The following is a 56,794-nucleotide window of genomic DNA, read 5'->3' as shown; positions in this document are numbered from 1 at the left end:
TGCGCGCCGCCGGCGTCAGAACAAGGCCGGGCGTCAGAACAAGGCCGGGCGTCAGAACAAGGCCGGGCGTCAGAACAAGGCCGGGCGTCAGAACAAGGTCGGGCGTCAGAACAAGGCCGGGCGTCAGAACAAGACGGTGGCGAAGCTGCCGGCCGAGACGAAGCCGCAGTTCGCATAGACCCGGCGGGCCGCGGTGTTGTAGTCGTTCACATAGAGGCTCACGGTCGGCGCCACCCGGCGCAGCGCGTCCGCCACGACGGCGGCCATCGCTCCGGTGGCCAGGCCCATTCCCCGGTAGTCCGGATGCACCCAAACGCCCTGCACCTGTGTGGTCCGCCGGGTCACGATCGCCAGCTCGGCCTTGAAGATCACCAGGTCGCCGTCGAACCGTGCGTAGGCGCGTTTCGCCTTCACCAGCTCGGCGATCCGCCGCCGGTAACCGCGCCCGCCGTCGTCCAGCAACGGCGAGACCCCGACCTCTTCGGTGTACATCGCCACGGCCGCCGGGAAGAGTTGCTCCACCTCACCGGCGCGGACCAGGCGGACCTCCGGGTCCGGCCGGGTGGCCGAGTCGCGGTCGGTCACCAGCAGCGGCTGGTGGGGTCGCACGTCACGTGCCGGCCCCCAGTTGCCGCCGAGCCGGTCCCACAGGTCCAGCACCGCCTCGGACCGGCCGATGATCGAGGAGCAGATGCGCGGCTCGGCGCCGAGCAGGTCGGCGAAGGCCGCGGTCGCCGGCGGTGTGGCGCCCACCGGCACCAGGTGTGCCCCGGACCAGATGATCGACTCGATCTGTCGGCGCGGCTCGTAGCCGTAGATCCGCCCGTCGGAACGCCACCAGTTGAGTCCGTGGGCGGCCACCCGCTCCGCGATCTGGGCGCCCGCGTAGGGATCGGCGTCGAGGATCCGCTCGACGACCGGACGCTCGGGCTCGCCGAGCTGGCGTATGGGCACCGTCAACACAGGTACCACATTGCCAGATGAGCGCCCCTCGACACCTACCGCAACCCCGCGATCCGCCAAACGCTTGTCGTCGACACGTTGCCGATATATCGTCTAACTATCGACGACAGAACGGAGAAGATCATGAGACACATGCATGGAGGGCGCGGCGGGCCCGGCTGGGGCGGCGAGTTCCGCAGGCGCGGCTTCGGGTTCCCGCCCGGATTCCCCTTCGGCGGCGGACCCGGCGGACCCGGCTTCCCGCCGCCCGACTTCGGTGGCCGGCCCGGCCCCCGGCGAGGCCGTGGTCGCGGTCAGAACGTGCGGCCCGCCATCCTGGCGCTGCTGCTCGAGCGGCCGATGCACGGCTACGAGATGATCCAGGAGATCGACTCCCGCAGCGGCGGCATCTGGCGGCCCAGTCCCGGCTCGATCTATCCGACGCTCCAGTTGCTGGAGGACGAAGGGCTCATCGAGGCGACCGCCGACGGCGGCCGCAAGAGCTACCAGCTCACCGCCGACGGGCGTCCCGAGGCCGAGGCCGCCGCGCAGAACCCGCCGTGGGCGCAGTTCGGCGCCGACGCCATGTCCCAGGTGCAGGACTTCCGCGACGCGGCGGTCGGCATCATGGGCGCGCTCAAGCAGGTCGGTTTCAACGGCACCGCCGAGCAGCGCCAGAAAGCACTGGAGGTGCTCGGCGAGACCAAGCGCAAGCTTTACGCCATCCTCGCCGAAAGTGAATGACGCCGCCCAGGGCGGGGCAAGCCCGCGGCGGCTCGTGAGAACGCACCCGGACCGATCCGGGTGCGTTCTCACGTTATCGGGCCGGAGAGTCGCGGACCGCCGCGGCGACGCCCGCCGACCGCCTCCGGGAGGCCTCGGCCGTGCCCGCCCGGCCGAGGCGGCCGAAGGTCGCGGCCGCCTCGGGGCGCGACCCGGCGGTGCTGCTCAGGCGGGGTGGTGGCCGAGCCCGGCGATCAGGTCGAGAAGGGCCGGAAGGCCACCGCGCTCAAGCTCGGGTGTGGGAGTCAGGGCCATGACCGGCACCGTGACGCCGGCGTCCGCGTAGGCCTGGACGCGGGCCCGGCACTCGGCGGGCGAGCCGTGCACGATCAGCTCGTCGACCAGCGAATCCGGGATGGCGGCCAGAGCGCCCTTGCGGTCGCCGGACTGCCAGGCCTGCCACATCGGAGCCAGCGCCTCCTCGCGGCCGAGCCAGCGGTGGAAGGCGGCGTAGGCCGGAACCGTCAGATAGGCGGTGATCATGCGGCGGCCGACGGTGCGGGCGTAACCGGCGTCCTCCGTGGGGATCACGAAGATGCGGGCGGCCACCTCGAAGCCGGGCTTCGCCTCCTTGGTCTCGGCGAGGGCGGTCGCCACGTCCGAAGCGGCCAGCCAGTTCAGGATCACGCCGTCGGCCTCGGCGGCGGCCAGGCGGAGCATGCCGGGCCGCAGCGCGGCCAGCATGATCGGCGGCGGCGTCGCCGGCGGACGCTCCAGCCGGAAACGGCGCACCGAGAACGTGTCGAAGTCACCGTCGACCAGCTCGCCGGCCAGCGCCGACCGCAGGAAGCGCAGGACGTCGCGGCTGCGGGAGAAGGGCTGGGCGAAGTCGACGGCGTTCCAGTCGCCGACGACCACCGGTGAGGACGCGCCGATGCCCAGTTGGAAGCGCCCGGGTGCGGCCTCGGCGAGGGCGGCCGCGGTCATCGCCAGCAGGCCCGGACCGCGGGTGAAGACCGGCGCGATCGCGGTGCCCAGACGCAGTCGAGGCTCCCAGGCCGCGGCCAGCGTCAGCGGAGTGAAGCCGTCGGTGCCGGCGACCTCGGCCGACCAGGCATCGGTGAAACCGGCATCGGCCAGCGCGGAGAAGACGGCGGCGTGCCCGGAGAGCGGGACGCCGCCGAACGGCACGGTCATGCCCCATCGCATCGACATGCCCTTGATCCTGCCGGGCTCGGTTACGTGATGTCCACCACCTCGGCAGGGTTGAGGGATTTCCCATGAGTATGTTTTTGGACTGACCAGTCAGTTCAAATAAGGAGCCGTCATGTCGGTGCTGACCGCGACCGGCGCCGGAGTGCGTCATCGCCGTCGCTGGCTTGTCCGCGACCTCGACCTGCGGATCGAGGCCGGCGAGACGGTCGCCGTGGTCGGCCCGCCGGGGAGTGGGCGCACCACCGCGCTGCTCGCGCTGGCGAGACGGCTGCGGCTCACCACCGGCAGGATCGACCTCAGCGGTACGGCGGCGCTCGCTCACGTGCCCGACGTCGAGGAGCCCGAACCCGTCTTCACGGTCCTGGAACACGTCCGGGAACGACTGGCGCTGCTCGGCCGTCCCCGCCGGGCGGCCGCATCGATCCCGCTGTACGGCCTCGACCCGGACCTGCGAGGGCGGGACCTCTCGCCGTACCAGCGGCATCTTCTCGGTCTGACTCTGGCGATGCTGAACGAGCCGGCGGTGATCGCGCTCGACGGCGTCGACGCCGGCCTGGATCGTGCCGAGCAGGACGCCCTCTGGACGCTGCTCGCCGAGATCACCGCCGGTGGGGTCGCGGTCCTGGTGACCGCGCGGGAGATCGACCCGGCCCGGGTGGACCGGGTGGTGTCGCTCGGCGACCCGCGATCCGGCGCCCCGGGCCGCCCCACGATCGAGGCGCCGGCCAGAGACCTCGTGCCGGCGGTAGAGCCGGCGGTAGAAGAGGTGGACCCGCCGGTCGACGACATCGTGCCGGCGGAGGAAGAGGTGGACCCGCCGGCTGGAGACCCGGTGCCGGCGGAGGAGCCGGAAAAGGAGCCGGCGGAGCCGGAGGGGGAACCGCGGGTGGGGGAAGAGGACCGGCGGCCCGGGCGTGATGCCCGGCAGGAGACCGGTGACGAGGAGGACGCGCGATGACGGACTTCCCGACGCTGTCGCTCGCCGGGATGGAGCTGCGACGCTTCCTCCGTGGCCGCCTGACGGCCGCGGCGCTGGCGGTGCTCGCGGTGGTGCCGTTGCTCTACGGAGCGCTCTACCTGTGCGCTTTCTGGGACCCTTACGCACGGCTGAACCACATCCCGGCGGCGCTGGTCGTCGAGGATCAACCGGTGCGGACGTCCGAGGGCGAGATGCTGCACGCCGGGAAGGATCTCGCCGACGAGCTGGTGGAGCGGGAGATCTTCGACTGGCGGCTGGTCAGCGCCGAGGACGCCGAGCGGGGGCTGCGGGACGGGCGGTACCACCTGAAGCTGCACATCCCCGCGGACTTCTCGGCCGATCTCAGCGCGGCGCCGGAGACGGACAGCGTGCTGCGGACCGCCGAGTTGCAAGCGGTCAGCGACGACTCCACCAACTACCTTTCCGGCGTCTTCGGCCGTACGGCTTTCGACGAGGTGCGGGCGGCCGCGTCGGCGAGCGCCTCGGCGAAGTACTTCGACCGGATGCTGATCGGCTTCACCGATCTCAAGGAGCAGACCGGCAAGGCCGCCGATGGGGCGGCGGACCTGCGTAACGGCGCGGGCAAGGCGCAGTCCGGCGCGGGCGAGCTGGCCGGCCGCCTGGACTCGGCGGACAAGGGCGCCGGGAAGCTCGCGGCCGGGCTGGGGACCGCCGGGTCCGGCGCCGACAAGCTGGCGGACGGCTTGAAACAGTTGACGGCGGGCGCCGCCCAGATCGCCTCGGGCACCGCGGAGGCGGCCGGCGCCGGGCGGAAACTGGCGAACGTGGTCGACACCGCGGCCGACCGGGCCGAGCCGGTGCTGCGGGAGAACGCGCGGGCCATCGAAGACGCGGCGAACCGGGTCGCACGCGGCGCCGACAAGCTGGCGGCGAACGTCGGCCGGATCGACGACGCCGCGGACCGGGCGGCGGCCGACGCCCGGAAATTGCGGAACTATCTGGACGGGCTGCCCGAGGACACCCCCGGCCTGGCCGGGGCGCGGGAACTGGCCGACCGGCTGGTGCGCGACGCCGAGCAGGTCCAGAGCCGGATCGACGAGGCCGACCTGGACGGTCTGCGAAGCGAGCTGCGGGAGGTGGCGAAGACCGCACGAACGGTCGCGGCGGCCGCGCCGCACCTGGCCGATGACGTCGCCGCGGCCCGCGCCAAGATCGACGGTTTCGCCGCGGGCCTGGACAAGCTGGCGACCGCCACGAAGCGGCTGAGCTCGGGCACGGCCGACGCCGCGGCGGGCGCCACCGAGCTGCGCGGCGGTATCTTCCGGCTGGCCGACGGGGCCCGGAAGCTGGACAGCGGCCTGACGAAACTGTCGAACGGCGGCCACGAGCTCGCGACCGGACTCGGTGACCTGCGCGACGGGGCGGGGCAGCTGGCCGGCGGGCTGGCCGACGGCGCCGCGGAGATCCCGGGGTACGGCGACGCCGGCCAACGTGCCGACGTGCTCGCCGACCCGGTCTCGCTGGACCGAGTGGTGCGCCACCCGGCCGCCACCTACGGCGTCGGGTTCGCCCCGTACTTCCTGGCCCTGGCCCTCTGGGTCGGCGCCATGATCAATTACATGCTGCTGCGGCCGCTGAACCGGCGGTACCTGATGTCCGGCGCCCCGCCGCTGCGGGTCGCGCTGGCCGGGTTGCTCCCGGGCGTGCTGATGGGGGCGGTCCAGGCCGGCCTGCTCTACACGGTCGTGCACCTCGTGCTCGGCCTCGACCCGGTGCACGCCGGAGCGACTCTGGGCCTGATGCTGGGCACGGCCGCCGTCTTCGCCGCGATCATGCAGCTGACCGGCGCGGCGCTGGGACCGGCTGGGCGGGTCGTCGCGCTGGCGCTGCTGATGCTGCAACTCACCTCGTCCGGAGGGACCTATCCGGTCCAGACGTCACCGGAGTTCTTCCAGGTCATCCATCCGCTGCTTCCCATGACGTACGTGGTGGAGGGGATCCGGCACGCCGTCGACGGCGGCAGGGCGGCGACCGTGACCCACGACGCGCTGGCGCTGGCCGGTTTCGGGTTCGCGGCGCTGCTGCTGACGGTGGTGCTGGCCGGCAGGAAACGGCGGATGCGCACCGCTGACCTGCACCCCGAGCTGGTCCTCTAGGGTTCTGCTCGTGGAGACCGACGGGCGAAGCCGGCGACGTGAGGACACCCGGCAGCGGTTGTTCGAGGCGGCCGTCGCGCTCATCGCCGAACAGGGATTCTCGGCGACCACGGTGGACGACATCGCGTTGCGCGCCAAGGTGGCCAAGGGAACCGTCTACTACAACTTCAAATCCAAGACGGACCTCTTCGAGGAGTTGCTCCGGCACGGGGTGGGCCTGCTCACCGAGCAGTTCCGGGCCGCGGTGGAGGGCCTGCCGCCCCGCGAGGCGCTGCGCGCGCTGATCCGGGCCCAGTTGGAGTACATCCGGCGTTACCGGGCCTTCGCCCAGTTGCTGCTCTCCGAGATGTGGCGCACCAACCGGGAGTGGCAGCAGACCCTGATCCTGCTGCGCGAGCAGGCGATCGGGGTGATCGCGGAGACCGTGCAGGCCGGGGTCGACTCCGGGGACCTCCCGGCAGAGCTGGACGTGCCGGTGGCGTCGGCGGCGCTCTTCGGGGTGGGGCTGGTGGTGTCGGTGGACTGGCTGGTGTTCCAGCCCGACCGACCCATCGAGGACGTCGAGGCGTCTCTGCTGGCGATCGTGCGCCGGGTGGCGTGACCGCGGGCGTCTCCCCGTACCAGCGCGGGGGGTGGGAAACGCGGGAAGCGGGGGGGGCCGGCGCCGCGGCGGGGCGCCCCCCCCCCGGGGGGGGGCACCCCCGGGGGGGGGGGGCCCCCGGGGGGGGGGGGGGGGGGGACCCGGGGTCCGCGCGCGCCCGGGCTGCTCGGCGGGGCCGCGCGAACCTGGGGTCAGACGACCGGGGTGGAGTTCCGCCAGGCGGTGGCGTAGGAGGTCCGGCCGTTGGTGCGCAGCAGCGAGCCCTGATAGATGCGGGCTCCGGCCAGGATGGTCGCGGCGGTGGCGGCCAGGAGCACGGCCAGCGCGAGGTAGGGCTCCCATGCGGCGGCTTCGCCGCTGAAGATGCGGACCGGCATCGCGATCGGGGCGGAGAACGGGATGTAGGACAGCACCGTCATCGCGGTCGCATTGCCCTGAAGGGAGAGGACCAGGAAGAACGGCGTCATCACCAGCATCTGGAGCGGGGCTGAGGTGCCGTTGACGTCCTCCAGGCGGGCGGCGAGCGCCCCGACGCCGGCCCACAGGGTGGCGAGCATCAGGAAGCCGATCATGAAGAACGGCAGGAACCAGCCGACCGTCGGCAGGAGCGCGTCGATCACGGGGCCGCCGACGTCCGCGACCCGCATGCCGATCAGGCCCACCACGGCGAGCAGGGCGAGTTGCCCGAAGGCGAGCAGGGTCATGGCGGCGACCTTGCCGATCAGCAGGGCCCGGACGGGGACGCTGGAGACGAGGATCTCGACGATGCGGGTCTGCTTCTCCTCGGTGACGCTCTGCGCGATCTGTACGCCGAACGTCAGTGTCGTGAAGAAGAAGAGGACCGACAGGACGAACGGCACGAGGAACCGGGCGGCCTCGTTGACGGCGTCGGGCTCGAGGAACTCGACCGGCGGCGAGGTGCTGAGCGCGGAGACCACGTCATCCGGCGCCTCCTCCAGGGCGAGCACCCGTGGCCCGTCGACCACGGCCGCTTCCACCTCCTCCTCGCGGACCAGCCGTTCGGCGGTGGCGAGGTCGGGAACGGTCTGGACCTCCAGGCCGGCCTGTTCGAGGGCGGCCACGTGCGTGGCGCCGGTCACGGCGACCTTGGTGGGCCCGCCCTCCAGCAGCATCGGCAGGACGATGCCGAGCGCGGTGAAGAAGAGCAGCAGCACGGTGCTGAACAGGAACGCCTTGTCGCGCAGCTTGACCCGGACCTCCCGGCCCGCGACCAGTTTCGCGGCCTGCAACGTGGTCATCGGATCACCTCTCGGAAGATCTCGGCGAGGGAGGGCCGGATCGGGGCGAAGGTACGGACCGGGCCGCGGTCCAGGGCGGCTCGCAGGATCGGCTGTTCGTCGGCCTCGGCGGCCAGGTCGAAGACGGCGCGGTGGCCGTCCAGCTCGATCAGGGTGACCCCGGGCTGGTCGCGCAGCCAGCCGGCGTCGGTGTCGACCTCGATCTCGAACCGGGGGAGGGTGTACTGCTCCCGGAGCCAGGTGCGGGAGCCGGCGGCGCGGATCGTCCCGTCGGCGATGATCACCAGGTCGTCGCAGAGGCGTTCGACGAGTTCCAGCTGGTGGCTGGAGAAGAGCACGGCGGTGCCGGTACGGGCCCGTTCGCGGAGCACCGCGAGCACGGTCTCGACGGCGATCGGGTCGAGGCCGGAGAACGGCTCGTCGAGGACCAGCAGCTGCGGATCGTGCACCAGGGCGGCCGCGATCTGTGCCCGCTGCTGGTTGCCGAGGGACAGCTTCTCCACCGGATCGTTGGCGCGCTCGGTGAGTTCCAGGCGTTCCAGCAGGGTGGCGGTGCGGCGCTTGGCGTCGGCGGTGCCGAGTCCGTGCAACCGTCCGAGGTAGACGATCTGCTCGGTCACGGTCATCTTCGGGTAGAGCCCGCGCTCTTCCGGCATGTAGCCGAAGCCCTGCCGGTCCTCCCGGGTCACCGGGTTCCCGCACCAGGTCACCGTGCCGGTGTCGGCGGCGAGCACGCCCAGGATGATCCGCATGGTGGTGGTCTTGCCGGCGCCGTTCGCGCCGACGAAGCCGGTCAGCCGGCCGGACTCCACCGTGAACGACACGTCCTTGAGGACCTGGCGCTCACCGAAGGACCGGTTCACGGCCTCCACGTTCAGGACGGTTGTCATGTCACTAACGCTAGAGATCCGTCGATGCTCCGTCGTCCGGCGCGGGGATGTCCTCCGCAAGGATGACCTCAGCCTCCGGGACGGACCACTCCGAGCTCGTACGCCAGCACGACGGCCTGCGTCCGGTCACGGGCGCCGAGCTTCATCAGCACCCGGCTGACGTGCGTCTTCACCGTCGTCTCACCGAGGTGCAGGGCGACCGCGATCTCGGCGTTGGTGGCGCCGCCCGCGAGGAGGACGAGCACCTCGTGCTCGCGTGGGGTGAGCTGGTCGAGCCGGACGCCGGGGGTCACCGGGGTGGTGAAGGTGGAGATGACCCGCCGGGTGACGGCCGGGGCGAGCAGAGCCTCTCCGGAGGCGATCACGCGGATCGCCTCGGTCAGCGCTTCCGGGGTGCCGTTCTTCAGCAGGAAACCGCTGGCCCCGGCGCGGAGCGCGGCGAACAGGTAGTCGTCGCGGTCGAATGTGGTCAGGATGAGCACTGACGGCCCGCCTTCGGCGGCGATCCGCCGGGTTGCCTCCAGGCCGTCCATGCCGGGCATCTCGACGTCCATCAGCACCACGTCGGGCCGCAGGCGCAGGGCCATCTCGACGGCCTGGCCGCCGTCGGAGGCCTCGCCGGCCACCGTGATGTCGTCCTCCATCTCGAGGATGACCCGGAAGCCGGTGCGGACCAGTTGGTGGTCGTCGGCGAGCAGCACGCTGACGCTCATGAGGCGACACTCGCCTGGTACGGGAACCTCGCGCGAACCCGGTATCCGCCGTCGGGGTGCGGCCCGTGTTCGAGGGCCCCGTCGTGGACCGCCACCCGTTCCCGCATGCCGACCAGCCCCATGCCGCCGCTCGCCGCGGATCCGCCCCGCCCGTCGTCGGTTACGTCGAGTTCGAGCTCCCCGCTGAGGTAACGGACCCGGATGTCGAGGACCTGGGCGTGGGCGTGTTTGAGGGTGTTGGTCACGGCTTCCTGAACGATCCGGTAGGCGGCCAGGGACAGCGATTCGGGCAGTGGCACCGGATCACCGTAGACGGCGTACCGGACGGTCAGTCCGGCGTCCCTGGCCCGGTCGGTGATCTCCGGCAGCCGGTCGATGCCGGCCGGCGATTCCTTCTCGATGAGGCTGGAGGTGCGCAGCGCGCCGAGCATCCGTCGCAGTTCGTCGACCGCGTTCCGGGCGCCGTCCTCGATCGCGGCGAGCGCTGTGCGGGCCCGGGCCGGGTCCTTGTCGAGCGCCCGGCGGCAGGCGGACGCCTGGATGCCCATCACCGACACATGGTGGGCCACGACGTCGTGCAACTCACGGGCGATCCGGACCCGTTCGCCGAGGACGGCGCGCTCGGCGGCCAGAGCCTGTGCGGCGCGCAGCTCAGCGGCCTGCTCCTCCAACTCGTGGCTGCGCCGGACGCTCTGCCGGACCGCGTCGCCCATCAGGTAGCAGAAGGCGAAGAAGGCCGCGTTCACCACGAACGAGTTGAACGCCAGGGACGCCCGGACGGCGGGGTCGTCGTCCAGCCTGTGCCCGAAGATCACGAAGACCGCCGCGAGCCAGGCGAACATGGCGCCGATGATGGCCAGCCGCAGCGCACGGGACCGGACCGGATTCGGGCCCCACGCGCCAAGCGTGTAGATCGCCGCGAACAGGGCCCCGGTGGTGACCTGCTGTTCCTGTGAACCGCGGAACTGGCCGCCGATGAAGGCCAGCGCGATCACCACGGCGACCATGTCGGGGTGCCGGCGGCGCAGAACCAGGGGGAGTGTCGTGGCGACCACCCAGCAGATCTGCTCAGGGAGCGCCGCCGCGTGTTCGGACTCCAGGATCTCCGCCCGGCGAGCCAGGAAGAGGTTGAGAATGCCGACGACGGCGACGGCCAGACCCGTCCACCGGTCGGTGCGGCGCTGGCCGGCTGTCGGGCCGGGGCGCTGCCAGGCGTCGAGGGTCACCGATGACATGGCCTGACCCTCCCACGTCACCGCGGTCGTCAGTCGCGCCGGGTCTGTGTCGGGATGGTGGCGTCCTGGTCGGCGGTGACTTCGCCACCGAGTTCGCGGATGTGCCGGTGGGCGGCTTCGAGCCGGTCTTCGAGGGTGACGATCCGGCAGGCGGCGGCGAGCAGGAAACCCTCGTCGAGCAGCGTCCGCACGCGGACGGCCAGGTCGAGCTGGTGGCGGGAGTAGCGCCGGTGCCCGCCGGCCGACCGTTCCGGCTCGATCAGCCCGGCCTCGTCGAGGCTTCGCAGGAAGGCGGGAGTCACACCGATCGTCTCGGTGGCGCGTCCCATGCTGAACACCGGACTGTCTCGGTCCATGCGGTCTTTCTACACAGGGCTGGCGAACACAGGGCCGGCAGACATGGTCCAGGACCCCGGCGGGTAACCGGGGCCCTGGATTTTCAATTCTTGTGCCGGACCTTGCCGGCGCATGTGGTCGACCGGCTGCGTGCCGCTAGCGGTCGACCGGAGTGATGTGCATCGGCTGCGATCACCTCTCGTCGGGCCGGGGACGTCGTGATTACGCGTTGCTGCGGTATCTCGTCCTCCTTCTCCAACTCAGCGACAGTGCCAGTTGCGTGTCGGCCGTGACCGACAAATCAAACGTAGACCGATCCGAGCGAAATTTCTAGAGTCGCCGCTGTAGATTTTTTAGCCTAAAGGTCTGACTAGCTGCGGAAATGCTGTCGTGGGGAGGCGGCGGCACGGGGCGGGCGCTAACCGAAGAGAGAGGTGACCGCGCCCCGTGCCGCCGCCTGTGGGAGGGGTGTCCACACGCGATCCGGCCGAGGGATCGCTTGCGTCAAGGCTCGCATCGGGCCCCTGCCGCGGCAACGCAATTAACCCTGCGCATTGACGCCCGTAACACGGCGGAGCGATCATGACCGCATCAGTGGCTCAGGTCACAGACTTCGGGCAGGGGGCATCTCAGATGAGCACCGACGAAGAACGACTCGCCCAACTCGGATACAAACAGGAGCTTCACCGCCGGCTCTCCGGCTTCTCCAACTTCGCCGTCTCGTTCTCGATCATCTCGATCCTGGCCGGCGCGATCACCTCGTACGGCATCGCGATGAAGGCCGGCGGCCCGATGGCGATCACCCTGGGCTGGCTCTTCGTCGGCATCATGGTGACGTTCGTGGCGTTGGCCATGGCCGAGGTCTGTTCGGCCTATCCGACCGCCGGCGCCCTCTACTGGTGGGCCGCGGCGCTGGCCAAACGCAACAAGTCCGCCTGGGCCTGGTTCATCGGCTGGTTCAACTTCCTCGGCGAGGTCGCCGTCACCGCGGCCATCGACTTCGGCGCCGCGATCACCACGTCGGCGTTCCTCAGCCTCACCTTCGACATGGAGGTGACCGCGGTCCGGACGTTCCTGATCTTCCTGGTCATCATCGTCGTGCACGGGTTGCTGAACACCTTCGGCGTCAACCTGGTCCGGGTCCTGTCCGACGTGAGCGCCTGGTGGCACCTGGTCGGCGTGGCCGTGATCGTGGGAGTGCTGGCGGTCGTGCCGGACCAGCACAAGCCGGTCTCCGAGGTGTTCTTCGAGGTGCAGAACGCCACCGGCTTCACCTTCGCCGGGGCGGGCGTCTACGCCGTCCTGATCGGACTGCTGATGGCGCAGTACACCTACACCGGCTACGACGCCTCGGCGCACGTGGCGGAGGAGACCCACGACGCGGCCCGGGCCGCCCCGCGCGGCATCGTGATGTCGGTGGTGGTCTCGGTGCTCGCCGGCTTCGTCCTGCTCTTCGCGATCACCTGGTCCATCCAGGACTGGGACGCCGCCCGCGACACCCCGCTCGGCCTGCCGCCGGCGCAGATCTTCATCGACGCGGCCGGACACGACCTCGGCGTCTTCCTGCTCTTCATCTGCATGGTCGCCCAGTGGTTCTGCGGCATGGCCTCGGTCACCGCGAACTCGCGGATGTCCTACGCCTTCGCCCGCGACGACGCACTGCCCGGATCGCGGATCTGGAAGAAGGTCAACGTCCGCACCGGTACGCCCACCAACTCCATCTGGCTGTGCGTCACCCTCTCCACGCTCCTGGTGCTGCCCTCGCTCTGGAACACGGCCGCCTACGCCGCTGCCACGTCGATCGCGGTGATCGGCCTCTACATCGCCTACGTCGGCCCGGTCCTGCTGCGCCGGCTCAACCCGGACTTCCAGCCCGGCCCGTGGAACCTGGGCAGGTGGAGCGCCCCGGTCGGTTGGATCGCGATCGTCTGGGTAGCGGTCATCTGCGTCCTCTTCGTGCTACCGCCGTCGAGTCCGATCACCGCGGCGACCTTCAACTACACGATCGTCGCCGTGGCGGTGGTGGTCGGCGCGGCCGCGATCTGGTGGTTCGCGAGCGCCCGCCGATGGTTCACCGGGCCGAAGCAGAACCTCCTGGAGAAGGCCGCCCACGGCGAGCCCACCGACTGATAGGACTGATCCCATGGATCTCGAGGAACTCGACGTCTCCGTCAACAACGGCAGCATCGACACCGTCCTGCTGGCCCTGACCGACATGCAGGGCCGGCTGCAGGGCAAGCGGCTGCACGGGCGCTACTTCCTGGACGAGGTGGTGTCCGGCGGAAGTGAGGGGTGCAATTACCTGCTGGCCGTCGATGTCGACATGAACACCGTCGACGGGTACGAGATGTCCTCCTGGTCCACCGGCTACGGCGACTTCGTGATGAAGCCCGACTTCAGCACGATGCGCCGCGTCCCCTGGCAGCCCGGCACCGCGATCGTCCTCGCCGACCTGCTCGACACGGCGGGCCGGCCGGTGCCGGCCTCGCCACGGCAGATCCTGCGCCGCCAGCTCGACCGGCTGGCGGCGCACGGCCTGACCGCCTTCGCCGGCACCGAGCTGGAGTTCGTCCTCTACCGGGACACCTACGAGCAGGCGTTCAGCAAGAACTACCGCGACCTGGTCCCGGCAAACCAGTACAACGTGGACTACTCGCTGCTCGGCACCGCGCGGGTGGAGCCGCTGCTGCGCCGGATCCGCAACGACATGTACGGCGCCGGCCTCGTCCCGGAAAGCGCCAAGGGCGAGTGCAATCTCGGCCAGCACGAGATCGCCTTCCGCTACGCCGACGCCCTGACCAGCGCCGACAATCACGTGATCTACAAGAACGGGGCCAAGGAGATCGCCGCGCAGGAGGGCATGGCGCTCACCTTCATGGCCAAGCCCAACGAGCGCGAGGGCAACTCCTGCCACATCCACTTCTCGCTGCGCGACGAGAACGGCCGGTCGGCGATGCTCGGTGACGGGCCGGCCCACCTCAGTGAGACGGGACAGCGGGTGCTGGCCGGGCTGCTCGCCACGATGCGTGAGTTCAGCCTGCTCTTCGCGCCGAACATCAACTCGTACAAGCGCTACCAGCCGGGGTCGTTCGCGCCGACCGCGTTGCGCTGGGGTGTCGACAACCGGACCTGCTCGCTGCGGATCGCCGGGCACGGGCAGGGGATGCGGGTGGAGAACCGGGTGCCGGGCGGGGACGTCAACCCGTACCTCGCGATCGCCGCCCTGATCGCCGGCGCGCTGCACGGCATCGAGAACGAGCTGCCGCTGGAGGACGAGTTCGCCGGCAACGCCTATCAGGACGAGACCGCCGAGCGGGTGCCGGGGACGCTGCGGGACGCGGCTGACCTGTGGTCCGCCAGCGGCGTCGCGGAGGCGGCGTTCGGGGCCGGCGTGGTGGCGCACTACGCCAACATGGCGCGGGTCGAACTGGCCGCCTACGACGCCGCGGTGACCGACTGGGAACTGCGTCGCGGCTTCGAGCGCCTCTGAGTGTGTGAGGATCTTGGCGTGGGGACGACTGACGTGATCAACCCGGCGACGGGGGCGGTCATCACGACCGTACCGTCGCTGGGTTTGGAAGAGACCGACGCGGCGATCGAGCGTGCGCGGACGGCCTTCGACCAGTGGCGCCGGGTGGCGCCCGGAGACCGGGCGCGGCTGCTGCGCCGCTTCGCGGCGGTGGTCGAGGAGAACATCGAGGAGCTCGCACGCCTCGAGGTACGCAACGCGGGTCACACCATCGGCAACGCGCGGTGGGAGGCCGGCAACGTCCGGGACGTGCTGAACTACTACGCCGGCGCGCCCGAGCGGCTGTCCGGGCGGCAGATCCCGGTGGCCGGCGGCCTCGACGTCACCTTCCACGAGCCGCTCGGCGTGGTCGGGATCATCGTGCCGTGGAACTTCCCGATGCCGATCGCCGGCTGGGGGTTCGCCCCGGCGCTGGCGGCCGGCAACACGGTGGTGCTCAAGCCCGCCGAGCTGACCCCGTTGACCGCGATCCGCCTCGGTGAGCTGGCGCTGCAGGCCGGGCTTCCGGAGAACGTGTTCCAGGTGCTGCCGGGCAAGGGCAGCGTGGTCGGGCAGCGGTTCGTCACCCATCCGGCGGTGCGCAAGGTCTGCTTCACCGGCTCCACCGAGGTCGGCAAGTCGATCATGGCGGGCTGCGCCGACCAGGTGAAACGGGTGACTCTGGAACTCGGCGGGAAGAGCGCCAACATCGTCTTCGCGGACGCCGACCTCTCCGCCGCCGCCGCCGCCGCGCCGGGCGCGGTCTTCGACAACGCCGGCCAGGACTGCTGCGCCCGGTCGCGGTTGCTGGTCGAGGCTTCGGTGTACGACGAATTCCTCGCCCTGCTGGAACCGGCCGTCCACGATTTCCGGGTCTTGGATCCCTCCAGCGACTTGTCCGAGATGGGGCCGCTGATCTCGTCCGGTCAGCGTGCCACGGTCTCCTCCTATCTGGACGGCGCTGACGTGGCGTTCCGTGGCTCTTGCCCCGACAGTGACGGCTGGTGGTTCCCGCCGACCGTTCTGCTGGCGCGCTCGGCCGCCGACCGGCACTGGCGCGAGGAGATCTTCGGCCCCGTCGTGAGTGTGCTGCCGTTCCGGGACGAGCAGGAGGCGGTCCGGCTGGCCAACGACACCGAGTACGGCCTCTCCGGCTCGGTCTGGACGTCGAACGTGGGCCGCGCCCTGCGGATGGCACGAGCCGTGGAGACCGGTGCGCTGAGTGTCAACAGCAACTCATCGGTCCGGTACTGGACGCCGTTCGGTGGCATGAAACAGTCCGGCCTCGGCCGCGAGCTGGGACCGGACGCGCTGCTGTCGTTCACCGACGTGAAGAACGTCTATATCGCAACGGGAGAGTGAGTGGAGCGTTTACAGGACCGGGTCGCCGTGATCACCGGCGCCGGCAGTGGGATCGGCCTGGCCACGGCCCGCAGGTTCGCCGAGGAGGGCGCCAAGGTGGTCGCCGTGGACATCTCCGAGGCGGCCGGGAAAGCGGTCGCCGAGGAGGTCGGCGGCGAGTTCGTGGCCTGCGACGTCAGCGAAGAGGAGCAGGTCAGGTCGCTCTTCGACGGCGTCGTGGAACGGCACGGGCGGGTCGACATCGCGTTCAACAACGCCGGCATCTCGCCGCCCGACGACGACTCGATCCTGGTCACCGGCCTGGACGCCTGGGAGCGCGTCCTCAAGGTCAACACGACGAGCGTGTTCTTCTGCTGCAAGTACGCGATCCCGCACATGCAGCGGCAGGGCAAGGGCTCGATCATCAACACCGCCTCGTTCGTGGCTCTGCTCGGTGCGGCCACCTCGCAGATCGCCTACACCGCCAGCAAGGGCGGCGTGCTGGCGATGACCCGGGAACTGGGCGTGCAGTTCGCCCGGGAAGGCATCCGGATCAACGCGCTCTGCCCCGGCCCGGTGGCCACCCCGCTGCTGATGGATCTCTTCGCCAAGGACCCGGAACGGGCCGCCCGCCGGCTGGTGCACGTGCCGATGGGCCGGTTCGCCGAACCCGCGGAGATCGCCGCCGCGGTGGCGTTCCTGGCGAGTGACGACGCGTCGTTCATGACGGCCTCGCAGTTCGTCGTCGACGGCGGTATCACCGGAGCGTACGTAACACCGCTCTGATGTTTACCGACCCGCTACGGTGGGGATGCAACCCCTGAACGCCCAGTTCAACAAGGTGTATGGGGTCGAATCCCCGCCCATGCGGTCGAGATCCCGCGCGGGTGGGACAGAAGGGCCCGTGACGCGGCGCCGGTTCTCCGGCGCCGCGCGCCTGTGACTACGGTGGTGCGATGCGTCCGATCATCGGCATAACGTCCTATGTGCTGCCCGCGACGTGGGGCGTCTGGACCGATCTTCCGTCCGCGCTGGTCCCGCACGACTACACCGAGGCGATCCGGCTCGCCGGCGGGCGCGCCGTGATCCTTCCGCCCGACGACCACGATCCCGATGTGCTCGACCGTCTGGACGGCCTGCTGCTGGCCGGCGGCCCCGACCTGCAGCCGTCGCTGTACGGCCAGGACCACGGCGCGCACACCGTGACCGACCCGGAGCGGGACACCGCCGAACTGCTGCTGCTCCGCGCCGCCCTCGACCGCGACCTGCCGGTCCTCGGCGTCTGCCGGGGCATGCAGATGCTCGCCGTCGCGGCCGGCGGCACCCTGCACCAGCACCTGCCGGACGTGCTCGGCCACGAGAAGCACCGTCCAGGCCCCGGCATCTACGGGGAGCAGCACGCGACCTTCGTCCCAGGCAGCCGCATCGCGGGGCTGATGGGCCCGGACACGACCATCAACTGTTTCCATCACCAGGGCATCGACGGCGCGGGCTCGCTCACCGTCACCGGGCGGGCCTCGGACGGCCTGCCCGAAGCGGTGGAGGACCCGTCCCACCGGTTCGTCCTCGGCGTCCAGTGGCATCCGGAGGTCGGCCGTGACCGGCGGCTCTTCGGCGCCTTGGTGGTGGCGGCCAGCAAGGAGACTCGTTAGACATGCGCAGACCGCTGATCGGCCTCACCGCGTACGCCGAGCACGTGCAGTACGGCCGCAACGAACTGATGGCCGGGATGCTGCCGATGACCTACGTGAGAGCGGTGCACGCCACCGGCGGCCGGGCCGTCCTGATCACACCCGACGAGCCGGGCACCGACGTGCTCGAGGCGCTGGACGGGATCGTGTTCTGCGGCGGCGGCGACATCGACCCGGCCAACTGGGGCGCCCCGCGTCACCCGGCCACCGAGGTCGACACGGTCCGGGACGTCGCTGAGCTGATGCTGATGCGTGCCGCCCTCGCGGCCGGCCTGCCGATGCTCGGCGTCTGCCGGGGCATGCAGCTGATGGCCGTGGCCACCGGCGGCTCGCTGCACCAGCACCTGCCCGACGTGGTCGGCCACGAGCGGCACCGGGCGGCGTCCGGCACCGACCCGCTCGCCGCCGGCGCCGGTGACTACGGCCGGCACGACGTGGTCGTCGAGGAGGACACGATGGCGCACCGCCTCTTCGGCCGCACCCTCACGGTGAACTCGTTCCACCATCAGGCGATCGCCGATCCGGGTGAGTTCATCCCGGTCGGCTGGTGCCCCGACGACCAGACCATCGAGATCGTCGAGCATCCCGGCCCGGCCTTCGCGCTGGGCGTGCAGTGGCACCCCGAACGCACCGCCGACCTGCGCTCCTTCAAAGCCCTGGCCGAGGCGTCGGTGCGGGACCGCGTGGCCGCCGCCTGACGAGCGGTCCCCCCGGTCCGGTGTTAACGTGCGACCGGACCGGGTGTGCCGACCGGGTCCCGTGGATCCGTGGGAGGCATGCGTATGGGTCCCGTGCCGAGGCGGTTGCGCAACGCCTTCGAGCGGGGCGGCGAGATGGGCGCCCGGATGTCCGCACTGGACTGGTCCGCCACCGCGATCGGTGAGCCGTCCGCCTGGCCGCCCGAGCTGGCCGACGCGGTCACCACCATGCTCGCGTCACAGGCCCAGATGATCCTCTTCTGGGGCCCGGAGTACGTGGCGCTCTACAACGACACGTACGCCGCGACGATGGGCGGCAAGCATCCCGGATTTCTCGGGCGGCCCGGGCGCGAGCTGTGGGGCGAGATCTGGGACGTCCTGCGTGAGCTGTTCGACGGAGTGATCGCGGACGACCGGTCGTTCTACGCCCGCGACCACCTCTTCATGATCGAGCGGTACGGCTTCCTGGAGGAGACGTACTTCGACGTCTCGTACGACCCGATCCGGTCCGCCGACGGCGTTCCCGGCGGGGTGCTGTGCATCGTCAGCGAGACCACCGGCCGGGTCCTCGGCGAGCGCCGGGTGCGCACGCTCAGCGCGCTGGGCCGCCGCCTCGCCGACTCACCCGACCAGGCCGCGCTCGCCGACCAGGCCGCCGCGGTGCTCACCGGTGACACCCGGGACGTGCCGTTCGCCGCGCTGATCCTGGACGACCCCGCACCGCACCCGGCGATCCGCGCGGTGCTGGCCGGCGGGAAGCCCGGACTGATCCCGCTGGCCGAGCTGACCGACCCGGCGCCGTCCGCCGCCGACGACGCGCTGGTGCTGCCGGTCGGCTCGGGCGCGGACACGGTCGGCGCCCTGGTCCTCGGAGTCAGCCGGTTCCTGGCGCTGGACACCGGCTACCTCGACTTCCTCGAACTGGCGGCGGCGCAGATCTCCCGGGCCGTCGCCAACGTGCGGGCGTTCGAGCACGAGCGCCGGCGGGCCGCCGACCTGGCCGCCCTGGATCAGGCGAAGACCAGCTTCTTCTCGAACGTGAGCCACGAGTTCCGTACCCCGCTGACGTTGATCCTCGGTCCTCTGGAGGATCTGCTGGAGGACCCGGCGGCGGCGGGGGCGCGCGAGCGGCTGGTCCCGGTGCACCGCAACGCGCTGCGCCTGCTCAAGCTGGTCAACACCGTGCTCGACGTCTCGCGCATGGAGTCCGGCCGGATGGCGGCCGTCTACCGGCCGACCGATCTGGCGCAGCACACCGCGCGGCTGGCCGGGACCTTCCGGCCGGCGATCGAGCGGGCCGGGCTGACGCTCACCGTGGAGGCGCCCCCGCTCGGTGAACCGGTCCACGTCGACCACGAACTGTGGGAGAAGATCGTTTTCAACCTGCTCTCCAACGCCGTCAAGTTCACCCGGGAGGGCGGCGTCGAGGTGCGGGTCCGGGCCGAGGACGGCAACGCGGTGCTGTCGGTGCGCGACACCGGCGTCGGCATCCCGGAGGCCGAGCAGGCGTTGCTCTTCGACCGCTTCCACCGGGTCACCGGGGCCTGGTCGCGCAGCCACGAGGGCTCCGGGATCGGGCTCGCGCTGGTCCGGGAACTGGCCGGGCTGCACGGCGGCTCGGCGGGTGTGCGCAGCCGGCCGAACCAGGGCAGCGAGTTCACCGTGCGGATCCCGTTCGGCACCGCTCACCTGCCACCGGAGCGGATCAGCGACGACCCGTCGCCGCCCGCCGACGCGGTCGAGCCGCGGCTCTGGGTCGACGAGGCGACCTGGTGGGCGGGGGACGGCCCGGCGGCGCCGCAGCCGGCGTTCGACGGCCCCGGCGGGCGGATCCTGCTCGCCGACGACAACGCCGATCTGCGCGAGCACGTGTCGCGTCTACTCCGGCCGTACTGGTCGGTGGTCACCGCGGTGGACGGCGTGAGCGCCCTGGAACTGGCCCGGGAGCAGCAGTTCGACCTGGTGCTCACCGACGTGATGATGCCCCGGCTGGACGGCTTCGGCCTGATCGCCGAACTGCGCGCCGACCCGCGGACCCGCGACGTCCCCATCGTGGTGCTCTCGGCCCGCGCCGGCGAGGAGGCGGCCGTCGAAGGCCTGGCCGCGGGCGCCGACGACTACCTGGTCAAGCCGTTCTCCACCCGAGAGCTGACCGCCCGGGTCCGGGCCAACCTCGAACTCGGCCAGCTGCGCCGGGAGATCGTCAGCCGGCTGCGCGGACTCGTCGACGCGGCCGCCGCCCTGAACGCCGTCCCCACCACCGCCGAGGTGCTCGAGGTCGCGGCCCGCCACGTGCTGACCATGACGTCGGCCGGCCGGGTGGTGCTGACCACGCCCGACGGCCGGGCCGAACGCGACGGTGGCGCCGCCGGGTCGGCACCGCCCGACGTGATCCTGCCGCTGCCGGACACCACCGGGCCGCCGCTGGGCGAACTGCGGGTGTGGTCCGGCGCGAGCGGCCCGGCCGAACCGGTGGTGCTCACCCAGTTGGCCCGCCTGGTCGGGCTGCGGCTGGCCAACGCCCGGCTCTACGAGACCGAGCACCGGATCGCCTCCACCCTGCAGCACAGCCTGCTGCCGCAGACCCTGCCCCGGGTGCCGGGCGCGCTCGTGGCCGGCCGCTACGTGCCCGGCAGCAGCGAGGCACGGGTGGGCGGCGACTGGTACGACGTCATCGCCGGCCCGGACGGCGAGCTGTTCCTGGTGATCGGCGACGTGGTCGGCAAGGGCGTGCAGGCCGCCGCCGGAATGGGGCAGCTCCGGAACGCGCTGCGGGCGTACCTGCTGGAGGGCTTCGACTGCGGCACCGCGCTGAGCCGCCTGAACCGGCTGGTGGACACGCTCGGGCGGCGGCAGTTCGCGACCGTGATCTGCGTCGGGTTCGACCCACGGACCCGGCGGATGCGCTTCTCGTCGGCCGGCCACCCGTCACCGGTCCTGATCCAGCCCGGCGAGACGGGCACCTTCCTGCACGGCTCGGCGCTGGGCCCGCCGATCGGGGCGCTCGGGTCGGTCACCTACCCCACCCGGGAGATCTGGCTGGAGGCGGGCGCCCGCCTGCTGCTCTACACCGACGGCCTGATCGAGGACCGCCGCCGGGGCATCGACGACGGTCTCGCCGAGCTGACCGCGGACGTCGCGAAACCCACCGAACACATCGACGACCTGCTCGACACGCTGCTGGCCAAGGCGTCCCGGCAGACCCGCCGGGACGACATCGCGCTGGTCGCCATGGAGGTGACCGAGCCCCGCGAGTTCGTGCTGCGGCTGCCGGCCGAACCGGGCCGGCTCATCGTGATGCGCCGCCGTCTGGAGGACTTCCTGGCCGCGCACGACGTGCCCGAGGCGGACTCCTTCGACCTGGTGGTGGCGGTCTCCGAAGCGGCCGCCAACGCCGTCGAGCACCCGGTCGACCCGGCCGAGCCGGTGATCACCGTGACCGCGTCGCTCCTGCCGGACGCGGTGCTGGTGACCGTCCGCGACACCGGGAGCTGGCGCCCGGCCACCGACGCCGGGTTCCGGGGCCGTGGGCTGGCCCTGATCGGCGCGCTCACCGAACTGTCGGTGCACCGCTCCGCCGAGGGCACCGAGGTGAGCCTGCGGCGTCCTCTCACGAGGCCGTGAGCCCCAGTCCCCGGCCAGGGGCTGCTCGCTGTCGTTCACGAGGCGGTGAGCCAGTCCCCGGCCAGGGGCTGCTCGCTGTCGCTTACGAGGCGGTGAGCCAGGGCTGCTCGCCGAGTCCGGAGATGTCCAGCACCCGTTGCACCCGCTCGGACGGGAACACCCGGAGCGTGCCCGGATAGTGCTCGGCCAGCCGGATCAGCGTGTGAATGGCGGCCGAGTCGAAGAAGGTGACCGCGCGCAGATCCAGGGTGGCGGCAGCGACCCGATCCGGAGTGGCGGCCTCGAAGAGCGTGCCGGCGGTCGCCATGTCGACCTCGCCGGTCACCGTGACGGTGACACGGTCGCCGGTCACCTCGCCGACCGCGGAGAAGTACGGGTCCGGGGCCTCGTGATCCACGCCGAACACGATTTCACAGCGGCCTGGAGGCGGCAAGGACAGGGCCGGTCGGCGCATTCGGGGGCGGTTAGGCTGTAGTCATGACCGTACGTGCCCCACTCGTACCGGGAAAGCAGTCGCGTGCGCGATCGGTCCCGGCCCAGATCGTCCGTCCCGAATACGTGGGCAAGAAACGCCCCCGTGAGTGGCGCGGCTCCCATGTGCAGACCGCCGAGACGATCGAGAAGATGCGGATCGCCGGCCGGATCGCCGCACAGGCCACCCAACTCGCCGGAGAGCACTGCAAACCCGGGGTGACCACCGACGAGATCGACCGGGTGGTGCACGAGTTCATCCTGGACCACGGCGCCTATCCGTCGACCCTCGGCTACAAGGGCTTCCCCAAGTCCTGCTGCACCTCACTCAACGAGGTGATCTGCCACGGCATCCCGGACTCCACCGTCATCGAGGACGGCGACATCATCAACGTCGACGTCACGGCGTACCTGAACGGGGTACACGGCGACACCGACGCCACGTTCTGTGTGGGCGAGGTGAGCGAGGAGGCCCGCCTCCTGGTCGAGCGCACCCACGAGGCGATGATGCGGGGCATCCGCGCGGTCGCGCCGGGCCGCCCGATCAACGTCATCGGCCGGGTCATCGAGGCCTACGCGCGACGCTTCGGCTATGGCGTGGTCCGGGACTTCACCGGCCATGGCATCGGCGAGGCGTTCCACTCCGGTCTGTATGTTCCGCATTACGACAACCCGCAGCTCACCACCGTCATGGAACCCGGCATGACGTTCACCATCGAGCCGATGATCACCCTCGGCACCCACGAGTACGAGATCTGGCGGGACAACTGGACGGTCGTCACCAAGGACCGCAAGTGGACCGCCCAGTTCGAGCACACCCTGGTGGTCACCGACGACGGTTACGAGATCCTGACCCTGCCGTGAGGACGGTCAGCCTGCCGTGAGGACGATCAGCCTCGCCTGAGGGCCGTCAGTCGAAGAGCGCGCCGAGGCGGCCGTCCACCGGGCGGCCGCGTGCGGTCAGCTCCTCCGCCTGGTACTTCAGGATCGCGCCCAGCTCCTGCATGTCGGCCGCGGCCACGCCGGTGTGCTTGACCGCGTGGGCCGTGTTGCGGAAATGGGTGCGAGTCAGGAGACCGGCGACCATGGCGGCGTGCAGCCGGGCCTCGGCCATCAGGATCAGGGCGGCGTCGGTGTCGTACCACTGCGTGAGCCGGACGGCCCGGGCGTGCGCGCCGTTGGCGACCGACCAGTTGTGCCGGGCCAGGCCGGTGAACTCCATCGGCCGGGCCTCGGACAGCAGCGTGAGGTGAGCCTCACGCCGGTCCTTGAAATAGCCTCGCGGGTCGAGGAGCGGAAACGTGGTGATGAAGGCGTCGGCCTGCAACGGCCAGCCCGGCGTCAGCAGCCGGGCCTGGCCCAGCCCGTCCTCCGCGGTCACCACCCGCAGGTCCACCGGGATGCCGTCGACCATCCGCTGGGTGGGTTTCGGGCCGGTCTTCGCCCGGTACGTCACCACCGCCACGTTCACGTCGCTGCTGTCGGTGTCGTCACCATGTGCCATCGACCCGAACAGCCCGATGGCCTGAACCTCGGCCGGCCACCGTTGCTGGATGGCGTCGCGCAGCCGGATCGCGAGCGACCCGCGGGGTGAGGTGGCGTCGAGGTCGGCGATCACCCCCTCATTCTCGGCCATTCACCGACCCAGGGTGGCCCCGATCATCAGCTCGGGCGCCCCGGGAAGGCCATGGTCAGCGGTGTGACCTCGGCGATGCGCCGCCAGCGGGTCGCACGAACCGCGGAGTCGGTCAAAAACGACAGGGCGTCGAGGCGCTCGGCTCCCTCGGTGACCGGGAGCAGGGCCCGCCATGCCTGCGCCACCCCGTCCTCCACGTGGACGGCCAGCTTGAGCGCGCCCTCCCGGTCGGAGACCTCGAACGGCAGCCGGTACGCCGGTGGCGCCGGGGCGGTGCTGGCCTTCAGTTCGTCGAGGCGGTCCACCAGGCCGTCCCGGCGGGCCCGGTGTTCAAGCTCGGCGGACCGGGCGCGGGACACCTCGTCGCCGTCCTTCAGATGCACACCGATCACGCCGTACGCATAGATGGCCGCCTCCTCGGCGGCGAGGGCGGCGGCGAGTTGTTCCGTCACGCCGCGAACAGTAACCGGTCCGTGCCGTCCCGATCAGCGCAGTGTTCGCGTGGGGTCTTCGCGCAGGCGGGCCGGCCTGGGAGTTCCGGTTCAGCGCAGCGCTTCGGCGTGTGTGGCCCGGCAGGCGGCGATCGATCCGGCCAGGGCGGCCCGGGCGGCCGGCGCCGCTTGGCAGACGGCGACCGCGGTCTTCTGCCCGGCCTGCTCGGCCTTACGCAGGGTAGCCACGGTGTCCGCAGTGGAGGCGGGGGCGGACGCCGACGGCGCGGCCGACGGAACGGCCGTGCCGATCACCCGCGCGAGTTCGGTGGCGTGCGCCCGGTGGTCCTCGGCCAGCGGGGTGAGCCGGGTGGCCAGGCCGGGTTGCGCGGCGATCGCCCGGTCGTAGGCGGCGGCCAGCGCCAGGGACTCGTCGAGCAGCGGTTGCAGGGGGTCGGGCTGCGGCGCGGGCTCCGGCTCCCGGTCGAAGACGCCGCAGCCGGCGAGCGCGGCGGAACCCACCATCGCACCGAGGAGGAATCGCCGTGAGTTCGTCAGCACAGAGCCCAGTCAACACCATTCGGTGCGGCGCTGCTTCGCCCCGCCGGTCGGCGCGTTAGGCTCAGCGTCAGCCGCGGGGCCGCATTCTGCCCGGCGGCATATAGTCGTTCCTGCGAGAAAGCTAGCGAGAGGTCGAGCCCGATGACGCAGCGTGGTCGCGCCGGGGCCCGGCCCGGTGGTCGCCCCGGCGACCGCCGTTCCCGGCCCGAGCCGGAGACCCGGAAAACCCCCGTCCTGCCCCGCGTCGATCTGAGCGCCGCCCGCGCCCGGATCCGCGAGGTGATCGAGCCGGTGGTCGCCAAGGCCGGTTACGACCTGGAGGACGTGGCCCTGACCCGGGCCGGCCGCCGGTTCGTGGTCCGTGTCCTGGTCGACACCGACGGCGGCATCAGCCTGGACGACGTGGCGGTGGTCTCCCGGGCGATCTCCGATGCGCTCGACACCGCCGAGGAGTCCGGCGGCGAGCTGGTCGCCGGTGAATATCAGCTGGAGGTCGGCTCGCCAGGGGTGGACCGGCCGCTCACGGAGCCGCGGCACTGGCGGCGCAACGCCGGCCGTCTGGTCGAGGTGAACGGCCTCATCGGCCGGATCGTCTCGGCCGATGAGGCCGGTGTGGTGCTGGACGTGGACGGGGCCACCCGGGAACTCGGCTTCGCCGAGCTCGGAGCGGGCAAGGTCCAGATCGAGTTCAAGCGTTTGGACGAAGCCGAGTTCGACGAGTCCGACGACCACGAAGAAGACGACGAAGACGAAGGGGAGGGCGAGGAATGAACATCGACCTCGCGGCGCTGCGCGCCCTGGAGCGCGAGCGGGAGATCCCGTTCGAGACGATCATTTCGGCCATCGAGACCGCACTGCTCACCGCCTACCGGCACACCGACGGGGCGGAGAGCCACGCCCGGGTGGAGATCGACCGCAAGAGCGGCGTCGCCACCGTGCTGGCGAGCGAGTTCGACGCCGACGGCACGCTGGTGCGCGAGTGGGACGACACTCCGCACGACTTCGGCCGGATCGCCGCGATGACCGCCAAGCAGGTCATCCTCCAGCGGCTCCGGGAGGCCACCGACGAACAGCACTTCGGTGAGTACGCGGGCCGCGACGGCGACCTGGTCACCGGTGTGGTGCAGGCCGACGCCGCCCGTGCCGAGAAACACATCGTGACCGTCGACCTGGGCAAGCTGGAAGCGGTGCTGCCTCAGTCCGAGCAGGTTCCGGGCGAGTCGTACCCGCACGGCACCCGGATCCGGTGCATCGTGGTCCACGTGGCCAAGGGCTTCCGCGGGCCGCAGATCACCCTGTCCCGCTCGCATCCGGCGCTGGTGAAGAAACTGTTCGCCCTCGAGGTGCCGGAGATCGCCGACGGGACCGTGGACATCGCCGCGATCGCACGTGAGGCAGGTCACCGTACGAAGATCGCGGTGCGGACGACCGTTCCGGGCGTCAACGCCAAGGGCGCGTGCATCGGTCCGATGGGCCAGCGTGTCCGGGCCGTCATGAGCGAGTTGCACGGCGAGAAGATCGACATCATCGACTGGTCGGACGACCCGGCCAGGTTCGTGGGCAACGCCCTCTCACCTGCGAAGGCGTTGCGGGTCGAGGTGGTCGACCTAGCCAGCCGTACAGCCAGGGTGACCGTGCCGGATTTCCAGCTCTCGCTGGCGATCGGCAGGGAGGGCCAGAACGCCCGGCTCGCCGCCCGTCTCACCGGATGGCGCATCGACATCCGCCCGGACAGCGAGCCCGCTAGAGTCTCGGACCGTGATGCGGCCGAGGCGGGGAACTGACCGGATACGCGCCGGGCAGGATCGAGGGGTAGACTTGCTCTCGGTCGGCCCGACGCGAACCTGCGTCGGCTGCCGCAAACGCGCGCCGGCCAGTCATTTGCTGCGGTTCGTCGCGGCAGATTCGGGGGGAGACCTCCGGCTTCTGCCCGATACGGCCCGCCGACTGCCGGGGCGGGGAGCTCATCTGCACCCCGATCCGGCCTGCTTCGCGCAGGCAGAGCGGCGTCGCGCTTTCGGGCGTGCGTTGCGACTCTCTGGATTTGCTAACCCAGAACTGCTTGCGGAGCACATCCGCACGGTCTCCGTGCCGTGCGGAACCACCGATGACGAGGCGTCGGCGCTTTCGTCACGACCCAGCAAGGTAGGACGACCCAGATGAGCACACGATGAAGTCCCTGAAATGACCAGGCTTCTAGTGCACGAGTGAGGTCAGTGCGGGCGCTGCTCGCACGACCTCAAAGTGAGGAGTGCAGTGCCAGGCAAGGCCCGCGTACACGAGCTCGCCAAAGAGCTCGGGGTCGATAGCAAGACCGTGCTCGCCACATTGAAAGACATGGGCGAGTTCGTTAAATCCGCATCGAGCACCGTCGAGGCCCCGGTGGCCCGACGGCTTCGTGGCGCTCTGGAGCAGGGCGGCGCCATTCCGGCGTCCCCGTCGGCTCCGTCGTCAGGTGCTCCCGCCGCCTCCGGCGGTCCGAGCGCGTCCGGTTCCCCGCGTCCGGGGCCGCCGATGGGGCGGCCTCAGCCGCCGCGTCGTCCGGGCACGCCGCAGGGAGCGCCCACCAACAGTCCTACGTCCCCGGCGCCCGCGCCCGGCCCGTTCGTGCGGCCCAAGCCGCCCGTTCCCGGCCGTCCGGGCCCCGTGCCCGGCCCGGTCGCGAAACCGGCCAGCGCGCACGACATCGAGGTGGCGGCCGCTGAGGCGCGCGCCTCAGCGCTGAAGGCCGAGCAGGAAGCGTCGGTCAAGGCCGCACAGGCCGCCCAGGCAGCCCGTTCGCGGGATGCCGAGCGCCGGCCGCAGGGCACGACCGAGGGCGGCGCTCAGCCGCCGCGTCGGCCGGGTCCGGGCAGCGTTCCGCCTCGTCCGGGTTCGCCGGCGGCCGGTCGTCCCGGCGCTCCGGGTGCTCCCGGCGGCGCACGTCCCGGTCCGGGTGGCGGCGCTCCGCGTCCGCCCGCGCGTGGCCCGGGTAACAACCCGTTCGGTGTCTCCGGTGGCGGCGCTCCGCGTCCCTCGCCGTCCTCGATGCCGCGTCCGAACCAGCCGGGCATGCCTCCGCGGCCGAGCCCTGCCTCGATGCCTCCGCGGCCCAGCCCCGCCTCGATGCCCTCGCAGCGTCCCGCCGGTCCCGGCGCCGGACGTGGCGGCCCCGGTGGCGGCGCTGGTCGTCCCGGTGGTCCCGGTGCGGGCCGTGGCGGTCCCGGCGGCGGTGGCGGTGGTTTCCGTCCCGGTGGTGGCGGCGGCGCTGGTGGCGGTTTCCGTCCCGGTGGTGGCGGCGGCGCTGGTGGCGGTTTCCGTCCCGGTGGTGGCGGCGGCGCTGGTGGCGGCGGCGGTTACCGGGGTGGTCCCGGCGGCGGTACCGGTGGTCCGGTCGGCGCTGGTGCGCCCGGTCGTCCCGGTGGCGCCGGTGGCCGTGGTCGTGGCGGCGGTGCGGCGGGTGCCTTCGGGCGTCCCGGCGGCCGGCCGACCCGCGGCCGCAAGTCGAAGAAGCAGCGGCGTCAGGAGTTCGACAACCTGTCTGCTCCGCAGATGAGTTCGGGCGCTCCGCGCGGTAACGGCCAGGAGATCCGGCTGTCCCGTGGCGCGTCGCTCTCCGACTTCGCTGACAAGATCAACGCGAACCCTGGCTCGCTCGTCCAGGAGATGTTCAACCTGGGCGAGATGGTGACCGCCACGCAGTCGGTGTCCGACGACACCCTGAAGCTGCTTGGCGTGCACCTCGGCTTCGAGGTCGTCATCGTCAGCCCCGAGGACGAGGACCGTGAGCTGCTCGCGCAGTTCGACATCGACCTCGACGCCGCGGTTGCCGAGGACCGGCTGGTCACCCGGCCGCCGGTGGTGACCGTCATGGGTCACGTCGACCACGGTAAGACGAAGCTGCTCGACGCGATCCGCAAGACCAACGTGGTCGCCGGCGAGGCGGGTGGCATCACCCAGCACATCGGCGCCTACCAGGTCGTCGTCCCCCACCAGGGGGAGGACCGGGCGATCACCTTCATCGACACCCCGGGTCACGAGGCGTTCACCGCCATGCGTGCCCGTGGCGCCAAGGTCACCGACATCGTGATCCTGGTGGTCGCGGCCGACGACGGCGTCATGCCGCAGACGGTCGAGGCGCTCAACCACGCCAAGGCGGCCGACGTGCCGATCGTGGTCGCGGTGAACAAGGTCGACAAGCCGGACGCCAACCCGGACAAGGTCCGGCAGCAGCTCACCGACTACGGCCTGCTCGCCGAGGAGTACGGCGGCGAGACGATGTTCGTCAACGTCGCGGCGAAGCCCGGCATCGGCATCGACGAGCTTCTCGAAGCCGTCCTGCTGACCGCCGACGCGGCGCTCGAGCTGACCGCCCCGATCGACGGCCCCGCCCAGGGTGTCGCGGTCGAGGCGCACCTGGACAAGGGTCGCGGCGCCGTGGCCACCGTCCTGGTGCAGAAGGGCACGCTGCGTGCCGGCGACTCGATCGTGGCGGGTGGCGCGCACGGTCGCGTCCGGGCCATGCTCGACGAGAACGGCAACCAGGTCGCCGAGGCCGGTCCGGCTCGTCCGGTCCTGGTCCTGGGTCTGACCTCGGTGCCGAGTGCCGGTGACACGTTCCTCGCGGCTGAGGACGACCGCACCGTGCGGCAGATCGCCGAGCAGCGACAGGCCCGCCGTCGTGCGGCCACCTTCGCGAACTCGGGTCGCCAGAAGTCCCTCGAGGACCTGATGCGTGACCTGAAGGAGGGCGAGAAGGCTTCGCTCACCCTGGTCATCAAGGGTGACGGCTCCGGCTCGGTCGAGGCTCTCGAGGATGCCCTGTTCAAGCTGGACATTCCGGAAGAGGTGCAGCTCAAGGTCATCCACCGCGGTGTCGGTGCGATCACCGAGAGCGACGTCAACCTGGCGTCCGCCTCGTCGGAGCAGACGGCCACGATCATCGGCTTCAACGTCCGGGCCTCGAACAAGGTCAAGGAGATGGCCGACCGCGCCGGCGTGGAGATCCGCTACTACAGCGTGATCTACCAGGCCATCGAGGAGATCGAGGCGGCTCTCAAGGGCCTGCTCAAGCCGGAGTACGAAGAGGTCGAGCTGGGCACGGCGGAGATCCGCGAGGTGTTCCGCTCGTCCAAGATCGGTCTCATCGCCGGCTGTATCGTCCGGTCCGGTCTCATCCGCCGCAACACCAAGGCGCGCATCCTGCGCGACGGCACTGTGGTGGCGGAGAGCGTCACGATCAGCTCGCTGAAGCGGTTCAAGGACGACGCCACCGAGGTCCGCGAGGGCTTCGAGTGTGGTCTGACGCTCCAGGGTTACGGCTCGCCGCAGGTCGGCGACGTGATCGAGACGTGGGAGATGCGCGAGAAGGTTCGGGCGTAACGTCCGAGTGGTTTTCGGCGGCCCCCGGTGCTTCGGCGCCGGGGGCCGTGCTCATTGCTCCGCTTCGCTCCGCGGAAAATCACCTGCCTCCTCACCGGCGGCGTTTTGCGTTCGGGGGGTGTGTCCAGGGCGGGTCACGGTGGCTGGGAGGATGACAACATGTCCCGGTACGCCATGCTCCTCGCCCCGTCCGCCAACCGCGTCTACGCCGATCAGGCATCCCGCATCTCCCAGGCGGAGCTGGCCGCGTTCGGCCCGGTGCTCGCGTCCGACCTGGACGACATCGGGGTCACCGTGCTCGGCGGTGTCGAGTACCTGACGTTCACCGGTGACCTCGGCGAGCGCGACGTGGCGTACCTCTCGAATCTCTCCTCCGCCTATGCGCTCTTCGAGCGAGTGGAGGAGGAGCTGCTCCGCCCGATCGAGTTGACCCCGCTGGCCCGGTACGACAGCGACCTGATCACCATCCCGAAATACGCGGGCAAGACGAACGAGCAGTTCACCAAGCTGGTGCTGAACCTCACCCTGCTCGCCTCCGCCTCCGCCCGGAAGATGCTCGACGGCCACCTGACCGTCCTCGACCCGCTCTGCGGCCGCGGCACCACGCTCAACCAGGCCCTGATGTACGGCTACGACGGCATCGGTATCGAGATCGACGGCAAGGACGTCGAGGCCTACAAGTTGTTCCTGCAGACGTGGCTCAAGCGCAAGCGGCTCAAGCACTCTGCCGACCTGGTGCCGGTGCGCCGGCAGGGGCGCCGTGCCGCCCGCCGGCTGGAGGTGACCATGGCCGCCAGCAAGGACGATCACAAGGCCGGCGAGGTGCAGAAGGTGACCGTGCTGCAGGCCGACACGACCCAGCTGGAGGGCCTGTCGAAGGGGCACGTCGCCGACGTGCTGGTCGCCGACCTGCCCTATGGGGTGGCACACGGCAGTTACGACGACGAGGGCGGCATCTCCCGCAAGCCGCTGGACCTGCTGGAGCGGGCCCTCCCGCAGTGGTTGCCACTGCTGCGGCCGGGTGGCGCGATCGGCCTGTCCTGGAACACCAAGGTCGCGAAGCGGGAACTGGCCGAGGACATCCTGCTCGCGCACGGACTGAAGCTGATCGAGTACCAGTCGATGAGTCACCGGGTGGACCAGGGCATCGAGCGTGACGTGCTGGTGGCACGGAAATAGGGCTGCTCCGAGGGCTGCTCCGGGCGTAGCCTGCTCGCTGATGTATACCGAAACCGCAGTCTTCGACCTGCTCCTGCCGGGTGACTCGCAATCGCTGAAGCAGAAGCGTTCCTATCTCCGGCCGATCATCGCGATGCTGAAGAAGTTTGAGGTCAGCGTCGCCGAGGTGGGCTTTCACGACCTGCATGGCCGCGCCCAGATCGGGGTAGCCGTGGTGGCAGGAGACCCGGCCCAGGCTCGTGCCGTCGTCGACACCTGCGAGAACCAGGTGGCCGGCCGCCCCGAGATCGAGCTGCTCTCGGTCAAGCGACGGCTGTACGGCGACGAGGATTGACGCTGGGTACGCTTCACCAGTTGGGCGGGAGTGGTTCGGCCCGCGAGATACACGGAGGTGGGCGATATGTCTGATCCAGCCAAGACGCGCCGGCACGCGGAGCGGATCAAGGAGCTGGTGGCCAGGCTGGTGCGGGAGATCAAGGACCCCCGCCTCGGCATGGTGACGATCACGGACGCCCGGATCACCGGCGACCTGCGCGAGGCGACGGTCTTCTACACGGTTCTGGGTGACGTGACCGAGCAGGCGTCCACGGCGGCGGCTCTGGAGAGCGCGAAAGGCATGCTGCGCAGCCGGGTCGGCCACGCGCTGGCCCTGCGGCACTCGCCGAGCCTGGCATTCGTGCTGGACAACGTGCAGACCCACGTCAAGGAGATCGACGACCTCCTGGCCGCGGCGCGGCACCGGGACGAGGAGGTCCAGCGGATCGCGGTCGGCGCGCAGTACGCCGGTGACCCCGACCCGTACAAGAGCGAGGACGACGAGTCGGAGGATGAGGAGTCCGAGCGGGTGGGCGCCCGCGAGGACAACGGGTGACCCTGTCCGGGCCCTCCGCCGACCAGTGGGCCGCCGCCGTCGCGGCGGTCCGCTCGGCCGGATCCGATGACGAGATCCAGCTGATCTGCCACGTCAACCCCGACGGGGACGCGCTCGGCAGCATGCTCGGTTTCGGGCTCGGTCTGCGGCGCCTGGGGTTCACCCGATTGAGGGCGACCTTCCCCGGTGATTTCGTGGTGCCTGTGCCGTACCAATCACTGCCCGGCTCAGATCTTTTGGTGCCGGAGTCGGAGGCCTTCGCCGAGCCCCGCCTGGTCCTGATCTTCGATGTGGCGAGCGAGTCGCGCCTCGGCGCGCTCGCCGGCCGGCTCGCGGCCGCCCCGGCCGCTGTGGTGCTGGACCACCACGCGTCGAACACCGGGTTCGGCGGGGTGCAACTGGTCGACCCGGAGGCCGCGGCGACCTCGGTCGTCGCCGAGGGTCTGCTCAGCCGTCTCGGGGTGCCGCTGGACGCGGAGATCGCGGAGTGCCTCTACGTCGCTCTGGCGACCGACACCGGCTCGTTCAAGTTCGACATGACGGGAGTGTCGGTTCACGAGCTGGCGGCGCGGCTGATCGCCACCGGGATCCGGCCGGGGGAGATCTCCCGGCGCACTTTCGACAGCCGCCCGTTCGGGGCGATGAAGCTGACCGGCGAGGTGATCGGCCGCGCGGTGCTGGAGCCGTCCGCGGCCGGTGGGCGGGGCATGGTGTGGACCTACGCCACCCTGGCCGACCTGGAGCGGCACGCGCAGCCGCCGTACGTGCTGGACACCCTGATCGACCCGGTGCGCTCGGTCGCCGAGGCGGACGTGTCCGTGGTGGTGAAGGAGATGGCGGCCGGCGAGTGGTCGGTGTCGCTGCGCAGCAAGGGCGCCGTCGACGTGAGCGCCGTCGCGGTCTCCCAGGGTGGCGGCGGCCACCGTCTGGCGGCCGGCTTCACCGGGTTCGGGGAGGCCTCCGACGTGGTGGACACGGTGCGCCGGCTGCTCGACGAACATCTGAACTGACCGATGTTCTCCCTGCGTAACGGGGGTCACCTGATCCGGTGGCCTCCGCTTTTTCTGTCCCGGATCCCGGGATCACGGCCCGCCGGGCCGTGAGTGAACGTTAGTTTGGGCCTGAACGGTGATTTGGTTCCGCGCGGCTGCCACCGACGCCCACCGCGAGACCTCGAGCCACCCGGGTCCACCGGCCCGGGCACGCGTCACCCGTGTCAGAGGACCCGGCGATCCCGGGCCGGCTGGTGACGCCCCGCTCGACCGATCCTGGGCGCCTCGTGCCGAGGCGTGCCCGTGCCACCGGAAGGATTCCCTCATCATGGCTGCCAAGCCGAAGCCGAAGCCCGCTGACGACTCCGCCGAGCAGGCGCGCCGCGCTCTGCAGATGTCGATGGACACGCGCCAGTAAGTGTAAGTGCAGGGTCGCGTTGCGGCCCTTACCCGCAGGCGGGCATCATGGGATTCCATGAGCCCGCCTGCCGATGCGTCCGCCCAGCAACAGCACACCGCGACCGCCCGCCGGATCGCCGGCCTGGCCCTGCCCGCGCTCGTGGTGCTGGCCGCCGAGCCGCTCTACGTCCTGGTGGACACGGCCGTGGTCGGTCACCTCGGCCCGGTCCCGCTGGCCGCCGTCGCGATCGGCGGGACGGTCATGTCGCTGGCCGTGTGGTTCGGCACGCTCATGGCGTACGGCACGACCGGCCGTGCCGCCCGCCGCTTCGGCGCCGGTGACCGGCCCGCCGCGGTGGCCGAAGGTGTTCAGGCCTCCTGGCTCGCGCTCGGCGTCGGCCTGATCCTCGCGCTGCTCGGTGTGGTCGCCGCGGAACCGTTCGCCGGCCTGCTGGCCGGCGATCCGCGGACCGCGGCCGCGGCCGCCGACTGGTTGCGAATCGCCGCTCTGGGCGCTCCCGGCCTGCTGCTCGCCGCCGCCGGCAACGGCTGGATGCGCGGTGTCCAGGACACCCGCCGCCCACTGTGGATCGTGCTCGGCGCCAATGTGCTCTCCGCGGTGCTCTGCCCGGTGCTGGTCTATCCGGCCGGGCTCGGCCTGACCGGCTCCGCGATCGCCAACGTCACCGCGCAGACCCTGGGTGGTGTGCTCTTCCTGGCCATGCTGATCCGGGAGACCCGGGCGCTGCGCCCGGTTCCGTCGATCATCGCGCGGCAGGTGGTGCTCGGCCGGGACCTGCTGATCCGTGGCGCCGCCTTCCAGGTGTGCTTCCTCTCGGCGACCGCCGTCGCGGCCCGCTTCGGGGTCGCCGCGGTCGGCGCTCACCAGATCGCCCTCCAACTCTGGTTCTTCGCCGCCCTCGCTCTCGACGCGGTGGCGATCGCCGCGCAGTCCCTGGTCGGAGCGGCCCTCGGCGCCGGTGACGCCGACGAGGCCCGCGACGTGGCCCGCCGGGTCACCCTGGCCGGAGGCGTGGCCGCGGTGGCCTTCGCGGCGCTGGCGGCGGCCGGCTCCTCGGTGGTTCCCGGCTGGTTCACCCCCGACCCCTCGGTGCACGCGCAGGCGGCGGCCGTCTGGCCGTGGTTCGTCGGCCTGCTGCCGTTCGCCGGCATCGTCTACGCCCTCGACGGGGTCTTCATCGGCGCCGGTGACGTGGCGTTCCTCCGGACGCTCACGGTGCTGTCGGCGCTTCTCGGCTTCCTGCCCGCGATCTGGCTGGCCTACGCCTTCGACCTGGGTCTCGGCGGCGTCTGGGCCGGGCTCGGCCTGTTCACCGCGGCCCGTTTCGCCGGTCTGGTGTGGCGCTGGCGGTCTCCGCGCTGGCTGGTCACCGGCGCCACCCGCTGACCCCGGGCCTCCGTGCTGCCCTGTCCCCAGGGCGGCCGGCGCTGTGTCAGCGAGCCTGACACAGCGTTGACCAGCGCCCAGAGTTGTCTCGGCGGCACTGCGGGTCGGGCGGCGGCGCGAGGGAAATAGGGTGGGTGCGTGAACACGGACGGACTGATCGTGGTGGACAAACCGGCCGGGATGACGTCGCACGACGTCGTCGCCCGGATCCGGCGGCTGGCGAAGACCCGGCGGGTCGGGCACGGGGGGACGCTGGACCCGATGGCGACCGGTGTCCTGATCATCGGGGTGAACCGGGCCACCCGCCTGCTGACCTATGTGATCGGTTCGGGGAAGAGCTACGCCGCGACGATCCGGCTCGGCGAGGCGACGGTCACCGATGACGCCGAGGGCGACGTGACCGCGACCGCCCCGGCCGGCCACGTGACCGACGAGGCGATCCGGGCCGGTCTGGCCGTCCAGACCGGGGAGATCGACCAGGTGCCCAGCGCGGTCAGCGCCATCAAGATCAACGGTGAGCGGGCGTACAAGCGGGTCCGCGAGGGCGAGACCGTGGAGATCCCGGCCCGCCGCGTCACGATCCACCGCCTCGACGTCCTCGCCATCCGACGCCCCGCGGACCGCGACGTGATCGATGTGGACATCGACGTGAGCTGCTCGTCGGGCACCTACATCCGGGCCATCGCCCGCGATCTCGGCGCCGCGCTCGGTGTCGGAGGCCATCTCACGGCACTGCGCCGGACCGCCGTCGGGGGAATAACCCTCGACGCCGCGTCCACCCTCGCCGAGCTGGAGGAACGCGCCCCCGACGTGATCGGGCTCCCCCTCGCCGAGGCGGCCCGGCGGTCGTTTCCGCAGCGTATCGCCACCGAGGACGAGACCAAGGTCCTCCGGCACGGCGGTCCGCTGGCTCCGGTCGGCATCGACGGGCCGTACGCCGTCTTCGATCCGTCCGGTGACGTCCTCGCCATCGTCAGCGAGCGTGAGGGTCGCGCCCGCGCGGAGATCGTGCTGGCCCCGGCCTAATTCGGGCCGCCCCGTCCGGAGGCGCCCGGCGCCTCAGGACGGGAGATGTCGGGCGATGGTGGCGACCAGATCGGCGGCGGCGTACGGCTTGTCGAGGAAGTCGTCGCAGCCGGCTTCGAGAGCCGCTTTCTGATCCTGCGGGAGGACGCTGGCCGTGACCGCGACCACCGGCGGTCTCGGGCCACCGCGGGCGGCGAGTTCGCGGGCCAGCGTGAGGCCGTTGCCGTCCGGCAGGTTGAGGTCGAGCAGGATGAGGTCGAACTCGCTGTTCGCGAGGCGTTCGCGGGCGACGGCCAGGGTCGCGGCGTCGACCAGTTCGGCGTCCCGGACGGCGGCGACGGAGGCCCGGGCCAGGACGGCCTTGACCAGCATCCGGTTCAGTTCCTCGTCCTCCACGAGGAGGATGCGGTGCGGTTCACTCACGAGTCGGTCCTCCGGGCTGGGTAGTCGGACGGCGGTACCGGGCTGCGGAGCCGGACGACGACGGCCGGCTCCCGCGGAGAGAAGGGCCGGACGCCCGGGTCCGGCGAGGTGGGGGGCTGGACGGCCGGGTCCGGCGAGGTGGGGGGCTGGACGGCCGGGTCCGGTGCGGTCGGAGGCTGGGCGTCCGGACCCTGCGGCGTGAAGAACCGGGCGGTGGCGCCGTCGGCCAGCGCCGTGGCGATGAGCGGGCCCGCCTCCCCGGCGGCGAGGGCCGCCGCGCTCAGCCCGAGCACCGGCGTGTGCCGCCCGGACGGGTCCTGTTCGATGGCCGCGAGTAGGCTGAACCCGTCGTCCCCGGGCGACTGGATGTCGCAGACGATGAGGTCGAAGTCCTCGCTGCGGCTGCGCGCCAGCCCGTCGCGGGCGTCGGCGCAGGTCACCACGTCGGCGCCGCCGGTCCGCAGCCCGTCCTCGATGGCCCGGCGGACGTCGTCGTCGTGGTCCACCACCAGCACCCGCGGCGTGGGCCGGGTGGCGATGGCGTTGGCCAGGGCGCTCACCAGCGAAGGCTGGTCGACCGGCTTGACGAACCAGTCGTGCGCGCCGAGGGCGATCCCGGCCGGCGCCTCGTCCAGGATGCTGGCGACGAAGACCGGGATGCCGGTCAGCCGGTGATCGGTCTTGAACCGGCGCAGCACCTCCCAGCCGTCGATGCCGGGCAGGGTCACGTCCAGCACGACCGCGTCCGGCCGGTGCTCACGGGCCAGCGCCAGGCCGCTCTCGCCGGTCCCGGCCACCTCGACCCGGTACCCGGAGTTCCCGAGTTGGGTGCGCATCAGCTCGGCGGAGTGCGGATCGTCCTCGATGAGCAGGATGTACGGCCCGGCGCCCGGGTGGGCCGACGAGGCGGCGATCGAGGCGGCCGGCAGGTCGACGGTGAACGCGCTGCCCTTGCCGGGCTCCGAGGTGAGACTGATCTCCCCTTGGTGGGCGGCGACCAGCCGGCGGGTCAGGGCCAGGCCGAGGCCGGTGCCGGAGTGCCGCCTTTCCGGGTCGCCGACCTGCTGGAACTCTTCGAAGACACGTTCCAGGTCGTCGGTGGTGATGCCGACTCCGGTGTCGGTGACGACGACCCGGACCCGGTCGCCGGCGGCTCGGGCGGTGACGGAGACGCTGCCGCCCTCGGGGGTGAACTTGACCGCATTGGACAGCAGGTTCTCGACGATCTGGCGGAACCGCAGGCGGTCGGCGTGCGCGGTGACCGGGGCCAGGTCGGCGCGGACGGCGAGCCGTTTGCCGGTGAAGAGCGGGGCCAGCGTGGTGAGGAGGTCCTCGATCGCGGTGTCGACCCGCACCGGGGCGAGTTGCAGCTCCATCCGCCCGGATTCGACCTTGGTCAGGTCGAGGATGTCGTTGATCAGGCCGAGCAGATGGCGGCCACTGCCGTGGATGTGGTCCACCCACTCGGCGGGCACCCGGCGGCGGTCACCCTCCGGCTCTTCGAGCCGCATCAGGTCGCTGAACCCGATGATCGCGTTCAGCGGGGTACGCAACTCGTGGCTCATGTTCGCCAGGAACTCGCTCTTCGCCTGGCTGGCCCGGGTGAGCGCCGCCACCGACGCGCTGAGCTCCGCCGTGATCGCCAGCCGCTCGGCGAGCACCCCGGCCTGCCCGCCGAGGTCGGCGAGCAGCCGCAGGTCGTCCTCGCTGAACAGGTTGCGGTGCCGGTTGAACAGCAGCACCGCGCCCTCGACGTCGGGTGGCACCCGCATCCGCAGCACCCGGACGAAGTCCTCGGCCAGCCCTTCGCCGAAGTGCTCGACCAGGCCGCGCCCGCCCTCCCGGAGCCGGATGGGGACGTCGCGGCGGGCCAGAGGACTCAGGTCGGCGTCGATCGGTTCGCCGGTGGCGGGCAGTCCCGGGCCGGAGTACGCGATCCGGGCGAGCGCGCCGTTCTCCGTGTGCAGCAGCACCGCCACCGCGTCGGCGCCGGTCTGCGCGCGCATGATCTCGGCGTACGTCTGCCAGACCTGCTCCGGCGATCCGGCCGGGGCGCGCAGCAGCCGTTCGGTGACGGACTGGGCGGCGGTGGCCGAGAACAGCCGTCGCAGCCATCGTGGCGGCTGGAAGGAGATGAGGTAGCCGAGGCCGCTGACCAGGGCGAGGACCAGGCTGACGGCCCGCAGCGGCGGGTTCGCGGCGCTGCTTACCCGCAGCACCATCATCAGGCCGCAGGTGAGGGTGGCACCGGCCGCGATCATCAGCCGAGCCCGGTTGGCGCCGGTCCGTCCGCGCGCCTCGCCGAAGATCAGGATCGCCGCGATCACCTCGACGGTGCTGAAGTAGAGCACCGACGCGGCCCGGGCGGGGTCCGGCAGCGGCTGGATCAGCAACACCGGCGTCATCACCGCGGCGTACCCGATGAGCGTCCCCCGGCTGATCACGCGGGGCACCGTCCGCAGCCGACCGGCCAGGCGCAGCGTGAGATAGGGCTGGAGGAGCAGGGCCATCGCGCTCACCGCCCCGGCCCAGCCCGGCACGGCGCCACCGGCCAGGCGGGCCACATCGACGCAGAACACCAGCATGAACGGGGCGAAGAGCAGTGTGACGTCGCGGCGTAACGGATCCCGGCGCCGCAGGTAACCGAGTAGCGCGCGAAGGAAGAGCACCGCGAAGGTGACCTCCGCAGCGAGCAGTACGAGGCGGGTCCACTCGACGCTCATATCAGCATTTATCGTAGCCAGGCCGACGCAATGGAGGGCTGATACCGCTCAGGTGAACGATCGATACGCTAGGGCGGGCAATCTCGGCGGAGGAGCGTTCGATGCAGCGGTGGCGGGGGTTCGAGGCGGTTCCGTCCGGGTGGGGCCGGTCGGTCGTGACGATCGGTGTCTTCGACGGGGTGCACCGTGGCCACCAGGCGATCATCGGGCACGCGGTGAAGCGTGCCCATGACCTCGGCCTGCAGTCGGTGGTGATGACCTTCGACCCGCACCCGGCCGAGGTGGTCCGCCCCGGCTCGCACCCGGCCGTGCTCACCGAGCCGGTCCGCAAGGCCGCGCTGATCGAGGCGCTCGGCGTCGACGCGCTCTGCGTGGTGCCGTTCACTCCGGCGTTCTCGCAGCTGACGCCGAACGAGTTCGTTCACGACGTGCTGGTCGAGTCGCTGCACACCGCGGCCGTGGTGGTCGGCGACAACTTCCGTTTCGGGCACCGGGCCGCCGGTGACGTGGAACTGCTCGAGTCGCTCGGGCGGACGTTCGGGTTCACCGTGGAGGACGCCCCGCTCGTGTCCTCCGACGGACTGGTGTTCTCCTCGACGTACATCCGCAGTTGTGTCGATGCGGGGGACGTGCGGGCCGCGGCGGCCGCGCTCGGCCGCCCGCACCGCCTGACCGGTGTGGTGGTCCGCGGTGACCAGCGCGGTCGCGAGCTGGGCTTCCCAACCGCCAACCTGATGACGCATCGCTATGCCGCGGTGCCGGCCGACGGGATCTATGCGGCCTGGCTCACTCGGGGCGGTGAGAACGGCGAGCGGTTCGCCGCGAGTGTTTCGATCGGCACCAATCCCACATTCTCCGGCCGGGAGCGCCGAGTGGAGGCTTACGTCCTCGATTTCTCCGGTGACCTCTATGGCGAGCGGCTGAGCCTCGACTTCGTCGCCCACCTCCGTGAGCAGCGTAAATACGACGCCATCGAGCCGTTGGTGGCACAGATCCGGGCCGACGTCGAAGAGACCCGGGTGTTGCTCGGTTGACCCCCTGGTAGGGTGGAATAGTCGTTGGAATATCCGACACCGGTCCCGCCTGCCTGCCCGACGCCGCGGGTCGCGGGGTAACCGTGAAATCGGCAACACAGAATTTCGGAGAACATGGCGCTCGATCAAGAGACCAAGAACAAGATCATGGGCGAGTACGCGACCAAGGACGGCGACACCGGTTCGCCCGAGGTTCAGGTCGCGATGCTGACCAAGCGGATCGCCGACCTGACCGAGCACCTCAAGATGCACAAGCACGACCACCACAGCCGTCGTGGTCTGCTGCTGCTCGTCGGTCAGCGCCGCCGCCTGCTGAACTACGTTCAGAAGAAGGACATCGCCCGCTACCGGACGCTCATCGAGCGCCTCGGCCTGCGCCGATAGTTTGATCCTGGGGGAGTGTGAGCTCCCCCAGGAAGCACCACTGACACCCCACGGACCCGCGCGGATCACACCCGTCAGCACCGGTCCTCGGTAGTGGTTCCCAGGCATCCTCCTGGGCACTTCGATCGAAGACCGGCTCGACTGAACCGCGCTGTTGACCGCCGGGTCCTCGACGAAGGAGTACCGCACTTCATGACAGAGCAGAACAACGCTCTCGGCAACGAAACCCGCACCGCCGTCATCGACAACGGATCGTTCGGCACCCGGGAGATCGTCTTCTCCACCGGCCGCCTCGCGCAGCAGGCCGCCGGCTCCGTGATCGTCCAGCTGGGCGACACCACCGTCCTCTCCGCGACGACCGCCGGCAAGCAGCCGAAGGACCACTTCGACTTCTTCCCGCTGACCGTCGACGTCGAGGAGCGGATGTACGCCGCGGGCCGCATCCCCGGCTCGTTCTTCCGGCGTGAGGGCCGTCCCAGCGAGGACGCCATCCTCACCTGCCGCCTGATCGACCGGCCGCTGCGCCCGTCGTTCACCAAGGGCCTGCGCAACGAGGTCCAGGTCGTCGAGACCATCCTCGCGCTCGACCCGCAGCACCCGTACGACGTCGTCGCCATGAACGCGGCCTCGATGTCCACCAAGCTCTCCGGCCTGCCGTTCAGCGGCCCGGTCGGCTCGACCCGCGTCGCGCACGTCGAGGGTCAGTGGGTCGCGTTCCCGACCCTCGAGGAGCTCGAGCGGGCCACCTTCGACATGGTCGTGGCCGGCCGTGTCCTGGCCGACGGCGACGTCGCGATCATGATGGTCGAGGCCGAGGCCACCCCGCACGCGATCAAGCTCATCTCGGCCGGCGCCGCCGCCCCGACCGAGGAGGTCGTGGCCAGCGGTCTGGAAGCCGCCAAGCCCGCGATCCGCGAGCTGTGCCGGGCGCAGAGCGAGCTGGCCGCGGTCGCCGCCAAGCCGGTCGCCGAGTTCCCGGTCTTCCTGGACTACCAGGACGACGTCTACTCGGCCGTCACGGAGGCGATCCGCGAGGAGACCGCCGAGGCGCTGAAGATCGCCGGCAAGCAGGAGCGCGAGGAAGCCCTCGACCTGGTCAAGGCGAAGGCGCACGAGCTGCTCGACGAGCGGTTCGAGGGCCGGGAGAAGGAGATCAGCGCGGCGTTCCGCTCGGTCACCAAGTCCGAGGTCCGCCAGCGGGTGCTGCGCGAGCAGATCCGCATCGACGGCCGCGGCCCCCGCGACATCCGTTCGCTGACCGCCGAGGTCGGCGTGCTGCCGCGCGTGCACGGCTCGGCGCTGTTCGAGCGTGGCGAGACCCAGATCCTGGGCGTCACCACCCTGAACATGCTGCGTCTCGAGCAGTCGCTGGACACTCTCGCTCCCGAGAAGACCAAGCGCTACATGCACAACTACAACTTCCCGCCGTACTCGACCGGTGAGACCGGCCGGGTGGGTTCGCCGAAGCGCCGCGAGATCGGCCACGGTGCGCTGGCCGAGCGGGCCCTGGTGCCGGTTCTGCCGTCGCGTGAGGAGTTCCCCTACGCGATCCGTCAGGTCTCCGAGGCTCTCAGCTCGAACGGCTCGACGAGCATGGGCTCGGTCTGCTCCTCGACGCTGGCCCTGCTCTCCGCCGGTGTGCCGCTGAAGGCCCCGGTCGCGGGCATCGCCATGGGCCTCATCTCCGACGAGGTCGACGGCAAGACGCAGTACATCGCGCTGACCGACATCCTGGGCGCCGAGGACGCGTTCGGTGACATGGACTTCAAGGTCGCCGGCACGGCCGAGTTCGTCACCGCCCTGCAGCTCGACACCAAGCTCGACGGCATCCCGTCGGACGTGCTGGCCGGCGCGCTGCAGCAGGCGCACGAGGCCCGCGCCACGATCCTCTCGGTGATGACCGCGGCGATCGAGGGCCCGGCCGCGATGAGCGAGCACGCCCCGCGGGTCACCACCGTGAAGATCCCGGTCGACAAGATCGGCATGGTGATCGGCCCGAAGGGCCAGACCATCAACGCGATCCAGGACGAGACCGGCGCCGACATCTCCATCGAGGACGACGGCACGATCTACGTCGGCGCGACGAACGGCCCGGCCGCCGAGGCCGCGGTCGAGCGGATCAACGCGATCGCCAACCCGACGCTGCCGAAGATGGGCGACAAGTTCCTCGGCACCGTGGTGAAGACGGCCGCGTTCGGCGCCTTCATCTCGCTGCTGCCGGGCCGTGACGGCCTGCTGCACATCTCCAAGGTGGGCGACGGCAAGCGGGTCGACAAGGTCGAGGACTTCCTCAACGTCGGCGACAAGGTCGAGGTGTCCATCGCCGACATCGACGCCCGCGGCAAGATCTACCTGGACAAGGTGCGCCCGGAAGGCGCGGAGGCCCCGGCGGCCCCCGCGGCTGCCGAGGGCTCCGAGGGTGACCGTCCCGAGCGCGCTCCGCGCGAGGACCGCGGCCCCCGCAGCGAGGGTGGCGGCGAGCCTCGCCGTCGTCGCTCGCGTCCGGCCGGCGACCGTGGCCCGCGCGACTAAGTGACAGCGAACAGCGAACGCGGGTCGGCCGGAAGGCCGGCCCGCGTTTCTACCCGGACCCTGCGGGACGGCGCGAAGAAGACCGTCCTGCCCAGCGGCCTGCGCATCGTCACCGAAGCCATCCCCACCACCCGCAGCGCCGCGCTGGGGATCTGGGTCGGCATCGGTTCCCGGGACGAGACCCCGGCGCTGCACGGCGCGTCACACTTCCTGGAGCACCTGCTCTTCAAGGGCACCCACAAGCGCACCGCCCTGGACATCTCCGCGGAGATCGAGGCGGTCGGCGGTGAGACGAACGCGTTCACCACCAAGGAGTACACCTGCTACTACGCGCGGGTGCTCGACGCCGATCTGCCCCTCGCGGTGGACGTGCTGGTCGACGCGGTGGCCGACTCGATCCTCGATCCGGCGGACGTGGAGACCGAGCGCGGCGTCATCCTCGAAGAGATCGCCATGCACGAGGACGAGCCCGGTGACGAGGTGCACGACGTCTTCGCCGAGGCGATCTACGGCGACCACCCGCTCGGCAGGCTGATCTCCGGCACTCCCGAGTCGATCACCCCGATGACCCGGGACCAGATCAACCGGTTCTACCGGCGCCACTACAAGGCGCCGGAGATCGTGATCGCCGCGGCCGGGAACCTCGACCACGCGACGGTGGTCCGGCTGGTCCGCAAGGCCCTGGCGGGCACCCCGCTGGACACCGGGCCCGCTGATCCGGCGCCGCCACGGCAGGGCAACAAGAGGGTACGGGTCCGCAAGGCCCAGAACGTCGTCCTCCATCGGGACACCGAGCAGGCGCACATCGTGCTGGGCGGCGCCGGGCTGGGTCGCCACGACGACCGCCGGTTCGCCGTGGGCGTGCTCAACAACGTGCTCGGCGGCGGCATGTCGAGCCGGCTCTTCCAGGAGATCCGGGAGAAGCGCGGTCTCGCCTACTCGGTGTACTCCTACGCCGGTCAGTACGCCGACAGCGGCCTGGTCGGCGTCTACGCCGGCTGTGCCCCGGCCAAGGCCCGTGAGGTGCTCGACCTGATCCGGGCCGAGCTGTCGCGGATCGCGGCCGACGGCATCACGCCGGAGGAGCTGAGCCGTGGCAAGGGCATGGCCAAGGGGTCGTACGTGCTGGGCCTGGAGGACACCGGGTCCCGGATGAGCCGGCTGGCCAAGTCGGAGCTGCTGCACGGCGACCTGATGGGCGTCGACGAGTTGCTCGGCCAGGTGGACGCGGTCACCGCCGACCAGGTGCACGCGGTCGCGACCGCCCTGTTCGCACAGCCGTTGTCGCTGGCTGTGGTGGGCCCGTTCGACTCCGGCGAGTTGCCTGCTTAACAGCCGCGCCCGGGCCGTAGGTTAGGTTGGCGGTGTGACTGACGTGCTCGAAACCATCCGTGTCGGAGTCCTCGGCGCCCGGGGCCGCATGGGCCTGGAGGTCTGCAAGGCGGTCGACGCCGCCCCCGATCTCGAACTGGTCTCCATGATCGACCAGGGCGAACCGCTGTTCAGCGCTTCCGACGCGGGTGCCCAGGTGCTGGTCGACTTCACCAACCCCGACGTGGTGATGGACAACCTTCGCTGGGCGGTGGAGCAGGGCATCAGCGTGGTGGTCGGCACCTCCGGCTTCACCTCCGACCGGCTGGAGCAGGTCGGTGACTGGCTCGCCGCCAAGCCCGGCACCGGCATCCTGATCGCGCCGAACTTCGGGATCGGCGCGATCCTGATGATGCAGTTCGCCGCGCGCGCGGCCCGCTACTTCGACTCGGTGGAGATCATCGAGCAGCACCACCCACGCAAGCTGGACGCGCCCAGCGGCACCTCGATGCACACCGCCAAGGTGATCGCCGAGGCCCGCGCCGCGGCGAAGTGCCCGCCGATGCCGGACGCCACCAAGGAGGAGATGGCCGGCGCCCGGGGCACCGACGTCGACGGGGTGCGGGTCCACTCGATCCGGGCCGCCGGCCTGGTCGCCCACCAGGAGGTGCTGTTCGGCGCCACCGGGGAGACGCTGACCATCCGGCACGACTCGCTGGACCGGTCGTCGTTCATGCCGGGCGTGCTGCTCGCCGTCCGCAACGTGCTGAAGCGCCCGGGCCTGACCGTCGGCCTGGACCCGCTGCTCGACTAGCCGGCGGGCTGGTCGCCGCCGACGGCGACGTGCAGACGGATCTGGGGTACGAGCAGGTCGTCCACATCGAGGGCCCGGCTCGCCCCGTCCGGCTCCCAGCCGGTCGAGCCGAGAAATTTCCGCATCGCCGCGTCGGCGTCGTAAACCCAGGCCACCGCGGTCCGGAAGCCGTCGTCGCGCCAGTTGTCGACCGCGGCGGCCAGCATCCGGCTGCCGTGGCCGCGACGGCCCCAGCGCGGCTCGATGAGCAGGTCGGTGACGGCCGCGACGTCGTCGGGCAGCGGCTTCTCCTCGGGTGCCAGGGCCTGTTCGTCGGCCGGCCCGGACGCGGCGAACCCGACCACGTGTGAGGCGCTGTCGCCCTGCTCCACGGCGATCAGCACCCGGTGCCGGCCGGACGGCGGGGCGGTGATCGCCTCGGTCCAGCCACGGGCGAGGTAGCCCTCGTCCAGGTTCTCCAGAACGTGTGCCGGGAACATCCGCCGGTACGCGGTGCGCCAGGTGGAGAGCTGGATACGAGCGATCTCCGCCGCGTCCTCGGGACGGGCGGGACGGACGAAGCCGAGTGCCATGGCGGCAACTTTGTCATACCCGTCACCTAGTCTGCCCCGGTGGCCGTGCCCGAATCGCTCTCCGTGTCCCAAGCCCGCCGGATCACTCTGGCCGCCCAAGGCTTCACCGACCCCCGGCCCGGTGGCGTCATTGACCTGCGCCACCTGCGGCGAGTGCTGCGCCGCCTGCACCTGATCCAGATGGATTCGGTGAACGTGTTGCAGCGCGCCCACTTCATGCCGCTCTACAGCCGGCTCGGGCCCTATCCGGCCGGCCTGCTGGAGCGGGCCGCCTATCGCCGGCCGCGCGAGCTGTTCGAGTTCTGGGGCCACGAGGCGTCGCTGATCCGGGCCGACCTGCAGCCGCTGTTCCGCTGGCGGATGGCAAGGGCACACGAGTTCGCCTGGGGCAACATGCGGCGGATCGCCGTGGAGCAGCCCGAGCTTGTCGCCTGGGTGCTCGACGAGGTGCGTGAGCGCGGCCCGATCACCGCGGCCGAGATCGAGCACGACGCGCCGCGCAACTCCGACCACTGGGGGTGGAACTGGTCGGTCGTCAAGCAGGCCCTGGAGTGGCTCTTCTACACCGGCCAGGTGACCGCCGCCGAGCGCACCACGTCCTTCGCCCGGCGTTACGATCTGCCCGAGCGGGTGCTGCCACCGGCCGTGCTGGCGGCACCCACCCCGGAGCCTCAAGGCGCTATCCGGGCACTGGTGGAGCTCTCCGCCCGGGCGCTCGGGGTGGCCGCCGAGGCCGAGCTGCGCGACTATTTCCGGCTTCCGCTGCAACCGTGCCGGGTGGCTGTCGCCGAGCTGGCCGAGGCCGGGGTGCTGCGCCCGGTGACGATCCCGGGCTGGAAATCGGCGTGGCTGCACCACGAGGCGCGGCTGCCCCGCAGGGTCGGCGCGGCCACCCTGGTCAGCCCGTTCGACCCGCTGATCTGGGAGCGGGCGCGCACCGAGCGGCTGTTCGACATGGCCTACCGCATCGAGATCTACGTGCCGAAACCGCAGCGGCTGTTCGGCTACTACGTGTTGCCGTTCCTGCTCGGTGAGCGGTTCGCGGCCCGGGTCGATCTGAAGGCCGATCGGCGGTCGGGCGAGCTGCAGGTGCCCGCGGCCTGGCTGGAGCCCGGCGCCGACCCGGAGGAGACCGCCACCGCGCTCGCCGCTGAGCTGCGCCGGCTGGCCGGCTGGCTCGGCCTGCAGACGGTCGCCGTCCCGGAGCGGGGCGACTTCGCGGCCCCGCTCGCGAGCGCGTTGGCGAGCTGCTCCGTGGGTGTGCCGTGAGGCCGCTCGCGAGCGCGTCGCCGAGCTGTCCCTCGGGTGTGCGGTGAGGCCGCTCGCGAGCGCGTCGCCGAGCTGTCCCTCGGGTGTGCGGTGAGGCCGCTTGCGAGCGCGTCGCCGAGCTGTCCCTCGGGTGTACCGTGACGGCCATGAGCGTTGCCGAGCTGCCACCCTGGCTCGCCGACCAGCCGATCCAGGGCCCACCTGTCCCACCCGAGTGGTTCCGGCACACCGACCGTGAGCCCGACCGGCTTACCCGGCTGGTCAACCGCGTCTCGACTCGTTCCCCGATCTGGCTGGCGCCGTTCGCGGTGCTGGTGTGCGCCGGTGGCGCGATCGGTTACACGATGGCCACCGCTCCGGCCGCGGCCGCGGCCGGTGAGCCGCCGTCGTGCCTGCTCAAATATCTGACCGGGTTCGTCTGCCCGGGCTGCGGTGGCACCCGGGCCGCGTGGTTCCTGCTGCACGGCGACCTGCCGGCGGCGGCGCGGCACCACCTGTTGTTCGTCTTCGCGGTGCCGTTCCTGCTCTATCTCTACGTGGCGTGGGCCGGCCGCAAGGTTTTTCGGTGGCGTCTGCCGGAGCTCTCGATCAGTCCAGCCGCCATGATCACATTCATGGCGGTCTGGGGTGTGTGGAGCATCCTGCGTAACCTCCCCTGGGCGCCGTTCACCGCTTTCTACGTGTGACCGGGCCGTCCGATAGGTTGTCAGGTATGACGCACGACCCGCGGCCCTTCGGACGGCTGCTGACCGCCATGGTGACTCCGTTCACCCCGGACGGTTCCCTGGACCTCGAGGGTGCGGCCCGGCTCGCCGCCCACCTCGTCGACGAGCAGCGCAACGACGCGCTCGTGATCAGCGGCACCACCGGTGAATCCCCCACCACCAGCGACGCGGAGAAGGAGACCCTGCTCCGCGCCGTGATCGAGGCCGTCGGGGACAGGGCGAAGGTCGTTGCCGGCGTGGGCACCAACAACACCGCCCACACCATCGAGCTGGCCCACGCCGCCGAGAAAGCGGGGGCGCACGGCCTGCTGGTCGTCACGCCGTACTACAGCAAGCCGCCGCAGGCGGGCGTCGAGCGGCACTTCCGCGCGGTCGCCGACGCCTCCGGGCTGCCGATCATGGTTTATGACATTCCGCACCGGGCCGGCACGGCGATCGCCACCGAGACCATGTGCCGGATCGCCGAGCACGAGCGGATCGTCGCGGTCAAGGACGCCAAGGGTGACCTGATCGCCAGCTCGCAGGTGCTGGCCCGGACCGATCTGGCCTACTACTCGGGCGACGACGGCGCCACGCTGCCTCTGCTGTCCGTCGGCGGGGTCGGCCTGGTCGGCACCTCGTCGCACTTCACCGGTGTGATCGTGCGGGAGATGATCGAGGCGTTCGAGCGGGGTGACACCGCCACCGCGCTGGCCCGCCACCGCACCGGGATGCCACTTTTCACCGGAATCTTCCGGTCGCCCGGGACCATGCTGGTGAAAGCCGGCCTGAACGCGCTCGGCCTGCCCGCGGGACCGGTCCGGTCACCGCTGGTCGACGCCGGGCAAGAAGAATTGCACCAATTGCGCCAGGACGCCGCCGCGGCCGGCATCGTGCTCTGACAGGAAGAGGCGTATGAGTCAAGCTCACGTGGAGCTGGGTCCGCCGCCGCCGCTGCCGGAAGGCGCCTTGCGCGTCGTCCCGCTCGGCGGGCTGGGCGCCATCGGCCGCAACATGACGTACTTCGAGTACGACGGGAAGATCCTGATCGTCGACTGCGGGGTGCTCTTCCCCGACGTCGAGCAGCCGGGCGTCGACCTGATCCTGCCCGATTTCGCGCCGATTCTGGACCGGCTCGAAGACGTTCAGGCGATCGTGCTGACCCACGGTCACGAGGACCACATCGGCGCGGTTCCCTATCTGCTGGCCCACAAGCCGGACATCCCTCTGGTCGGGTCGGAGTTCACGCTCGCCCTGGTCGAGGCGAAACTGGCGGAGCGGCGGCTGGATCCGTACACCCTGACCGTCCGTGAGGGCGGGATCGAGCGGCTCGGGCCGTTCGAGTGCGAGTTCTTCGCGGTGAACCACTCGATCCCGGACGCGCTGGCCGTCGCCATCCGTACCCCCGCGGGTCTGGTGTTGCACACCGGTGACTTCAAGATGGACCAGGTGCCGCTGGACGGGCGCATCACCGACCTGGCCGGGTTCGCCCGGCTGGGCGCCGAGGGCGTCGATCTGCTGCTCTCCGACTCGACGAACGCCGAGGTCCCGGGCTTCGTCACGCCGGAACGCGACATCGGACCGGTGCTCAGCTCGATCTTCGGCAAGGCGCGCGGCCGGATCATCGTGGCCAGTTTCGCCTCGCACGTGCACCGCGTGCAGCAGGTGATGGACGCCGCCTGGGAGCACGAGCGCAAGGTCGCCCTGATCGGCCGCTCCATGGTCCGCAACATGGGCATCGCCCGCGAGCTGGGTCTGCTGCGCATCCCGGACGGCCTGCTGGTCGGCCTTGATGAGGCGGCGCGCATGCCGCAGGACGAGATCGTCTTCATGTCCACCGGTTCGCAGGGCGAGCCGATGAGCGCCCTCGGGCGGATGTCCACGGGCGATCACCGGCACATCACCATCGCCTCCGGCGACACGGTGGTGCTGGCCAGTTCGCTGGTGCCGGGCAACGAGACCTCGGTCTACCGGGTGATCAACCAGCTGTCCCGGGCCGGCGCCACGGTGGTCCACAAGGAGACGGCGAAGGTGCACGTCTCCGGCCACGCTCCGGCCGGCGAGCTGCGCTACCTGCTCAACGTGACCCGGCCCAGCAACCTGATGCCGGTGCACGGCGAGTGGCGCCACCTGCGTGCCCACGCCCAGCTCGGCATCGAGACCGGTGTGGCGCCCGACCGGGTGGTGCTGTGCGAGGACGGCGACGTGGTGGACCTGGTCGAGGGCCACGCCCGCGTGGTCGGCCGGGTCAAGAGCCGGTATGTCTACGTCGACGGCCTCGCGGTCGGCGACGTCAGCGAGTCGCTGCTCACCGAGCGCCGGATCCTCGGCGACGGCGGTTTTATCTCCGCCACCGTGGTGATCGACTCGGTCACCGGCAAGGTGGTCGGCGAGCCCAGCGTCTCGGCGAAGGGCTTCTCCGAGGACCCGGAGGCGTTCAATCCGGTCATCCCGTTGCTCACCGCGGCCCTGCACCGGTCGGCCGCCGACGGGATCACTGATCCGCACCAGTTGCAGCAGGTCGTCCGCCGGACGGTCGGCCGCTGGGTGAACGACGCCTACCGCCGCCGGCCGATGATCGTGCCGACTGTCGTAGAAGTCTGAGGTCTTTTTCAACCATTCTCGGTCGAGCTGCGTACTCCTTGGCACGGTGCCGCCCCCACGGCACCTGTGGCGGAGGGAGTTCTCCAGATGCAGCGCAGACCGATCGTCGTGGCTGGGGTGGTGGTGGCAGCGGGCGCGGCAGCGGTCGCTTTCACCCTGCCCTCGCTCGCTGGCACCAATGAGGCAGCCTCGCCGGCGGCCGCGAAGAAGTCTCCGGGGGGTGTCTCCCCGAATCTGCTCGCGGCCATGAAGCGGGACCTGGGCCTCGACGGCGAGCAGGCCGCGGCGCGGTTGGCCCGCTCGGAGTGGGCCGGTGGCGTCTCGGCGACGCTGGCCGCCCGGACCGGTGAGGACTTCGGCGGCGCCTGGCTGGCGTCCGACGGCACCACGCTCAAGGTCGCGGTGACCGATTCCGCGGCGGCGTCGGCGGTCAAGGCCGCCGGTGCCGTCCCGGTGCTGGTCAAGCACAGTGAGGCCGAGCTGGACGCGGCGAAGACCAAGCTGGACGCGGCCGGCGTCAAGGTGGCCGGCCTGACCGGCTGGTATGTCGACGTGACCACCAACAAGCTGGTCGTCGTCGCCAAGTCGAGCGGGAAGGCGGAGGCGCTGGCGCTGGCGAAGCGGGCCGGCGTACCGGCTGACGCGGTGGCCGTGAAGGTCAGCGACGCCCAGCCGAAGCCGCTGTTCGACCTCCGTGGCGCTGACCCGTACTTCATCAACGTCGGCGGCGGGCAGGCCCGCTGTTCGATCGGCTTCTCGGTGCAGGGCGGTTTCGTCACCGCCGGACACTGCGGTGCAGAGGGCGCGACCACCACCGGCTTCAACAACGAAGCTCAAGGCACCGTGGAGTTCTCGGTCTTCCCGGGCGCGGCCGACATGGGCTTCGTCGCGGTGAACGGGGACTGGACGCCCCGCGCGGTGGTCAACGACTTCGAGGGCAACGAGCTGCCGGTGGCCGGCAACACCGAGGCCCCCGTCGGCGCGGCGGTCTGCCGTTCCGGTTCCACCACCGGCACGTTCTGCGGCACGATCCTGGCCAAGAACCAGACCGTCGTCTACCCGGAGGGTGCGGTCACCGGCCTGACCCGGACGGATGTCTGCGCCGAGGGCGGCGACTCCGGGGGCCCGTGGCTCTCCGGTGACCAGGCCCAGGGCCTGACCTCGGGCGGTTCCGGCGACTGCACGGTCGGCGGCGAGACCTTCTTCCAGCCGCTCAACGAGGTCCTGGCGGCACAGGACCTGACGTTGGTGACCACCGGGGGCACCGGCGGTGGGGAATCCACCACGCCGCCCGCCGAGACCGCGTGCGAAGCCCTGCCGGTGCAGCGCACGGGCGCCATCAACCGGGCCGGCCAGGCGCAGGCGCAGCCGAACGGCGGGTCTTACCGGGCCCGCGCCGGCACGCACACCGCCTGCCTCGACGCCCCGGCGGGCACCGACTTCGACCTGCTGCTGCAGGAGCAGAACCAGCAGGGCGGCTTCCGGACCGTGGCTGAGGCGACCGGCAGCGGCGACAAGTCGCTGACCTTCACCGGTGGCTCCGGCACCTATCGGTACGTGGTCGTGGCGAGTTCCGGCACCGGCTCGTACAGCCTGGGCTTCGACGTTCAGTAGTTCCGGGTTTCCGCCGGGCGGGGCCGGGTGCGCAAGTTACCCGGCCCGGTCCGCATCGGGGTTCTCACGATTTCTGTGAGGACCCCGATTTCAGTTCGCCCAGTGCCTCGCCGAGCCGGCACCCGGTCGCCACCCCGCAGAGCAGCACCTGGTCGAGTTGTTCGGTGGTGAGGCCGTGTTCGCAGTCGGTGGTCACCTCGCCCACCACGATGGCCTGGCCGTCGTCGGTGACCTGCACGTACGCCTTGGGCCAGAGTTGGTCGCGGTTCCAGGTGTTGCAGAACTCGTACAGCCGCTGCACGTCCTCGACCGAGAAGACGTGCTGCATCATCGCCCTTACCTGGAGGATCTCTTTCCGGGCGCCCAGCCGGAAGAAGTAGATGAGGTTCCCCTGGAAGTTGCCGGCTATGTCGCCGTCGGCATCGACGAAGTACGAGAATCCGCGTCCGTCCAGCGCAGTCTTGATCATGTCGTTGCTGAGAGGTTGCACCGTACGATGGTAAATGCCGGGAAAGTGAAAAGCAGTCGCGGTGCGCCTTCTCGGCGGAACGGCCCCGCACCGCTACGGTGAGATCCATGGCAGGCCGTACTCCTCCGGCGGGCCGGAGCCGCGCCGCGTCCACCACCCGTGGCGCGGCGGTGAACCGTGCCCGTCAACCGGCACGTAAGGCCACGGGCAAGGCGGCCGCGCGCAAACCCGCCGCGAAACGCCCCGCCGTCCGGAAACAGTCGACGGTAGGCCCGAGCATGGCCCGTGGTGTCGGCGCGCTCTGGATGGGTCTGGCCGGCAGCGTCGGCTGGCTCGCCCGCGGCGCCGGCCGGCAGGCCGCCAGCGCGCGGTCCATCGGGCCCGAGCACCGCCGCGACGGCGCCGGCCTGTTCCTGCTCGGCATCGCCATCCTGATCGCCGTCGCGGTCTGGGCGGGCGGCGCGGGCCCGGTCGGCGTGTGGCTGGCCGACATGGTGCGCCTCTTCCTCGGCAGCCTCGCGGTGCTGTTGCCGCTGCTGCTCTTCTACGGCTCGATCCGGCTGATGCGCGAGCCCGTCGACCCGGAACACCGTGGACGGTCCCTGGTCGGCTGGACCGCGATCATCGTGGCCACCGCCGCGCTGCTGCACATCTCCGGCCCGGAAGCCGCGAACCCCGCGGTGGACGAGGCCGGCGGGCTGCTCGGCTACGGGATCGGCGGGTTGCTGGAGCAGGCGGTGAGCGCCTGGGTGGCCGTACCGCTGCTGGTGCTGCTCTTCGTCTTCGGTCTTCTGGTGGCCACGGCGACGCCGATCGCCAAGGTCCCGGAGCGGGTGGCGCTGCTGGTCGACCTGGTCTCCGGGCGTGCGGGCCGGCACACCACGCGGCCCCCGCTGGCCGGCGAGACCGGTGACGAGGGCGACGGCGAGAGCGAGGAGGGGGAGGCGGCGAAGCCGCGTCGCCCGGCCCGGCGCCGGCAGGCCGCGCTGGCCGAGCCCGCCCCGCTCGGTCAGGAACCGCCGGACGACTTCGACGAGGAACTGATCCTGCACGACACGGTGGCTCTGCCGAAGCTGCCGAAGACCCGCAAGAAGCCTCCACCGCCGGAGCACTCGCCGCTGCCGCCCACCCGCGCCGAGCAGTTGGAGATCTCGGCGGTCAAGGGCGACTACCGGCTGCCGCCGCCGAACCTGCTCGCCACCGGCGCCCCGGCGAAAGCCCGCAGCCGCGCCAACGACGAGATCATGGCCGCGCTGACCGGGGTGTTCGAGCAGTTCAACGTCGACGCGCTGGTCACCGGCTTCACCCGCGGCCCGACGGTCACCCGCTACGAGGTGGAGATCGGGCCGGGCACCAAGGTCGAGCGGATCACCCAGCTCTCCCGCAACATCGCCTATGCGGTGAAGTCGCCGGACGTGCGCATCCTCAGCCCGATCCCGGGCAAGAGCGCGGTCGGTGTGGAGATCCCGAACACCGACCCGGAGAACGTGGCGCTGGGTGACGTGCTGCGCTCCCGGGCCGCCACCGGCGACCACCACCCGATGATCGTCGCGCTCGGCAAGGACATCGAGGGCGGGTTCGTCGTGGCCAATCTGGCCAAGATGCCGCACATCCTGATCGCCGGCGCCACCGGCGCCGGCAAGAGCTCCTGCCTCAACTCACTGCTGGTCTCGCTGCTGACCAGGGCGACCCCCGATGAGGTACGACTACTGCTGGTCGACCCGAAGCGGGTGGAGATGACGGCCTACGAGGGGATCCCGCACCTCGTCTCGCCGATCATCACGAACCCGAAGAAGGCCGCGGACGCCCTGGAATGGGTGGTCCGCGAGATGGACATGCGGTACGACGACCTCGCCGCCAACGGGGTGCGCCACATCGACGACTTCAACCGCAAGGTCCGCAGCGGCGAGATCACTCCGCCGCCGGGCAGCGAGCGGGAGATGAAGCCGTACCCGTACCTCCTGGTGATCATCGACGAGCTCGCCGACCTGATGATGGTCGCGCCGCGCGACGTGGAGGACTCGGTCGTCCGGATCACCCAGCTGGCCCGGGCCGCCGGCATCCACCTGGTGCTGGCGACCCAGCGCCCGTCGGTCGACGTGGTCACCGGCCTGATCAAGGCGAACGTGCCGTCCCGTCTCGCCTTCGCCACCAGTTCGCTGGCCGACTCCCGGGTCATCCTGGACCAGCCGGGCGCGGAGAAGCTGCTCGGCCGTGGTGACGGTCTCTTCCTGCCGATGGGCGCCTCGAAGCCGGTGCGCATCCAGGGCGCCTGGGTCGAGGAGAAGGAGATCGCGGCGGTCGTCAAGTTCTGCAAGGACCAGCGCGAGCCGGAGTTCCGCCCGGACGTGACCGAGGCGCCGCCGAGCAAGAAGAAGGACATCGACGAGGACATCGGCGACGACCTTCAGCTGCTGATCCAGGCCATCGAGCTGGTCGTGACCAGCCAGTTCGGCTCGACGTCGATGCTCCAGCGCAAGCTGCGGGTGGGTTTCGCCAAGGCCGGCCGCCTGATGGACCTGATGGAGACCCGGGGCATCGTCGGGCCCTCCGAGGGCTCGAAGGCGCGCGACGTGCTGGTCAAGCCGGACGAGTTGGAGGAGTCGCTGGCCGCCCTGCGGGTGGACGGCTAGGCGTCGGCCGGCACCGGCGCCGGGAACGGCTGGCGGAAGGTGAACGCCCTCGGCCCGGGGCCGTGCGCACCGAGCAGGGCGAGCCGCTGCAGGCCCTCGGTGATGTGCGGGATGTGGCCCGCCTCGACCCACCACAGCACCATGGCCGAGCCGCCGGGGACGAACCAGTCACGGCGGCGGCGCAGGTAGTCGAGGTGGGTGGAGTGGTAGACGTAGTCGCGCAGCCGCTCCAGCGACTCCCAGACCGACATCGTGACGATCATGTCGTCAGGTTTCGGGCCGGGCAGGGTGGACGGGTCGACGTCCTCCTCCCGGAGCCGCCAGACGAAGCCGGGGGAGCGGTCGGCCAGCTCGTTCATCAGATCGACGCCGGTCACGAAATCGGCGTTCGACGGGTCTTCCAGCGGGGCTCGGAGGCGGGCGACGTTCATCTGGGCCAGGTGGAAGTTCATGCCTCTCACTTCACCAGTCCCGCATTCTAAAGTCAATCGGATTTGTTTTTAGATACCGTCACGCAGCACCGGCCGGGCGCGGCGTCCATCCGGGCGCACCACTCGCCGGCCAGCCCGGCGCCCTCCAGCAGGCCGGTGAGCATCGCCAGGTTCATGCCGCAGATCAGCGGCGGAAACTCCTCGGCGAGCCGGTGGTACGGGCAGTTCCGCAGCTCGATCCGCCCGTCCTCGTGGGTCACGGGCGCGTAACCGTGGCCGGCGAGCAGAGCGGTGACATCCGGTTCCGGTCCGGTCTGCCGGCCGTGAGCCTCGGCCACCCGGTAGAGGGTCTCCTCGCCCCCGGTGCGCTCCAGGGCCTCGGCGAGCAACTCGGCGGCATTGCGGTAGGCGCGCGGCGGCACGCTCACCGCGTGCTCGGCCGCGGCGAGCCGGTACAGCTTCGCCGGGCGCCCGGCGCCCGGCCCGGTCTTTCCGGAGCGGCGTGCGTACGAGACCTCCAGCAGCCCCGCCGCCACCAGTTTGTCCAGGTGGAACGCGGCCAGGGTGCGGCCCACGCCGAGGGCGTCGGCCACCTCGTCCCGCCCGAGCGTCCCGGGCGCCGCCTCGGCCACCGCCCGGTAGGCCGACCGCCGCACCCCGTCGGTGAGCGCCGCGACCGCGTCGAGATCGTCCAGGTGTTCCGGAGTCGTCACCCGCCAATCGTATTGCCAACCGCCTTTGGCGGTAGAGGGGTGACGTCGGGGAGGGCGCGGGATGGCGCCGCCGATTCCCTCGCCGTGTCCTCCACGGTGCGCGAGGGCTCGCCGGAGGCGGTGCGCGAGGGTTCGCCGGAGGCGGAGTGTGGCGGTTCGCCGGAGGTGGTGCGCGGCGGCTCGCCGGAGTTTTCGAAGGGGCCGTCCAGGACGTCGCGGGCGAGCGTGTAGCCGATGGCAATCAGGGCGGCCAGCATCAGCGCGGCCAGCACCTTCAGATTCAGATAGTCGCCCGAACGGCCGAACAGGTACCACTGATACGAGCCGAGCGAGGCCGCCTGCACCAGCAGTGGCACG

The 56,794-nt window shown here is 71.1% G+C and carries 51 protein-coding genes (1 of these 51 running past the window's edge); 33 read left to right on the top strand and 18 right to left on the bottom strand.

Features of this window, described 5'->3' with window-relative positions; genetic code table 11:
• Positions 1-123: 123 nt before the first annotated feature.
• Positions 124-963: a GNAT family N-acetyltransferase gene (locus QLQ12_RS03160; protein ID WP_282756998.1), complete on the bottom strand. Its 840-nt coding sequence runs from the start codon at positions 961-963 to the stop codon at positions 124-126.
• Positions 964-1,086: 123 nt separating this feature from the next.
• Between QLQ12_RS03160 and QLQ12_RS03155 the strand changes: the two genes are divergently transcribed.
• Positions 1,087-1,686 carry a PadR family transcriptional regulator gene (locus QLQ12_RS03155; RefSeq protein WP_407651398.1) on the top strand — a complete coding sequence of 200 codons (600 nt, stop codon included), beginning with the start codon at positions 1,087-1,089 and terminating at the stop codon, positions 1,684-1,686.
• A gap of 204 nt (positions 1,687-1,890) precedes the next feature.
• Here the strand turns inward: QLQ12_RS03155 and QLQ12_RS03150 are convergent, their stop codons facing one another.
• A complete protein-coding gene (locus tag QLQ12_RS03150) occupies positions 1,891-2,880 on the bottom strand; it encodes an LLM class F420-dependent oxidoreductase (protein ID WP_282756997.1) in 990 nt (329 codons plus the stop codon).
• Between the two features lie 112 nt (positions 2,881-2,992).
• Here QLQ12_RS03150 and QLQ12_RS03145 point away from each other — a divergent pair, with 112 nt between their 5' ends.
• Genes QLQ12_RS03145 through QLQ12_RS03135 form a run of 3 tightly spaced genes read left to right on the top strand, consistent with a single transcriptional unit; the run spans position 2,993 to position 6,577 of the window.
• On the top strand, positions 2,993-3,838 hold the full coding sequence (locus QLQ12_RS03145; RefSeq protein WP_282756996.1) for an ATP-binding cassette domain-containing protein: 846 nt from the start codon (positions 2,993-2,995) through the stop codon (positions 3,836-3,838).
• A complete protein-coding gene (locus QLQ12_RS03140) occupies positions 3,835-5,976 on the top strand; it encodes a YhgE/Pip domain-containing protein (protein WP_282756995.1) in 2,142 nt (713 codons plus the stop codon). Before QLQ12_RS03145 ends, QLQ12_RS03140 begins: the two co-directional genes overlap by 4 nt.
• A gap of 4 nt (positions 5,977-5,980) precedes the next feature.
• A complete protein-coding gene (locus tag QLQ12_RS03135) occupies positions 5,981-6,577 on the top strand; it encodes a TetR/AcrR family transcriptional regulator (protein ID WP_282757332.1) in 597 nt (198 codons plus the stop codon).
• Positions 6,578-6,768: 191 nt separating this feature from the next.
• Here QLQ12_RS03135 and QLQ12_RS03130 read toward each other — a convergent pair whose 3' ends face one another.
• The 5 genes from QLQ12_RS03130 to QLQ12_RS03110 all read right to left on the bottom strand — a co-directional run bounded on the left by QLQ12_RS03130 (position 6,769) and on the right by QLQ12_RS03110 (position 11,030).
• Positions 6,769-7,836 carry an ABC transporter permease gene (locus tag QLQ12_RS03130; protein ID WP_282756994.1) on the bottom strand — a complete coding sequence of 356 codons (1,068 nt, stop codon included), beginning with the start codon at positions 7,834-7,836 and terminating at the stop codon, positions 6,769-6,771.
• Positions 7,833-8,726, bottom strand: a complete 894-nt coding sequence (locus QLQ12_RS03125) for an ABC transporter ATP-binding protein (protein ID WP_282756993.1) — start codon at positions 8,724-8,726, stop codon at positions 7,833-7,835. Before QLQ12_RS03125 ends, QLQ12_RS03130 begins: the two co-directional genes overlap by 4 nt.
• Before the next feature lie 68 nt (positions 8,727-8,794).
• Positions 8,795-9,439 (bottom strand): response regulator, encoded by a 645-nt coding sequence (locus QLQ12_RS03120; RefSeq protein WP_282756992.1) that lies wholly within the window; start codon positions 9,437-9,439, stop codon positions 8,795-8,797.
• Positions 9,436-10,674 carry a sensor histidine kinase gene (locus QLQ12_RS03115; RefSeq protein ID WP_282756991.1) on the bottom strand — a complete coding sequence of 413 codons (1,239 nt, stop codon included), beginning with the start codon at positions 10,672-10,674 and terminating at the stop codon, positions 9,436-9,438. Before QLQ12_RS03115 ends, QLQ12_RS03120 begins: the two co-directional genes overlap by 4 nt.
• A 29-nt stretch (positions 10,675-10,703) precedes the next feature.
• A complete protein-coding gene (locus QLQ12_RS03110) occupies positions 10,704-11,030 on the bottom strand; it encodes a MerR family transcriptional regulator (RefSeq protein ID WP_282756990.1) in 327 nt (108 codons plus the stop codon).
• A gap of 613 nt (positions 11,031-11,643) precedes the next feature.
• Here QLQ12_RS03110 and QLQ12_RS03105 point away from each other — a divergent pair.
• From QLQ12_RS03105 to QLQ12_RS03075, 7 genes are all read left to right on the top strand, one after another.
• Entirely contained in the window at positions 11,644-13,140 is a 1,497-nt protein-coding gene (locus tag QLQ12_RS03105; RefSeq protein WP_282756989.1) for an amino acid permease, read from the top strand.
• A gap of 13 nt (positions 13,141-13,153) precedes the next feature.
• A complete protein-coding gene (locus QLQ12_RS03100; protein ID WP_282756988.1) occupies positions 13,154-14,500 on the top strand; it encodes a glutamine synthetase family protein in 1,347 nt (448 codons plus the stop codon).
• Between the two features lie 18 nt (positions 14,501-14,518).
• Positions 14,519-15,880, top strand: coding sequence for an aldehyde dehydrogenase family protein (locus QLQ12_RS03095; protein ID WP_282756987.1), 1,362 nt, complete (start codon positions 14,519-14,521; stop codon positions 15,878-15,880).
• On the top strand, positions 15,881-16,645 hold the full coding sequence (locus QLQ12_RS03090) for a 3-oxoacyl-ACP reductase (protein ID WP_282756986.1): 765 nt from the start codon (positions 15,881-15,883) through the stop codon (positions 16,643-16,645).
• Between the two features lie 170 nt (positions 16,646-16,815).
• Positions 16,816-17,511, top strand: coding sequence for a gamma-glutamyl-gamma-aminobutyrate hydrolase family protein (locus QLQ12_RS03085; RefSeq protein ID WP_282756985.1), 696 nt, complete (start codon positions 16,816-16,818; stop codon positions 17,509-17,511).
• Between the two features lie 2 nt (positions 17,512-17,513).
• Entirely contained in the window at positions 17,514-18,248 is a 735-nt protein-coding gene (locus tag QLQ12_RS03080) for a gamma-glutamyl-gamma-aminobutyrate hydrolase family protein (protein ID WP_282756984.1), read from the top strand.
• A gap of 84 nt (positions 18,249-18,332) precedes the next feature.
• Entirely contained in the window at positions 18,333-21,872 is a 3,540-nt protein-coding gene (locus QLQ12_RS03075) for a SpoIIE family protein phosphatase (RefSeq protein ID WP_282757331.1), read from the top strand.
• Between the two features lie 82 nt (positions 21,873-21,954).
• Here QLQ12_RS03075 and QLQ12_RS03070 read toward each other — a convergent pair whose 3' ends face one another.
• Positions 21,955-22,269 (bottom strand): STAS domain-containing protein, encoded by a 315-nt coding sequence (locus tag QLQ12_RS03070; protein WP_282756983.1) that lies wholly within the window; start codon positions 22,267-22,269, stop codon positions 21,955-21,957.
• Between the two features lie 80 nt (positions 22,270-22,349).
• Here QLQ12_RS03070 and map point away from each other — a divergent pair, with 80 nt between their 5' ends.
• Positions 22,350-23,207 (top strand): type I methionyl aminopeptidase, encoded by an 858-nt coding sequence (gene map, locus QLQ12_RS03065; RefSeq protein WP_282756982.1) that lies wholly within the window; start codon positions 22,350-22,352, stop codon positions 23,205-23,207.
• A gap of 46 nt (positions 23,208-23,253) precedes the next feature.
• On the opposite strand, the gene QLQ12_RS03060 is transcribed toward map, so the two are convergent.
• The 3 genes from QLQ12_RS03060 to QLQ12_RS03050 all read right to left on the bottom strand — a co-directional run bounded on the left by QLQ12_RS03060 (position 23,254) and on the right by QLQ12_RS03050 (position 24,935).
• Positions 23,254-23,979 (bottom strand): nucleotidyltransferase domain-containing protein, encoded by a 726-nt coding sequence (locus tag QLQ12_RS03060; protein WP_282756981.1) that lies wholly within the window; start codon positions 23,977-23,979, stop codon positions 23,254-23,256.
• A gap of 26 nt (positions 23,980-24,005) precedes the next feature.
• Positions 24,006-24,431 (bottom strand): ferritin-like domain-containing protein, encoded by a 426-nt coding sequence (locus tag QLQ12_RS03055; RefSeq protein WP_282756980.1) that lies wholly within the window; start codon positions 24,429-24,431, stop codon positions 24,006-24,008.
• Between the two features lie 90 nt (positions 24,432-24,521).
• Positions 24,522-24,935, bottom strand: coding sequence for a hypothetical protein (locus QLQ12_RS03050; RefSeq protein WP_282756979.1), 414 nt, complete (start codon positions 24,933-24,935; stop codon positions 24,522-24,524).
• Between the two features lie 177 nt (positions 24,936-25,112).
• On the opposite strand from QLQ12_RS03050, the gene rimP reads away from it, so the two are divergent.
• The 10 genes from rimP to truB all read left to right on the top strand — a co-directional run bounded on the left by rimP (position 25,113) and on the right by truB (position 36,207).
• On the top strand, positions 25,113-25,742 hold the full coding sequence (rimP, locus tag QLQ12_RS03045) for a ribosome maturation factor RimP (RefSeq protein WP_282756978.1): 630 nt from the start codon (positions 25,113-25,115) through the stop codon (positions 25,740-25,742).
• Positions 25,739-26,755 carry a transcription termination factor NusA gene (nusA, locus tag QLQ12_RS03040; protein ID WP_282756977.1) on the top strand — a complete coding sequence of 339 codons (1,017 nt, stop codon included), beginning with the start codon at positions 25,739-25,741 and terminating at the stop codon, positions 26,753-26,755. The genes rimP and nusA overlap by 4 nt, the downstream gene beginning before the upstream one ends.
• The gene (locus tag QLQ12_RS03035) at positions 26,733-27,134 is read left to right on the top strand and encodes a YlxR family protein (RefSeq protein ID WP_282757330.1); all 402 of its coding nucleotides are present in this window, start codon (positions 26,733-26,735) and stop codon (positions 27,132-27,134) included. Before nusA ends, QLQ12_RS03035 begins: the two co-directional genes overlap by 23 nt.
• Before the next feature lie 93 nt (positions 27,135-27,227).
• The gene (gene infB / locus QLQ12_RS03030) at positions 27,228-30,332 is read left to right on the top strand and encodes a translation initiation factor IF-2 (protein ID WP_282756976.1); all 3,105 of its coding nucleotides are present in this window, start codon (positions 27,228-27,230) and stop codon (positions 30,330-30,332) included.
• Positions 30,333-30,491: 159 nt separating this feature from the next.
• Positions 30,492-31,511: a TRM11 family SAM-dependent methyltransferase gene (locus QLQ12_RS03025; protein WP_282756975.1), complete on the top strand. Its 1,020-nt coding sequence runs from the start codon at positions 30,492-30,494 to the stop codon at positions 31,509-31,511.
• 40 nt (positions 31,512-31,551) lie between these two features.
• Positions 31,552-31,845: a DUF503 domain-containing protein gene (locus QLQ12_RS03020; protein WP_282756974.1), complete on the top strand. Its 294-nt coding sequence runs from the start codon at positions 31,552-31,554 to the stop codon at positions 31,843-31,845.
• A gap of 66 nt (positions 31,846-31,911) precedes the next feature.
• Complete coding sequence (gene rbfA, locus QLQ12_RS03015; protein ID WP_282756973.1) at positions 31,912-32,382, top strand: 30S ribosome-binding factor RbfA; 471 nt, start codon at positions 31,912-31,914, stop codon at positions 32,380-32,382.
• Positions 32,379-33,392 (top strand): DHH family phosphoesterase, encoded by a 1,014-nt coding sequence (locus tag QLQ12_RS03010; protein WP_282756972.1) that lies wholly within the window; start codon positions 32,379-32,381, stop codon positions 33,390-33,392. Before rbfA ends, QLQ12_RS03010 begins: the two co-directional genes overlap by 4 nt.
• Positions 33,393-33,849: 457 nt before the next feature.
• On the top strand, positions 33,850-35,181 hold the full coding sequence (locus tag QLQ12_RS03005) for an MATE family efflux transporter (protein WP_282756971.1): 1,332 nt from the start codon (positions 33,850-33,852) through the stop codon (positions 35,179-35,181).
• A 138-nt stretch (positions 35,182-35,319) separates the two neighbouring features.
• Positions 35,320-36,207: a tRNA pseudouridine(55) synthase TruB gene (truB, locus tag QLQ12_RS03000; protein WP_282756970.1), complete on the top strand. Its 888-nt coding sequence runs from the start codon at positions 35,320-35,322 to the stop codon at positions 36,205-36,207.
• A gap of 33 nt (positions 36,208-36,240) precedes the next feature.
• Here truB and QLQ12_RS02995 read toward each other — a convergent pair whose 3' ends face one another.
• Together QLQ12_RS02995 and QLQ12_RS02990 are read right to left on the bottom strand one after the other, a co-directional pair.
• On the bottom strand, positions 36,241-36,630 hold the full coding sequence (locus QLQ12_RS02995; RefSeq protein WP_282756969.1) for a response regulator: 390 nt from the start codon (positions 36,628-36,630) through the stop codon (positions 36,241-36,243).
• Positions 36,627-39,353 carry a response regulator gene (locus QLQ12_RS02990; RefSeq protein ID WP_282756968.1) on the bottom strand — a complete coding sequence of 909 codons (2,727 nt, stop codon included), beginning with the start codon at positions 39,351-39,353 and terminating at the stop codon, positions 36,627-36,629. Before QLQ12_RS02990 ends, QLQ12_RS02995 begins: the two co-directional genes overlap by 4 nt.
• 101 nt (positions 39,354-39,454) lie before the next feature.
• On the opposite strand from QLQ12_RS02990, the gene QLQ12_RS02985 reads away from it, so the two are divergent.
• The 5 genes from QLQ12_RS02985 (at position 39,455) to dapB (ending at position 45,428) form a co-directional block, all read left to right on the top strand.
• A complete protein-coding gene (locus tag QLQ12_RS02985; RefSeq protein ID WP_282756967.1) occupies positions 39,455-40,387 on the top strand; it encodes a bifunctional riboflavin kinase/FAD synthetase in 933 nt (310 codons plus the stop codon).
• A gap of 114 nt (positions 40,388-40,501) precedes the next feature.
• A complete protein-coding gene (gene rpsO / locus QLQ12_RS02980; RefSeq protein WP_282756966.1) occupies positions 40,502-40,771 on the top strand; it encodes a 30S ribosomal protein S15 in 270 nt (89 codons plus the stop codon).
• A 192-nt stretch (positions 40,772-40,963) separates the two neighbouring features.
• Complete coding sequence (locus QLQ12_RS02975) at positions 40,964-43,303, top strand: polyribonucleotide nucleotidyltransferase (protein ID WP_282756965.1); 2,340 nt, start codon at positions 40,964-40,966, stop codon at positions 43,301-43,303.
• Positions 43,304-44,635 (top strand): M16 family metallopeptidase, encoded by a 1,332-nt coding sequence (locus QLQ12_RS02970; protein ID WP_407651397.1) that lies wholly within the window; start codon positions 43,304-43,306, stop codon positions 44,633-44,635. It begins immediately after the preceding gene.
• A gap of 34 nt (positions 44,636-44,669) precedes the next feature.
• Entirely contained in the window at positions 44,670-45,428 is a 759-nt protein-coding gene (gene dapB / locus QLQ12_RS02965; RefSeq protein WP_282756964.1) for a 4-hydroxy-tetrahydrodipicolinate reductase, read from the top strand.
• Here dapB and QLQ12_RS02960 read toward each other — a convergent pair.
• Entirely contained in the window at positions 45,425-46,000 is a 576-nt protein-coding gene (locus tag QLQ12_RS02960; RefSeq protein WP_282756963.1) for a GNAT family N-acetyltransferase, read from the bottom strand. The two genes, dapB and QLQ12_RS02960, sit on opposite strands and share 4 nt — an antisense overlap.
• A gap of 39 nt (positions 46,001-46,039) precedes the next feature.
• Here QLQ12_RS02960 and QLQ12_RS02955 point away from each other — a divergent pair, with 39 nt between their 5' ends.
• The 5 genes from QLQ12_RS02955 (at position 46,040) to QLQ12_RS02935 (ending at position 52,191) form a co-directional block, all read left to right on the top strand.
• Positions 46,040-47,269 (top strand): winged helix-turn-helix domain-containing protein, encoded by a 1,230-nt coding sequence (locus QLQ12_RS02955; RefSeq protein ID WP_282756962.1) that lies wholly within the window; start codon positions 46,040-46,042, stop codon positions 47,267-47,269.
• Positions 47,270-47,415: 146 nt separating this feature from the next.
• On the top strand, positions 47,416-47,955 hold the full coding sequence (locus tag QLQ12_RS02950) for a DUF2752 domain-containing protein (protein ID WP_282756961.1): 540 nt from the start codon (positions 47,416-47,418) through the stop codon (positions 47,953-47,955).
• A gap of 26 nt (positions 47,956-47,981) precedes the next feature.
• Positions 47,982-48,875 carry a 4-hydroxy-tetrahydrodipicolinate synthase gene (dapA, locus tag QLQ12_RS02945; protein ID WP_282756960.1) on the top strand — a complete coding sequence of 298 codons (894 nt, stop codon included), beginning with the start codon at positions 47,982-47,984 and terminating at the stop codon, positions 48,873-48,875.
• Between the two features lie 13 nt (positions 48,876-48,888).
• The gene (locus QLQ12_RS02940) at positions 48,889-50,577 is read left to right on the top strand and encodes a ribonuclease J (protein WP_282756959.1); all 1,689 of its coding nucleotides are present in this window, start codon (positions 48,889-48,891) and stop codon (positions 50,575-50,577) included.
• Between the two features lie 87 nt (positions 50,578-50,664).
• A complete protein-coding gene (locus QLQ12_RS02935) occupies positions 50,665-52,191 on the top strand; it encodes a S1 family peptidase (protein ID WP_282756958.1) in 1,527 nt (508 codons plus the stop codon).
• A gap of 64 nt (positions 52,192-52,255) precedes the next feature.
• Here the strand turns inward: QLQ12_RS02935 and QLQ12_RS02930 are convergent, their stop codons facing one another.
• Positions 52,256-52,681, bottom strand: coding sequence for a type III secretion system chaperone family protein (locus tag QLQ12_RS02930; RefSeq protein ID WP_282756957.1), 426 nt, complete (start codon positions 52,679-52,681; stop codon positions 52,256-52,258).
• An 86-nt stretch (positions 52,682-52,767) separates the two neighbouring features.
• Here QLQ12_RS02930 and QLQ12_RS02925 point away from each other — a divergent pair, with 86 nt between their 5' ends.
• Complete coding sequence (locus QLQ12_RS02925) at positions 52,768-55,293, top strand: DNA translocase FtsK (protein WP_282756956.1); 2,526 nt, start codon at positions 52,768-52,770, stop codon at positions 55,291-55,293.
• Here QLQ12_RS02925 and QLQ12_RS02920 read toward each other — a convergent pair.
• The 3 genes in view from QLQ12_RS02920 to QLQ12_RS02910 are tightly spaced (at most 32 nt apart) and all read right to left on the bottom strand, a layout consistent with a single transcriptional unit that may run on beyond the window.
• The gene (locus QLQ12_RS02920; protein WP_282756955.1) at positions 55,290-55,745 is read right to left on the bottom strand and encodes a DUF3291 domain-containing protein; all 456 of its coding nucleotides are present in this window, start codon (positions 55,743-55,745) and stop codon (positions 55,290-55,292) included. The two genes, QLQ12_RS02925 and QLQ12_RS02920, sit on opposite strands and share 4 nt — an antisense overlap.
• A gap of 32 nt (positions 55,746-55,777) precedes the next feature.
• A complete protein-coding gene (locus QLQ12_RS02915) occupies positions 55,778-56,437 on the bottom strand; it encodes a helix-turn-helix transcriptional regulator (protein ID WP_282756954.1) in 660 nt (219 codons plus the stop codon).
• Positions 56,434-56,794 carry the final stretch of a glycosyltransferase 87 family protein gene (locus QLQ12_RS02910; protein ID WP_282756953.1) on the bottom strand. 983 nt of this gene lie beyond the right edge of the window, so 361 of the gene's 1,344 nt are visible here — the last part of the coding sequence; its start codon lies off the right edge, out of view — the gene reads right to left on this strand; it ends in the stop codon at positions 56,434-56,436. Before QLQ12_RS02910 ends, QLQ12_RS02915 begins: the two co-directional genes overlap by 4 nt.

It is taken from the genome of Actinoplanes sandaracinus (assembly GCF_030009775.1).
In the GTDB taxonomy this organism is placed as follows: Bacteria; Actinomycetota; Actinomycetes; order Mycobacteriales; family Micromonosporaceae; genus Actinoplanes; species Actinoplanes sandaracinus.
This window is presented reverse-complemented; position numbering and strand designations above follow the sequence as displayed.

What these genes read in the sequence shown, in the direction of transcription:
- QLQ12_RS03155 (WP_407651398.1), top strand. Translation starts at nt 1,087, where the DNA reads ATGAGACACATGCATGGAGGGCGCGGCGGGCCCGGCTGGGGCGGCGAG.
- QLQ12_RS03150 (WP_282756997.1), bottom strand. Translation starts at nt 2,880, where the DNA reads ATGTCGATGCGATGGGGCATGACCGTGCCGTTCGGCGGCGTCCCGCTC.
- QLQ12_RS03145 (WP_282756996.1), top strand. Translation starts at nt 2,993, where the DNA reads ATGTCGGTGCTGACCGCGACCGGCGCCGGAGTGCGTCATCGCCGTCGC.
- QLQ12_RS03140 (WP_282756995.1), top strand. Translation starts at nt 3,835, where the DNA reads ATGACGGACTTCCCGACGCTGTCGCTCGCCGGGATGGAGCTGCGACGC.
- QLQ12_RS03130 (WP_282756994.1), bottom strand. Translation starts at nt 7,836, where the DNA reads ATGACCACGTTGCAGGCCGCGAAACTGGTCGCGGGCCGGGAGGTCCGG.
- QLQ12_RS03125 (WP_282756993.1), bottom strand. Translation starts at nt 8,726, where the DNA reads ATGACAACCGTCCTGAACGTGGAGGCCGTGAACCGGTCCTTCGGTGAG.
- QLQ12_RS03120 (WP_282756992.1), bottom strand. Translation starts at nt 9,439, where the DNA reads ATGAGCGTCAGCGTGCTGCTCGCCGACGACCACCAACTGGTCCGCACC.
- QLQ12_RS03115 (WP_282756991.1), bottom strand. Translation starts at nt 10,674, where the DNA reads ATGTCATCGGTGACCCTCGACGCCTGGCAGCGCCCCGGCCCGACAGCC.
- QLQ12_RS03110 (WP_282756990.1), bottom strand. Translation starts at nt 11,030, where the DNA reads ATGGACCGAGACAGTCCGGTGTTCAGCATGGGACGCGCCACCGAGACG.
- QLQ12_RS03105 (WP_282756989.1), top strand. Translation starts at nt 11,644, where the DNA reads ATGAGCACCGACGAAGAACGACTCGCCCAACTCGGATACAAACAGGAG.
- QLQ12_RS03100 (WP_282756988.1), top strand. Translation starts at nt 13,154, where the DNA reads ATGGATCTCGAGGAACTCGACGTCTCCGTCAACAACGGCAGCATCGAC.
- QLQ12_RS03085 (WP_282756985.1), top strand. Translation starts at nt 16,816, where the DNA reads ATGCGTCCGATCATCGGCATAACGTCCTATGTGCTGCCCGCGACGTGG.
- QLQ12_RS03080 (WP_282756984.1), top strand. Translation starts at nt 17,514, where the DNA reads ATGCGCAGACCGCTGATCGGCCTCACCGCGTACGCCGAGCACGTGCAG.
- QLQ12_RS03075 (WP_282757331.1), top strand. Translation starts at nt 18,333, where the DNA reads ATGGGTCCCGTGCCGAGGCGGTTGCGCAACGCCTTCGAGCGGGGCGGC.
- map (WP_282756982.1), top strand. Translation starts at nt 22,350, where the DNA reads ATGACCGTACGTGCCCCACTCGTACCGGGAAAGCAGTCGCGTGCGCGA.
- QLQ12_RS03060 (WP_282756981.1), bottom strand. Translation starts at nt 23,979, where the DNA reads ATGGCCGAGAATGAGGGGGTGATCGCCGACCTCGACGCCACCTCACCC.
- QLQ12_RS03050 (WP_282756979.1), bottom strand. Translation starts at nt 24,935, where the DNA reads ATGGTGGGTTCCGCCGCGCTCGCCGGCTGCGGCGTCTTCGACCGGGAG.
- rimP (WP_282756978.1), top strand. Translation starts at nt 25,113, where the DNA reads ATGACGCAGCGTGGTCGCGCCGGGGCCCGGCCCGGTGGTCGCCCCGGC.
- nusA (WP_282756977.1), top strand. Translation starts at nt 25,739, where the DNA reads ATGAACATCGACCTCGCGGCGCTGCGCGCCCTGGAGCGCGAGCGGGAG.
- QLQ12_RS03035 (WP_282757330.1), top strand. Translation starts at nt 26,733, where the DNA reads ATGCGGCCGAGGCGGGGAACTGACCGGATACGCGCCGGGCAGGATCGA.
- QLQ12_RS03025 (WP_282756975.1), top strand. Translation starts at nt 30,492, where the DNA reads ATGTCCCGGTACGCCATGCTCCTCGCCCCGTCCGCCAACCGCGTCTAC.
- QLQ12_RS03020 (WP_282756974.1), top strand. Translation starts at nt 31,552, where the DNA reads ATGTATACCGAAACCGCAGTCTTCGACCTGCTCCTGCCGGGTGACTCG.
- rbfA (WP_282756973.1), top strand. Translation starts at nt 31,912, where the DNA reads ATGTCTGATCCAGCCAAGACGCGCCGGCACGCGGAGCGGATCAAGGAG.
- QLQ12_RS03005 (WP_282756971.1), top strand. Translation starts at nt 33,850, where the DNA reads ATGAGCCCGCCTGCCGATGCGTCCGCCCAGCAACAGCACACCGCGACC.
- QLQ12_RS02990 (WP_282756968.1), bottom strand. Translation starts at nt 39,353, where the DNA reads ATGAGCGTCGAGTGGACCCGCCTCGTACTGCTCGCTGCGGAGGTCACC.
- QLQ12_RS02985 (WP_282756967.1), top strand. Translation starts at nt 39,455, where the DNA reads ATGCAGCGGTGGCGGGGGTTCGAGGCGGTTCCGTCCGGGTGGGGCCGG.
- rpsO (WP_282756966.1), top strand. Translation starts at nt 40,502, where the DNA reads ATGGCGCTCGATCAAGAGACCAAGAACAAGATCATGGGCGAGTACGCG.
- QLQ12_RS02975 (WP_282756965.1), top strand. Translation starts at nt 40,964, where the DNA reads ATGACAGAGCAGAACAACGCTCTCGGCAACGAAACCCGCACCGCCGTC.
- QLQ12_RS02960 (WP_282756963.1), bottom strand. Translation starts at nt 46,000, where the DNA reads ATGGCACTCGGCTTCGTCCGTCCCGCCCGTCCCGAGGACGCGGCGGAG.
- QLQ12_RS02950 (WP_282756961.1), top strand. Translation starts at nt 47,416, where the DNA reads ATGAGCGTTGCCGAGCTGCCACCCTGGCTCGCCGACCAGCCGATCCAG.
- dapA (WP_282756960.1), top strand. Translation starts at nt 47,982, where the DNA reads ATGACGCACGACCCGCGGCCCTTCGGACGGCTGCTGACCGCCATGGTG.
- QLQ12_RS02940 (WP_282756959.1), top strand. Translation starts at nt 48,889, where the DNA reads ATGAGTCAAGCTCACGTGGAGCTGGGTCCGCCGCCGCCGCTGCCGGAA.
- QLQ12_RS02935 (WP_282756958.1), top strand. Translation starts at nt 50,665, where the DNA reads ATGCAGCGCAGACCGATCGTCGTGGCTGGGGTGGTGGTGGCAGCGGGC.
- QLQ12_RS02925 (WP_282756956.1), top strand. Translation starts at nt 52,768, where the DNA reads ATGGCAGGCCGTACTCCTCCGGCGGGCCGGAGCCGCGCCGCGTCCACC.
- QLQ12_RS02920 (WP_282756955.1), bottom strand. Translation starts at nt 55,745, where the DNA reads ATGAACTTCCACCTGGCCCAGATGAACGTCGCCCGCCTCCGAGCCCCG.